This is a genomic window from Chryseobacterium salipaludis (genome assembly GCF_022968825.1).
GTDB classification, from domain to species: Bacteria; Bacteroidota; Bacteroidia; order Flavobacteriales; family Weeksellaceae; genus Kaistella; species Kaistella salipaludis.
The window spans coordinates 230,687-287,776 of the sequence record NZ_JALHKS010000002.1 but is presented as its reverse complement, the minus strand read 5'-3'; the positions used below and the strand labels follow the sequence as shown (position 1 = coordinate 287,776).

Sequence of the window (57,090 nt, the reverse complement as noted above, 5' to 3'; positions counted from 1 at the left end):
TGCGGTTAGAGGTCACCAAACCATTCGGATACAAATCAGATGGTTCAAACACCTGTGAGCTGAAAGAGCTGCGGTCCACCGTGTTATTGGTATAGTTGGCATTCAGTTTCAGTTCCCATTCTTTATTTTCAAACGGGCTGGTGAGCAGGTTAGCAGAAAGGTAATGTACGTTGTTGAATAGGTAGCGCTTTTCCGGTAGCGACGGCGTGCCCGCTTCATCCAAGCTGATCCAGCGACGCTGTGAGGCCTGGGTGCGGCGCCCTTCCCAGCGGTTAAAGCCGCCGAGCAGCATTCCTTCGCGCTCTACCCTGTCGCCATTATTATTGGTTTTGTAATTTAAAACCCACTGATTTTTCTGCCCGAAAAACATCGGCGTGAGTTTCACATTCCAGAGGAAAGGTTCCAGGCCGGCGCCCACTTCCCCACGGCCGGTCATGGTGACTGATTTTTTCAGCTTAATATTAATAGCTGCCTTGTCCGACGGAACTTTTCCCTCCAAGATTTTCAGCGGCTGGTGGTTTTCCATAATTTCCACTTTGGCCACGGCATCTTTGGGCAGCGAATTATTGATGGTTCCGTAGCCGCCCTCCATCAGGTCTTTTCCGTTTACATAAAACTTCTGCAGCGGTTCACCCTGATACAAAATGGTTCCATCTGCATTCACATCAATACCGGGCATTTTCTTCAGTACATCGGCCAGTGTGCGGTCTGCCTGGCTTTCAAACGCTTTGAGATCGTACGAAATGGTGTCGCCACGCTTGGTGATGATTTTGGTTTTAATTTTAACTTCGGCAATTTCGGTTGCATCCGTCTGCAGTGTGAAGTTCGTCGACTGATTTTCGTTCTTAATGATTTTCAGCTGCGCCTTATGATTAAAGGCTTTTGCTTTGATGTTTACCTGAGATTCGGCGGAGGTAAAGGTGATTTTATATTCCCCTTTCGCATTGGTGATACCGTAGGCAATAATGGCATCACGGCCGGCTTCCTCCACGGTGACGCTGGCGCTGCTGACCGGTTTTCCTTCCTCGTCATTCACCTTGCCGCTCACGGTGGTTTGGGCAGCAGCCATCACTGAAAAAAGAACCATAAAAAAAGAAACGAAATGCTTCATGCTTAAATTTTCCCGATAAGTAGGCATTTTCATTGCATTGTTACAATCCGGCGGTCATTATTGCAGGTGCAGCGGTATCGTCAAAGTCCTAATTGACATAAGATAAGCCGACCGATTTGATTTTTTAGTACTTTTACCCCTTTAAATTAACCGGCCATGGGACTTCATTTGCAGCCAATAGACGTAGTAGACAGCATCACACAGGAAGATTTTATTAAAAATTATCTGATTCCGCGTAAACCCCTGGTCATCAAAAACATGGCGAGGCAGTGGCCGGCATACGAAAAGTGGACTCTGGAGTACATGAAAGAAATGGTGGGTGATGTGGAAGTTCCGCTGTACGATTCTTCCAAAGCAGACCCGTCTGCACCAATAAACGCTTCTGCGGCCAAAATGAAGTTCGGTGATTATATTGATTTAATTAAAAAAAAAGAAACCGACCTGCGGATCTTTTTGTTTGACCCGATTAAATCTGCGCCGAAGCTGCTGAAGGATTATATTGCTCCCAAAGAACTGATGGGCGGCTTCCTGGATAAATACCCCAATATGTTCTTCGGCGGGAAAGGTTCGGTGACCTTTCTGCATTATGATATTGATATGGCGCATATCTTTCACACGCATTTTAACGGGCGCAAACACATCCTGCTTTTTGATTATAAATGGAAAGACCGGCTGTATAAAATACCGTATGCAACCTATTCCCTGGAAGACTACGATATCTCCAACCCTGATTTCGAAAAGTTTCCGGCACTGGATGGGGTAGAAGGTGTGGAATGCTTTCTGGAGCACGGTGATACTTTATTTATGCCCACCGGCTGGTGGCACTGGATGAAATACCTGGACGGCAGTTTCTCCATCTCGCTGCGGGCGTGGGATAAATCCTGGGGCGTGAAAGCACATTCCCTTTGGAACCTGACCGTGCAGCGTAATTTCGATAACTTTATGAAAGCGCGCTTCAAAGGAAAGTACATGGCCTGGAAAGAAAAGAAAGCCATTGAGCGGGCTAACTACGCACTGAGAAAAGGGTTACCAAAATGAAAGCTTCCGCAATCCGGAAGCTTTTTGCATGTACCTTGTCTTTAAACAGAGGCCTTTTACTTTATCTGGCAAGGTGAAATAAACGCCGCACCAAATCACTTCTTGTAGAGCCGTTTCTTTCAATCTCCACGAAATAGGATATTTGCCAGCGTTGTGTTTTCTCTGCCTGTTTGCTGGCCGGCTGATCCCACGGTGGATACACCCTGATTCCGCGCTTGCCAGCTGAAACACGAGGGCTATTTAATTTATTTTAATAAAAGTCTTAGAGCACTCTGTACACGGGATAAAGGCCCACGGTTCCTTCGTAGTAGGGAGAATGTCGATAGAGCCATTCCAGTTGTGCGCTGCCACTTTTTGCCAGTTCGGCATCGGCGGCTTTTGCAGCTTCAAACTGTTTTCGCAAGTTCGCATCATGTTGTAGTAAATCTGCCGCAGTATCTTCGAAAACATAAGGAGAAAAATATTCTTTCTGACCGAGAACCGCATCGAAAAAATTCCAGTTAAAGAAAGAATCCGTGGCTTCCGGCTCCAGTGTTTCGAGCAGATACTTAACGCCGGGCTGGCGCGTAGAAACCAGCACATCACCCTGGCGAAAAAGAACCTCCCGCATGGCAGCGGACGTGCGCGTATCATAATGCAGATAATGTCCTTCATAGGGCTGTTTCACGGTATTGTAGCCGGCAATGCGGTATTCCTGTACCTGAATAAGCGAATCGCGGGAAAGCGTTTTCAGCTGGATCCGGTTGCGGCGCAGATGCTCCAGTACCTTGCGTTCGGATTGCGGCACCACATAATATTCCGGAATAACCACTTCCCGGGCTGGCAGATAGCGGTCGAAAAAGGTAACCTTGCGCGTAAAAGGTTTTGTGCGGTCATAATACAGCCGCGGTTCACCCGAAACCTTGCTCGGCTTTCGGCCGGCCTCAAATCCTTTGAAATCGATTTGCTGCGTATGGGTACTATCGGTTTTCCACTGCAGTGTGTATTTCTTACCGGGCAGGTATTGTGCTGAATTCTTTGCTATGCTGTTCCTGATTTCCTGCGCGTGGGCAGCAGTGTAAAGCACACTGTGGAGATTATACTGATAGGTGGCACGCACGCGGTCGGCATACGGCTTCAGCATGTGGGTTTCCACAACGGTGCCGGGCGTATTGAAGAGGGTGGTGTAGCCGGTGGCATACCGCGGACTGTCCATGAAAGCGGCAAAACCACTTTCGGGTGTGTCGCCGTGCACGTTGATATAGGGAACGGTCAGAATCTTCTGTTTTTCCAGTTGTTTCAGCAGCGCCGGCTGCATGGTTTCATTGAAATAACCGGCAAGCGCGGTGCCGAGCCGTTCGCGGTTGGTAGAAATATAACTGAAGAGATACTGATAATCCGCACCGTTGCTCACATGGTTGTCTATAAAATAAATCGGCTGGTAATGCCGGAAAATCTGCTGAAAAGCTTTGGCATTTTCGGTATCGGTTTTAATGAAATCACGGTTCAGGTCATAGTTGCGTGCATTTCCACGGAAGCCATATTGCTCCGGTCCGTTTTGGTTGGCACGGCTGTAACTGCCGCGTCGGAGCATCCCGGAAATGTTATACGCCTGGATGACGGCCACCTTTATTTTGGCTGGTTTCACTTTACCGGTGGCCAGGTCACGCATCAGCATCATGGTGGCATCAATCCCATCGGGTTCGCCGGGGTGAATACCGTTGTTAATCAGAATGACCGGCGCATCTTCGTCCGGACTGTTACTGAACACGACCACGCGAATCGGCTCTCCATTATCGTCCTGGCCGAATTTCTCCACGGTGATGGCAGGGAACTTCTCCGCCAACTGATCATAGTATTGCACCATTTCAGCATAGGTCGTGGTCTGGTTCCCGTTGCCCTTTTCGAACGCTGTGGGATAGGCTGTTTGGGCAGGCAGAAAAGAAGAGAAAAAGAGCAGGAGGGCAGGAAGTTTTTTCATTGAATACGGATGTGTGGCGTAATGAGGTACTGTTTGTATTGCCAAAGGTAATTGTTTGAACGTATATGATGAATACATTTCACCATGGCCGGTGCGAAATATTAACAATATAATTCGGAAACTTTGCAAAAGATGTTGGGAACTTATCCGCCGGATAGTTGTAATTTTAAAAGGAAATCTTTTTCCACCAAAAAATAATTACTATGAAAAAATTAGTTGTACTCTCATTTCTGTTTCTGCTTTTCTATGGTTTCCTGTCCGCGCAGGAAGGCGTTAAAAATTTTCTGTACAAAGGAACTGTTGGCAAGTATCCGGTGACGCTGTTTCTGAAACAAGACACCTCGGGCTGCGGTCCGACGTTTTACTACGGAATGTATAAATACGACAACGTAAGTAAATGGCTTTACCTCGCCATTTCCGATGACGAGCGAAACAAACTGGTGATGGTAGAAGGTGAAATTACCGGAATTTTAAGTCTGAAATCAGCCGGCGAAACTTTAAAAGGCTATTGGATTTCACCTGAAGGCGACCGGAAACTGAACGTAAGTTTAAAGGAAGTTCCCACCACAAACAAAATGATGAAAGCTTACGAAGAACGATATGAGGTACTGCACTATGAGATGAATGACTGTTAGAATTGGTGAAATGAAAGTGTAAGTTTAACCTGGATAAGCCGTACCCTGATCTATTGAATCGACGATCCTACCGATAACTATGCTTCCTTACTATGTAGCATCAGTATGGAAAGCAAAGCATAAAAACTCCCTTGTTATAAGGTCTTATCTCGAGTCTGGCATTACCATTTTCTGTGTAACCTGCGCATTGTGAACAGGTATGCATGCGCGGCAGTTCGCACAGTATTTGCACACCCTTGGAAAACTATTTTTATGAAACATCTATGGATTGTAATTATATCGTTGTGCGTAACTGCCTGCTCAAAGAAGACCGGAGAGAGGGTATCCACACCTGTAACCACCGAAAACAGCAGGAATCTGCAGAATCAAGTGGATCGTAATCAGCGTGAAATCGACAGCTTAAAGTCAATCATTACCGATCAGCAAACGCCGCCTAAAAATGATTATATCGCTGATACCGAAATGCCAGCTATAACTCCGCTTAAAGATCTTAGCGGAAGGCACAGTTTGACACTCCAATGGCTCAGCTGGGATCGGCCCGGCACCATTACTTTTAAAAAAATCGGGGAGAATAAATATCATATTCAAGGTTCGCAAAATATAGACGGTGATTACGTAACCATCGACGGTAGGGCTACTTTGATTTCTGATCGCGAGCTGGCCTTTGAAGGCACCATAGAAAGTTTTGTAACAAGCAACGGAGGCTTGTGCGTGCGAAAAGGGCCACAGACTTTCCTTTCAACAAAGAACCGAAAATATTGGCGGTTGCAGAATATGGAACATTGTTTTGGCTTAACCGATTATGTAGATATTTATTTCTAACGATTTCTTCTGTATTGAACGTGCGTGTGCGCTCAGGCTGCTGAAAATAATTTTGCTAAAAGTTTGGTTTTGAGTTATATTAAGATAGCTTCGATGGAAACATCGGCAAGCTGATGGTACAACTACAGCTCTTTCTTCCTGTATTGTGGTTTTAATAGAAAGTTATTGCTATTAATGCTCAAATGTAACAATATAAAAGACCGCTCCCACCGGAACAGCCCTCGCTGCGCAAAGTCTCCCGACTTTGAGCGGTTCTAGACGTTCAATATTAACTTTCAACAGATCTGTCATTTCATACTGCACCCTGCGCATTTCAATTGAGATTCTTGCTCCTAAATGATTTTAAAAACAAAAAAGACCGCTCCCACCGGAACAGCCTCTATTTTTAATTTAAATTCATCTGCTAATCGTTCAGCTTCAATACCGCCATAAATGCGGATTGCGGTACTTCCACGCGACCGATCTGCTTCATTTTTTTCTTTCCCTCTTTTTGCTTCTCCAGGAGTTTACGCTTACGGGAAATATCACCACCGTAACATTTCGCGGTAACGTCTTTTCGCAGGGCTTTAATGGTTTCTCTTGCAATTACTTTTGCACCCAAAGCGGCCTGCACGGCAATATCAAACTGCTGGCGCGGAATCAGTTCACGCAGTTTCTCACACATTCTTTTTCCGATATAGTAGGCATTGCTGTCGTGGATCAAAGAGGAAAGCGCATCCACCATATCACCATTGATCAGAATGTCCATCTTTACCAGCTTGGAAGCACGGAAGCCAATCGGATGGTAGTCGAAGGACGCATATCCTTTTGAAATAGATTTCAGGCGGTCATAGAAGTCGAAAACCACCTCTGCCAGCGGCATGTTGAAAATCAGTTCCACACGATCTGCTGTCAGATAGGACTGGTTCACAATTTCGCCGCGCTTTTCAATACAAAGCGTCATCACAGGGCCCACAAAATCAGACTTGGTAATGATAGATGCCTTGATATACGGCTCCTCCACACGGTCCATGGTGAGCGGATCCATCATTTCAGAAGGGTTGTTGATCAAGATCGGTGTGTCCGGATCCTTCTTAGAATAGCCGTGGTAGCTTACGTTGGGTACCGTGGTGATCACGTCCATATTAAACTCACGGTCCAGTCTTTCCTGCACAATTTCCATGTGCAGCATCCCCAGGAAACCGCAGCGGAAGCCGAAGCCAAGTGCGGCAGAACTTTCCGGCTCGAAGACCAGCGACGCATCATTCAGTCTCAGTTTTTCTAAAGAGAAACGAAGTTCTTCAAAATCTTCTGCTTCAATCGGATAGATCCCGGCAAATACCATCGGTTTTACTTCCTCAAATCCTTCAATCGCTTTGGGTGCTCCGTTTTCGAAAGTGGTAATGGTGTCACCTACTTTAACTTCGCGGGCATCTTTAATCCCGGAAATGATATAACCAACATCACCGGTTTTAATTTCCGGTTTTGGTGTTTGTTTTAATTTTAAGGTTCCCACTTCATCGGCTTCGTACATTTTATTGGTTGCCATGAATTTAATGCGCTGGCCTTTTTTAATGCTGCCATTTACTACTTTAAAGTAAGCTTCAATCCCGCGGAACGGGTTGTACACCGAGTCGAAAATAAGTGCCTGCAATGGTGCCTCCGGGTCGCCCTGCGGCGCCGGGATGCGGTTCACAATTTGTTCCAGCAGTTCATGCACACCTTCACCGGTTTTGCCGGAGACGCGCAGTACGTCTTCATAATCACAGCCGAGCAGGCCCATGATCTCGTCGGTTACTTCCTCCGGGTTGGCGGACGGCAAATCGATTTTATTCAGGATGGGAATAATCGTCAGGTCATTCTCCAAAGCCAGATACAGGTTACTGATGGTTTGCGCCTGAATACTTTGGGCGGCATCTACAATCAATAAAGCACCTTCGCACGCCGCGATGGAGCGGGAAACCTCGTAGGAGAAATCCACGTGCCCGGGCGTATCGATCAGGTTCAGCACATATTTTTCGCCATTCAGTTCGTAATCCATCTGGATGGCGTGGGATTTTATGGTAATACCGCGCTCTTTTTCCAGGTCCATATCATCCAGAGTCTGCGACTGCAATTCCCGCTGGGTCACCGTATTGGTATATTCCAAAAGGCGGTCGGCCAGGGTGGATTTGCCATGGTCAATATGCGCGATAATGCAAAAATTGCGTATGTTTTTCATCTATATTTATCGTAAGCTGCAAATTTACTCTTTTTTGCGGGAAAAATACCTGCTTTTCAGCGGCATGAATTGCGAGAGGGATCGCAGCGGTTACCCCACAGCCACGCCTGGTAAGGCGGGGCGAGGAGTAGGAGCGAAGAGCGCGGTCCCGGCGCAAGGCTGGCAGGCGTTGTTACGGGACTCGCCCAAAAAAAACGACCTCTACAGTACGAAACTGCAGAGGTCGCCAAACATTAAAAAAAAATAAACTATTATGGTCGCCTGCGCTGCGGGCCGGAATTTCCGGTGCCGTCTTGTTTTTTATCCAGAATTTTGGTCCTCATTTTTCCCTCGGTATGGTACATCTGCAGAACCTGCTGGGCAGAAAGAACCTTCATGAATTTCTGTGCGTATTCCTTGCGATTATCCAGCAGTTGCTGGCCGATTTCAAAACTTTCGTTCAGTTGCCGTGTGGCTTCCTCGTTGCTCATCGTGCGGAAGTTCTCGCTGGGTGTGAACCTGCTTTTGATTTCGTTTTGGCGGTTCTGATATTCGTTGTACAGCGTGCGGAATTCCGGTTGCTGTGACTCAGGTACCTGCAGTTCGGCAATCATCATCTTCTCGCGAAACTCCTGCAGTAAAGCCATCCGCTCATCGGGTTTCATATTTTTGATCATTTCTTTGCGCTGTTCCGGCTTCATGCTTTTCCAGTCCAGGCTGTGCTGCTGCGCAGAGGCGAGGGTTACCGCGAAGGTGAGGCTGAGGGTGGTAAAAATCTTTTTCATGCGGTGTTTAATTATACAAATCCAGGTACACGTCCTGCTCGGCATTATTAGCGAGGTCTGCCAGATCTGCTCTGGTAAAACCGGCCAGAATCTGATCCACCTGCTGTTCTGTTTTGCGAACAGCGGGTTGTGCGGCCTGTGGCTGTTCCTTATGTTTCGCCGGGGTATAGTTGGCGTGGCTCACGGAACTGTGGGTTGGATGCGTATTCTGAACCTGGGTTAAATCGTCTTCCAGCAATTCGAGCGCCTGAGCCTCGGGGGATTCTACTGTGGCGATCGCAGCGGTGCGCACCGGCGCTGCTGTTTCCGGCTGCTGCTGCGCGAGCTGTGGTGCACTGCTGTCGGCCGGCATCGTGATCAGGAAACCTAAACCAAAGAGCAGTACAATAGCGGCTGCCGCACTGTACAGCCAGACTTTTGGGCGAGATTTCAGCGGAATGGGCGCCTGCACTTGCTGCAGCACCTGCTGCTGCATGGCACTGAAGTCCGGTTCCTGGTCCCGGAAAATATTTTTGCGCTCTAATTTTTCAATATCAAATGGGTTCATGGTGCTGAATTTTATTCTGTAAAATTCTGTTTTATGTATTCTTCTACCTTCTGTTTGGCATAATGGTAGTTGGTTTTCAGGGTACCGACGGACATATCCAGTATCTGCGACATTTCTTCGTACGGCAGGTCTTCATAGTACCGCATATTGAACACCAGTTTCTGCTTATCGGGCAGGGTCTGGATGGCCTTTTGCAACAGAAGCTGAATTTCATCCGCATTGGGTTGGGCGTTCTCTGCCACCAGATTCTGCAAATGCTGGGTTGTTTCCTCATCGCTGCGGCGCATTCTTTTCATTTTGTTCAGCTGCTGCAGTGACTCGTTGGTCGCGATTCGGTAAAGCCAAGTGTAGAGCTGGCTGTCCTGGCGGAACTGATGAAAATTCTGATACGCTTTGATGAAGGTATCCTGCAACACATCCTTACTCAGGTCATCGTCCACAATAAACCGGCGAATATGCCAATAGAGGCGGCTCTGGTAGGCATCCATCATCTGGCGGACTCCCTGTTCACGGGTTTTTCCGCTGGACATCAACTTGATAATTTCTGCCTCCTGACTCTTCATTAAGATGCGTTCGGTTTTTGGATACTGGTTTTATTGGAAAGTTAAATGTACGTCCAATTTTTAGTCCAAACCAAAACTGTATCTTTGTTATTATCCTTTTTTATGAAGACTGTCCTTATTGGTTCAGGCAACGTGGCCGGCCATCTGGCCAGAGCTTTCAGGCAAAACGGATTGGAAATCAATCAGATATTCGGGCGCAACTGCACCGCACTCCGGGAAATATCTTCGGAGCTGGCAATTCCTTATTCTTGTGAAGAACTTGCGGCAGCAGACCTCTACCTGATTTGTGTTTCTGATAATGCCATTGCCGAAGTTTCTGCCTTAATTACAAATACAAACTGCCTGGTGGCGCACACTTCTGGTTCACTGCCAAAGGAAATCTTGCAGGGTGCCTACCGCAAAGCCTGTTTCTACCCCATGCAGACTTTTTCCCGCAATAAACCTCTCACTTATCAGGAAATTCCTTTTTTTATCGAAGCGGAAAATCCGGAAGATGAGAAAACACTCTTCGGGATGGCCAGCCAAATTTCAAACCGTGTGCTGAAAGCAGATTATGAAAAGCGGAAATACATTCATCTTACCGCGGTGTTCAGCTGTAATTTTGTGAATCATTTGTTTGCGCGGGCGAAGGAGATTGCCGACGCAAAGGAAATTCCCTTTGATTATTTCCGGCCCTTGATTGCGGAAACATTTGAAAAACTGAAAACCATGGAACCGGTTGATGCCCAAACCGGGCCGGCCGTGCGCAATGACACCCGCGTGCTGGAACTGCATGAGCAGCTGATCAGCAATCCGGAAACCCGGCAGATCTATCAGGTGATGAATGAATCTATAAAGAAAATGTATGAGTTATAAAGAGAAATTAAAGAATATTAAAGCTTTTGTATTTGATGTGGATGGTGTATTCACCGATGGCAGCGTGTACCTGATGCCGGACATGAGTATGTGCCGTACGATGAATGTGCTGGACGGGTACGCCGTGGTGAAAGCACGAAAACACAACTATCCGATTTGTGTGATTACGGGCGGAGACGATCCTTCCGTGCGGCACCGGATTAACTACCTGGGGATCACAGATTATTACGCGAAGATTTCGGACAAGCTGGAAAAGTTTGAAGAATTCCGCGAAAAATATAATTTAAGAAAAGAAGAAATCCTGACCATGGGCGATGATATTCCGGATTGTGTTATGATGCAAAACTCCGGGTTAGCGACCTGCCCACAGAATGCGGTACCGGAAGTGAAAGCCGTCGCCGAGTATATCTCACCGGTGCTGGGCGGAAAAGGTGCTGTGCGTGATGTGATAGAGCAGGTGATGAAAATACACGGAACCTGGCAGGAAGACGACCATACACGCAGCGTTTAAATGATGAAATTAATTCTTGCTTCCGGCTCTCCCCGCCGCCGCGAACTGCTTCAGTCACTGGGGTATTCTTTTACAACTTTATCGCTGGATTGTGATGAAACTTTCCCGCCAGATTTGCCGGCAGCCTCTGTGGCGGGCTGGCTTTCGGGACTTAAATCCAATGCCTACACTGATCTCACGGATGATGAAATTCTGATTACCGCTGATACCGTAGTGGTTTGCGAGGGAAAAATTTTGGGAAAACCAAAAGATAAAGCGGAAGCCACGTCGATGCTGCAACAGCTATCCGGCCGTACGCATGAAGTCTGGACCGGCATTACCGTTCGCACAGTAAAAGATAGTTTCACAGAAAGTGATGTGGCGAACGTTACTTTTGCTGAATTGTCTTTGGAGGAAATCGAGTATTACATCGAAACCTGTCGGCCGTTTGATAAAGCAGGAGCCTATGGAATCCAGGAGTGGATAGGTATGGCCAAAATAACCGGAATTACGGGCAGTTTTTATACTGTGATGGGATTGCCGACCCACCTTTTGTACGCGTTGCTGAAAAAGTCGGGTGCCGGCCTGCTGTAATTGCTGAAAAGTGTATTTTTACAATTGCGGGTGCCCTTATATACTAAACCCGACGTTTATAAGTTAATGATTTAATGAAAAATATAACTTTACTCCTGCTGGCAGTAGCTGCGCTCGGTTCCTGTTCCTCCCGAAAGAAAACGAACGATTCTGCTTTTATGAAAGGTTTCTTTTCATATTACAATACACTTTTCAACAGTAAGGATGCCCTGGAAACGGAGCTTCGCAACCGCGAGCGTGGATATAAAGAAAATTTTTATGCACCGTATATTCCATTGTTTACCGAAGAAGCCGTGGCTGATGGTACCATGCAGGATCCGGGCATGTTTGGCGATGATATTGTTGCGCCGGCCGGTCCCGGAAATGCACGCGCGCTGAGTATGGGAACACCCATGAGCCAGAACCGTAATGCAACCGCAGGCGGGCGGAAGGGTGCCAGCATTCTGGAAATTTCTGAAGCCAAAGCACTGAAAGCTATTAAAAAATATTCTGTGCTCAAAAATGGTGAGGAGCAAAATCCGAAAATATTTGATGCGCATATTCTCTTAGCAAAGTCGAGGTTGTACCAGGGCAGGCCACTGGACGCACTTGATGCGCTGAATTACGTTTTTGTGCATATGCCGAAAGATAAGCGGCTCGGCAAGGCGCGGATTTATGAAGCGGTAGCCTACAGCAAAATGCAGGATTACCCGCGCGCGCTGGATTTATTTGCTGCCCTGGATCCCGGTAAATTAAAGAAAGACGATCGCGGTTTACTGAGCGCTTACTACGCTGAAACTCTGTTGCAGGCGGGCAAAAAAGAAGAAGCTGCGGAAGCATTAAGCGAAGCCTTTGTACAGAATAAAGACCGGAAACTGCGCAGCCGCATTGCTTTTCTGCGCGGTCAGTTACTTTCTGAACTAGGAGAAAAAGAAGAAGCGCGCGAGAGTTTCGTGACGGCTTACAAATACGCAAATGATTTTGAGTTTGAAGTTAAAACTCAGGTAGAAATTGCCAAAACCTACAGTGCCGGTGAAGATGATTATGCCGGTGCGCAGGACTATCTTGAAAAGATGAGCCGCAAGGGAACCTACAGTTCACGCAAAAACGAATTTTATTATGCCTTGGGACTATTGGCCACACAAGCCGGAAAACCGGAAGAAGCAAAGGCCTATTTTACCCGTGCCCTGCAGGAAAAAGTTTCAGATCCGCAATTGCGTGGTCTGACGTATTATGAAATCGGTAAATCGTTTTTTGATAAAAGTGATTACCTGTCGGCGGGTGCTTATTATGATTCTGCACTTGCCGTTATGACCTACGCACCGGCGAAAAATCTGCTGCAGGAAAGAACGGAAAACATTAAAAAAGTTTCTAACAATTATTACCTCATCCTTAGAAACGACAGTATCCTGGCGCTAACCCGTATGCCGGAAAGTGAGCGTATTGCCTACTTTACCAAATACATTGATGAACTGAAGGCCAAAGAAGCAATTCGCGAACAGGAAGAAAGACGTGCCGAAAGAAGCCGTGGTTTCGATACCGGCGATTATTCGGCGAATTCTGTTTTCGCGGGAAATAGCGGCGGCTTTCAGGAATTTGGCGGCAGTGGTAAAGGAAGTTTTTATTTCGCTAATACCAGCACGGTAAACAAAGGAGAAAGCAGTTTTAAACAAATCTGGGGAAACCGCGCCCTCAGCGATAACTGGCGCACCTCTGCCCGCAGCAATTCGATTGAAGACCTGAAAAACGAAGCGATGGGCTTGGCCACCGCACCGGATCCTCGCCGGCTGGAACCCGAATTTTATATGGAGAAAATACCCACACGTGCCGAGGAAATTCTTGCCCTGAAAAAAGCACGGGATACGGCAGCGCTGGGTTTGGGAACCATGTATGAAAACTATTTTTCCGACACGCCACTGGCAACCAAAACGCTGACGGAACTCGTGGAAAACAATCCGGAAGAAGAGGTAAAACTTCAGGCGCTGTATCACCTTTTCGTCTATAATTACGAAAAAAATGCAGTAGAAGCAGAGCGCGCCAAGCAAACCATTCTTCAGGAATTCCCCTACACTTCCTACGCAGAGTTTGTACGAAACCCAAAAAACAATACTTTTTCACAATCAGCGGAAGAGGTGGAGAAGCTGTATCAGCAGGCATTTGCATCGTATGAAGCAGGTGAGTATGAAAAAAGCCACGAACTGGTGGACCAAGCGCTGCAGCAGTATCCGAAAGATGGTTTAGTACCTAAATTTACATTGCTTAATGCCTTTAACACCGGCAAAACAGCAGGCAAGGAAATCATGATCCTGCAACTGGAACAGCTGGTGCTCAATTATCCGAATACAGCAGAAGGGCAAAAAGCTGCCGAAATGCTGAAATACCTGCAAAGCGATCTGGAGCTGGAAGAACGCGATGCGCAGGGAAACAGTCTTACGCAGCCGGTGAAGCCCGAACCAGGCGTTCACCAAGTGTTACAGGTGGGTGAGGAGGATCCGGGTGTACCTGTACGTCCGCGAGACCCGCGGAGGCCCGTAACCAGACCCGGGAGTTCTGCCGTGCCTGGCCAAATGCCTGATAATACGCCGGCTGAGCGACGCGATCCTCGTTTGCTAAACGTAACGCCCGGTCAGCGAACCGCACCGGCACCACAAAAGCGCTAACCAAATACAAAAGGACATTCTTACGGAATGTCCTTTTTCATTTTCACGCCCTGAAATTCCTTCAGGTAGTCCGGTTCGTAATAGGCGATATCTTCAAATTTCTTTTGGTTAAAATTCTTAACTGCACCCCGAATAAGATACTGCGCGGAAGGGAAAATATCATGCTTATAATCAATACCGGACAACGAAATGACTGCAGAAGCTTTTTCGGCACCATCGCCTACAATGAGTATCTTTTTACCGGCAAATTCCTTCAAAGAATCTTCGCTCAGGATATGGGGGACCGCCTGCTGCAATTCTTCGCCGGTGAGACCGTCATAAACAGCCATATAGACTTCATTTCTGCGCGCATCTATCATCGGTATCACCAAGTCATAATCCCGGCTTAAAAAAGGAATTACAAGCGATTCCAGCGAACTTACTGCAATAAGCGGTATATCCAGCGCAAAGCAGAAACCTTTTGCTGATGCCGCGCCTATTCGTAAACCTGTATATGAACCAGGCCCGCTGCCCAGTGAAATGGCATCCAACTCTTTCAATATCATTTCTGCGCCTTCCAGGGCCCATTTCACGAACGTGTGCAGCTTTTCGGATTGTTTGTATCCGTCAGATACTTCTTCACAAAGGCACAGCAGTTCAGCACCATCAGAAACAGCTACGGAACAGTTACGCGAGGAGCTTTCAATATGCAGGATTTTCATACGGCAAAGGTAAGGATTGAGCAGAAAATATGCTATTTGCGGTGAATGGTCCGCGGCTCACTTTGCGCAGCCGGATAAATGGTCAGATCAGAAATCGTCACGTGTGCCGGAACCTGCAGGCAGTATAAAACAGCATCGGCGACATCATCTGCAGTAAGGGCCTGATATCCCTGATATACCGTGGCCGCGCGGACGTCATCGCCTTTGAACCGGACGGAAGAGAAATTGGTTTCCACGGCGCCGGGCTGGATATTGGTTACCTTAATGCCAAACTCTGTAAGCTCCAGCCGCATGCCTTCTGAAATAACATCTACTGCTTTCTTGCTGGCACAGTACACAACGCCGTTGGCATAGGTTTGCCGTGCTGCGACCGAAGAGATATTCACAATATGTCCGCTGCGCTGTGCCTGCATGGCCGGAATAATATTGCGCGAAACGTACAGGAGTCCTTTCACATTGCTGTCCATCATGGCATCCCAGTCTTCAATATCGCCACTGGCCAAGGGATCGAGACCGTGTGCATTTCCGGCGTTATTAATCAGAATATCGATTTGGGCAAATTCTTCCCGAAGGGAAGCGATTGCGTCTTTCACAGCTTTCGCGTCGCGCTGGTCGAAGGCAAGGGTCATCACCCGGGTGTGTGCAGCTAATTCTTCACCGAGGGTATTTAATACTTCCATACGCCGTCCGCACAGGATTAATCTTATTTTTTCTTTGGCCAGGCGGCGGGCGATGGCTTCGCCGATTCCGGAAGTAGCGCCGGTGATAAAAGCTGTTTTCATGTGCAATGGGTTTTTAGTTGGCATCAAAACTCTGAAAAGCGTCTTCGAGATGGGTTAGCGTAAGGCTGCCGTTCTTTTCACGCAGAACGGAGATAATATCGAAGCGAACTTCACGATCTATCTGGTTGATATTCAGGTAATGGTCTGCCGCTTTCACGAGCAGTTTAATTTTTCCTTTCGTCACGGCTTCATGCGGCTCCAGGAAGATATCCGTGCTGCGGGCTTTTACTTCCACGATGATGATGCATTCATCGTATAAAGCAATCAGGTCAATTTCGGCCTTTTGAAAACGATAATTACGCGCCAGGATTTCATAGCCTTGACTGACGAGATGTTTTTCTGCCAATTGCTCAGCCATATTCCCAAAATCCGTGTGCTCCGCCATCTTTATTTTATAAAATTTAAATGAACGGACGATTGAACATGCAGTTCCACTTCGCCACCGATGATCAACGGCCGGTTGTCATAAATATGCCCATTCGGAAAGCCAAAAGCTACCGGGAAGTCATACTGTGCGATCCGGCTGGCAATCAGCTGGTTTGCAAAAGGGTCAAAGCTTTCCTCATAAGCAGCATTTTCACCGGCTTTGCCCATTTCCGTGAGCCCGCCAATAATCAATCCTGAAATTTGGGCGAAAACGCCCGCCAGTTCGAGCGCCATCAGCATACGATCCAAGGCATAAAAACGTTCACCGATTTCTTCAATGAATAAAATATTTCCTTTAAAATCAAAAGAATAAGGCGTGCCGAGCAAGGCATAAATTAAAGCAAGATTGCCCCCAACCAAAATTCCGGTGGCGTCGCCTTGACGATTCAGGTGATGACTTTCTACCGTATAGCGAGGCAATTTTCCCTGCATGATCTCCACAATCAGATCATAGCTTTCCGGAGAAACACCGAAGTCTGCTGTTTTCAACGTCTGCCCCTGAACAGATACGATGCCGTTCTTCAACAGCCAGCTTTGCAAAGCCGTATTATCGGAATAACCTATAAACCATTTTGGATTTTCCAGAATTTTTTCCGGGTTTAATTTCTGCAGTAAATGCATACAGCCGTATCCGCCACGCGAGGCCCAGATGGCACTGGTTTCTTTTGTGTCAAAAGCATGCTGTACATCCTGCAACCGTTCTTCTTCGGTGCCGGCGTAAGGATAGCCGCACTCAAAATCGGTGTACACATGCTTTCCCAAGACAGGTTTAAAGCCTTGTTCCCGCACATATGCCAGACCGGCTTCCAGTTGCTCAGGTTGCACGCGGCCGGCCGGTGAGATGACCGAAATGGCAGCGTCTTTTTTAGTGATAGGCGGAAAGACAGGCTTCATGAGCGATGACCGTGTTTCTGTTCGGTTTTTTCAGCTTCTTCAAGCTTTTTATCGAACTGATTAAACTTCTTAAAACTCTGCAGAAATATAAAAATACTAAACGCTACGAGGACAAATCCTACTGTTTTGCGGATGGTGTTGGCCACCTTCTGTGTCAGTTTATCATGAAACGCTTTGGCTAAGTAAATCTTGCAGAAATCAATTGCTAAATAGGTCCCGACGACCAGCGCCATATATAACAGGAAATCACTGGTTTCGGGGTAGGCATTCCGGACTGAAATCACCGTGACGAGCCAGAACAGAACCACGCCAATATTCAGGATATTAAAGAAAAATCCGTTCAGCATGGTTTTAAAATAATTCTGGTTAATCATTTTTTCCTCGCCGCGAAGGTGCATTTTGGTACGCGAAACAATCATGTACAACGCATAAATAAAAACAATGAAGGCTGTAATCCGATAAAATTCCGGATGCTTATCAATAATTTTTACCAAATCGCCACTGGCGAAATAAGAAGCGACGATACAAAGAATATCAGCGACCACCACGCCCACATCAAGCGCAAAGGCATGACGCGGACCGCGTGAAAAACTGGTTTCTATCAGCAGGAAAAAAATAGGCCCGATAAAGACCAGACTGAGCATGATGCCTAATCCTACCGCAGAAAGGATAAGTTCTACCATTCGTTCGGAAATCTGAATAACAGTTTAGTAACCACAACCGGAATCCGGCTGCGGGCAAATGTACGTTTTATGAGGCAATGATACGGAAATCCAACTGCTTCTGCAGCAGGTTGGCTTTCACGACTTCTATCTTGACCTCATCGCCGAGCTGGTAGGTATTTCCGGTGCGGCTTCCCTGAACCAAATGATTTTTAGCGTCATACGAATAGGAATCGTCCATCAGGTCACGCAGTTTGATGAGCCCTTCGGCACCATTTTCCGGAATCTGTACCCAAAACCCAAAATCTGCTACACCGGAAATCACACCGGTGAACTGCTCGCCCACATGTTTTTCCATGAACTTCACCTGCATAAACTTAATGGAATCGCGCTCGGCATCGGAAGCCAGCCTTTCCATGTTGCTGCAGTGTTTGCATTTCTCTTCGTATTCGGGTTTAGCGGGAGATTTGCCACCATCCAGATAGTGCTGTAGTAAACGGTGTGCAATTAAATCGGGATATCTGCGGATCGGGGAAGTAAAGTGGGAATAATATTCAAAGCCCAACCCGTAATGCCCGATAGGAATGGTGGAGTAGAAGGCCTTGCTCATCGAGCGCATGGCCAGCGTTTCAATCATATTTTCTTCGCCTTTACCTTTTACATCCTGCAACAAACGGTTCAGTGATTCCGCTACTTTTTTGGTATTGGCCAGATTCATTTTATATCCAAACGTTCCCACAAATTCGCGCAAGGCTTCCAGTTTGGCGGGATCCGGATCATCATGTACACGGTAAATAAAGGTATTATCGGTAGGCGTGCCGCGGCGGTTCAGGGAGATAAACTCGGAAACTTTGCGGTTGGCCAGCAGCATAAATTCTTCAATCAGGTGGTTGGAATCCTTGCTTACTTTAAAGTAAACGCCAATGGGTTCATTATTTTCGTCCAGGTTAAAACGAACTTCACTGCGATCAAAGGTAATGGCTCCGTTATCAATACGGCGGCGGCGCAGGATTTTAGCCAAAGCATCCAGTGCCAGTATTTCTTCGGCCAGTTCGCCCTGTCCGGTTTCGATGCGTTCCTGTGCTTCTTCATACGCAAACTTCCGGTCCGAATGAATGACAGTACGTCCGAACCATTCTTTTTTTATTTCCGCATCTTCGGTCATTTCAAAGACAACCGAAAAGGTATATTTATCCTCATTGGGACGCAGTGAGCAGACATCGTTACTCAGCACTTCAGGCAACATAGGAACCACACGATCAACCAGATAGACTGAAGTGGCGCGGTTATAAGCCTCATCATCCAGCTTTGTACCGGGCACCACATAATGCGAAACATCGGCAATGTGAACGCCGATTTCCCAGTTGCCGTTCTTCAGTTTTTGGATGGATAAGGCATCATCAAAATCCTTGGCATCTTTCGGGTCGATGGTGAAGGTACAGATATCGCGCATGTCACGCCGCTTAGCTACTTCTTCATCACGGATTTCACGATCCAGGCCGGAAGCGTCCCGTTCCACTTCTTCAGGAAAGGTGTACGGTAAACCATATTCAGCCAGGATGGAATGGATTTCTGTTTCGTGGGCACCGGGCGCACCCAGCACCTGAATAATTTCGCCTTCCGGGTTTTTCTCACCGGTTTTCCAGTCGAGCATGCGCACGACTACTTTATCCCCATCTTCGGCACCGCCGATTTTTCCTTTCGGCACGAAGATATCGGTGTTTATCTTCTTTTTATCCCCAACAACGAAACCAAAATCTTTGTGCTTAATAAACTGAAAGGTTCCCACAAATTCGGTACGGCTGCGCTCGAGCACTTTCACCACAGCACCTTCCATTTTGCGTCCTTTGAAATTGTAGGTGACTATCAGCACTTTATCGCCCTGCAAAGCATCCTTCACATTCTTGGAATGGATAAAAATGTCATCATCCAGGTTTTCCACATTTACATACGCATTGCCGGTCTGATTAAAATCAATGATCCCGGTAAGCGTACCTTCTATATTAAGGTTAATGCTGAACTTTCCTTTTTCGGTTTCTTTGATGCGCTGTTCTGCCAGCAACTGGTGCAGCGCCTGAATCACCTGCTCACGCTGGCGCGGATTCCGGTAATCAATGCCGTCTGCAATTTGTTTGTAATTATATAACTTACTGGTTTTCTGATTCATAAATTTAAGAATCAGGCGTCCGATTTCGCGCAGCTTATGGTTATTCTTTTCGGAAATATATTTTCTTTTTCTGGCCATAAAAGTAGTATTTAATTAAAGGCCGCAACCTATTTTGCGCACCCGCTCATTGTGGCGTCCTCCTTCGAAGTCGGTATTCAGAAATCGGTCCACAATTTCCAGCGCCAGTTCTTTGGCAATAAAGCGGGACGGCATGGCAATCATATTGGCATTATTATGCTGACGCGCCAGAGCAGCAAGTTCCGGCATCCAGCACAGAGCGCAGCGGATATCCTGATGCTTGTTTGCGGTCATCTGTACCCCGTTTCCACTGCCACAGATTAAAATTCCCAATTCGTTTTTGCCTTCCGAAACGGAAGTGGCCGCAGGATGTACAAAATCCGGATAATCGACCGAAGCTTCGGAATAAGTACCGAAGTCTTCAATCTCGTACTGCCCATCCAGCTGTGCCTTAATGTATTCTTTGTATTCAAAACCTGCATGGTCACAGGCAATCGCAATCTTTTTCATATATATAAAGTATATAGTGCTCAACAAATTTAAGATATTAAATAAGAAATCCGTTGCCGGTGAAGAAGGTTCTTGATAATTAAAAAAACAAAAACAGGTTTACTAACCCTATCGTGCGGACGGATGGGGTACAGCGTGTGGATAACTGTGAACAACTTTCCCTTGCCAGGCTTATCTCTTTTCATTATGGCTGAAGGGTATTTCACAAAAGCGAAAAATGTTTTTAAATCTTTCCACGAATCCGCTGTGGTTTTATCCCGACTAAAACTGTTAACGTTTTATTAAAACAAAGGTTATCCACAATTGTGGAAAAAGCATCTAAACGGCTGTTAATCATCTGCTCAAAATGTGAGTAATCTCTTAAAAGCTGCGGAGGATCATCACAACAAATTTATCAGGTTTTCTTTTCCACAAAACTCACATCTACAACAACAGTACTCATTTATTTATTTTAAAAAAAAGAAGATAATGGTGATAATTGAAAGGCCGGGGAATTGTGGATTTTAAAAGCGGGAAATAGTTTCGCCACAGCGGAATTAATCCTAAATTTGTAAAAAACTAAACAGGTATTTATTATGAAAACAGTGAATGACTTTAACTTCAAAGGCAAGAAGGCGCTGGTTCGTGTGGACTTCAATGTTCCGCAAAGTGCCGATCTGCAGGTCACGGATAACACGCGGATTCAGGCAGCCAAGCCAACTATTGATAAAATTCTGAATGATGGCGGTGCTGTGATTTTGCTTACCCACCTGGGACGTCCGAAAGGAAAAGCATCTGAAGAGTTTTCACTGAAAAATCTGGTACCTGAAATTGAAAAAGTATTAGGCAGACCGGTAAAATTCTGCCCGGATTGTATGGGAGAAGATGCGGAAAACATGACCGGCAATTTAAAGGACGGTGAAATTCTGCTGCTGGAAAATGTTCGTTTCTATGAAGAGGAAGAAAATGGTGATCTGGATTTTGCAAAGAAACTGGCCGCGTATGCTGATGCCTATGTGAACGATGCCTTTGGTACAGCGCACAGAGAGCATGCCTCCACCGCGGTGATCGCGCAGTTTTTCCCGGAGACACGTTTCTTTGGATTACTGATGGCTAAAGAGCTGGAAGCTATTGATAAAGTTCTGAAAACGGGTGAAAAACCTGTAACAGCGGTGCTGGGTGGTTCTAAGGTTTCCAGCAAGATTACCATCATCGAAAATATTTTGCCGGCGGTAGATCATTTGATTATCGGTGGCGGTATGGCATTTACCTTTATAAAAGCACTAGGCGGCCATGTTGGTAAATCACTGGTAGAAGAAGATAAATTAAAGCTCGCGCTGGACATATTGGAAAAAGCAAAGTCAATGAACGTGGAAATTCTGTTGCCGTCTGATGCGATTATTGCAGATGATTTCAGTAATGACGCAGAAACTCAGGAAGCTGATATCTACGATATCCCGGAAGGCTGGATGGGTCTGGATGTGGGAGAACGCACGCGCCGGGATGTGGATGAGGTAATCCGTAATTCACGCACTATTTTGTGGAACGGACCGATGGGTGTTTTTGAAATGCCAAATTTCGCAGCCGGAACCGTGGCGCTTGGCGACAGTATTGCGGCGGCTACTGCAGAGGGTGCCTTCTCGCTCGTTGGCGGAGGGGATAGTGTAGCCTTTGTTAAAAAGTTCGGCTACGATGATAAAGTGTCCTATGTTTCCACCGGCGGAGGTGCCATGCTTGAAAGCCTGGAAGGAAAAGAGCTTCCGGGTGTGAAAGCAATCAATGCATAAAAAACTAAAAAAGTTTCCGTTCAATGCGGAAACTTTTATTTTTAACCGAAAATTGGCTTTCAGAAACATCGCTAAAATCGAATAACTATTTTTTTTCTAGTATATATATCAGGCTGGAGTATTGACCGTCTGAAATCGCTTTAAAATTAGAAATGACTCCGTAAACTGCTCCTTTTAGCCATGCAAAGGTGGATTTTTTATATTGTTCACTTAAAATGGAAATATAAACGGCATCCAGCAACAAAGGCCGTTCGGAAATAACCCGCCAGTTATTTTTTGACATTAATTTCTTAAACCCATTTTTTCCGAAATGAAAAACGTGCCGGGGAACATCATACGCGGCCCAGAATTCTTTATATTTTCTCGCGTCATAAGAAGTGGGATTAGGTACTGCGATGATCAGTTTACCATTAGCTTTTAATTTTCGCTGAAACAATTCCAGCATTTCCTGTTGATTACCGATATGCTCGAAAACATGCCAGAGTGTAATGACATCCAGCGAATCATCGGCAATTTCATCGAGCGAAGAAACAAACTTTGTTTTAACTGCTTTTTTTTGTGCAGCCGTGCGGGCGGTAGCATTCAGTTCGCAGCCAATGGTGCTGAAATCTTTTTCAGCCTGTACCAGAAATTCTCCCGCTCCGCAGCCATAATCCAGCACCGTAACTCCTTTATCAAAAAAATCCAGCAGAATATTTTTTTTATAAAGAAGGTTAAAGCTCTGAAAAAATTTGTAGACCTTTTCCTTTACGGTGCCGGAATCCTGATGATGGGAGATATACTCGGTACTTTCATAATACGGCGCCAGATCATCAGGTAGGGGAGCGGTCTTCCATACGTCTGGAATCTCTGTGGGCTCTAATTTAAATTCTTCCTGCGTTAAAAAATGATCTCTAACTTTCAATTTGTTTTGTTCCACGTGAAACATTAATTTAAATAAACAAGAAGGATATTAATGTCAGCCGGTGAAACGCCGCTAATTCTGGAAGCCTGTGCAATATTAACCGGACGTACATCAGACAGCTTTTGTCGCGCCTCTGCAGAGAGTGATTTCAATTGCTGGTAATCGAACTGTTCGGGAATACGGATGGTTTCCAGTCGTGATACTTTTGCTACGTTTTCTTTTTCCTTTTCAATGTAACCCTTGTACTTAATATTGATCTCAGCCTGCTCACGAACTTCGGTTTCGAAATGCGCTGTCTGTAATTTGACCGCATCTATTTCTTCCAGTTTTTCAAGTGTCATATTAGGACGCGTGAGAATCTGAGCTGCACGATACGCCTGGTCTACCGGTGCAGAAGCAATGCTTTCCAGTACAGGATTCACCTGCCCAGGTTTCAGGGAAGTGGAGCGCAGGATGTCCTCGAGTTCCCGACTTTCCTTAATTTTATGTTCTACACGGGCTAAACGTTCCGCCGAGGCAAGACCGATCTGATAAGACTTTTCCGTTAAACGAATATCCGCATTGTCCTGACGCAGCAGTAAGCGGTACTCCGCGCGTGAGGTAAACATACGGTAAGGTTCATCAGTACCTTTTGTAATTAAATCGTCGATCAAAACACCAATGTAGGCTTCATCTCTGCTTAAAATAAATGGTTCTTTTTCATTATTTTTAAGATGCGCATTGATGCCCGCCAGTAAGCCTTGTCCGGCCGCTTCCTCGTAGCCAGTGGTTCCATTGATCTGACCGGCAAAGTATAAGTTTTCGATCAGTTTTGTTTCAAGCGTATGTTTCAGTTGAGTAGGAGGGAAGTAATCGTATTCAATCGCATAGCCCGGACGGAAAACTTTCACCTTCTCAAAACCCGGAATTTCGCGCATGGCCCGCAATTGAATTTCTTCCGGCAGTGATGAGCTAAAACCGTTCACATAGATCTCCACCGTACGCCATCCTTCGGGCTCCACAAACAACTGGTGCCGGTTGCGCTCAGCAAAACGATTGATTTTATCTTCAATACTGGGGCAATATCTTGGTCCGGTACTTTGAATAGTCCCGTTAAACATTGGGCTGCGATCGAAACCTTCGCGAAGAATATCGTGTACCGTATCATTTGTATACGTAATGTGGCAGCTGAGCTGTTTCGTTAGTTTCGGAGTATTGGTATAAGAAAACTTCTGCGGATTTTCGTCACCTTTTTGTTCTTCCATTTTGGAATAATCGAGGGTGCGGCCATCTACTCTGGCAGGGGTTCCGGTCTTCATTCTGCCGGCTACAAATCCCAGGTCCGTGAGTTGCTCCGTAATACCATAGGCTTTCGGTTCGCCCATGCGGCCTCCACCCAGTTGTTTATCGCCAACGTGAATAAGGCCGTTCAAGAAAGTGCCGTTGGTTAAAATGACACTCTTTCCTTTAATGGTTATTCCCAATGAAGTTAAAACGCCGGTTACCTTGTTATTCTCCACCGTCAATCCTTTCACCATATCCTGGAAAAAGTCCAGGTTCTCTGTCTGCTCGAGCATGTGACGCCACTCTTCCGCGAACAGCATTCGGTCATTCTGCGTACGCGGTGACCACATTGCCGGACCTTTGGAAAGGTTCAGCATTTTGAATTGGATCGCAGATTTATCGGCGACGATCCCAGAATAGCCACCCATCGCATCAATCTCACGAACAATTTGTCCTTTTGCAATTCCGCCCATGGCCGGATTACAGGACATTTGCCCGATCGTTTGCATGTTCATTGTAATAAGTAATGTTTTGGAACCAAGATTTGCCGTAGCCGCAGCTGCTTCACATCCGGCATGTCCACCACCTACTACAATAACATCGTATATTTCGTTAATCATAAAAATCTAATTTGTTTCACGTGAAACTGTAAGGTAAAGAAAACCCTCAGGTTCGCTTCGCAAGATAAAAATCCTCCTTACCTCGCATGATAATCTGCTCCTCTTCGCTTTTATCTCTATATCCCGAAAGATGCAAAAGTCCGTGTGCCAGAACGCGATGTAACTCCTTATCAGTTGACGTATTATGCATTTCTGCATTATCAAAAATGCGCGGCAAAGATACGAAAATATCACCTGAAACAGTTTTGCCCTTCACATAGTCGAAAGTGATAATGTCTGTGTAGTAATCATGATTTAAGTATTGGCGGTTCACCTCCAGTAAATACTCATCAGAACAAAAGATATACACAATCTTTCCTGTTTTCTTTTCTTCGTTTCGCAGAAGATTTTCCAGCCAGGAAATCGTTTCAGTAGTAACTGGAAACTCAGCAACATCTTCAAAATGAAATTCTATACTCATATTTTAAAACCAATGACCCATCACCACGCTGAAAATTCCTTTGTGATGGCGCAGGGAATGACTGTAATTTAATTTAATCTGACCAAATGGTGACTTGTACCCTGCACCTGCCGAAACAGAAGAATGCGAGATATGCAGCACGTTATCCACTTTAATATCATCAAAAAGGTTCGCAATGTGCACGCCGGCATCGGCGAAGTAATTTTTATATACATAGAACTGCGCTGTACTGCTCGTCACCAGCAGATTGGCCGCACTGCTTTCCCCAAACTCATATCCCGGAAACTTTACAAAATTTCCCAGATTCTGCTCGAAAATACCGCCCAGTCTATAGGCGTAGTACAAAGGCAGATCATCGCCTAAGGTAATACCGCCAAACATTCCTAACCGATACGTAAGCCAGCTGTTCACCAGAAAATTTGCCTGCGCATTTAATTTAAGCTGAAGGACCTTTCCTTCCTCATGATGGCTCGCTACATCAATATATTTTCCTTCCGCGTTCAAAAGGAAACCTCTGGTCGGAAATCCGCGGTCATTCTGGGTATCCGTTTTAATAAACAAGTAGGGGTTAAAGAAATTAACCGGATCCGTGTAGGAACTTTCACCCGCAATTCTGTGTTCAAAATAATCATGGCTTACACCACCTCCAATGGCGAACTTCTCGCGCCAGGTAGACTGCAGGAAAGCTTCGTTCCGCAGCCAGTGCCAGGTGTCTGCCGTATTCCCAAAGGTGTCTTTCAGGTCCAGCGACATACCGGAACTGTATAAACCGAAACCAGGGATAAAACCATTATCAATAAAATAATTAAAGTAATACCGCGGCTTGTCACCCACTACCAAATCCAGCGAGACGGTACTGTTTTGAAAGAGCAGCCGACGGGCCGTGGCATTGAATAACAGACCCGTTTTAAAAATTTCATCGTAATGCAAGCCAAATTTCAAAAACAACCGGGTATCATCTTCGGTAACATCCAGCTGCAAAATGTTGTGACCTTTTTCCTGAATAATATCGTAGGTAATCAGCCGGTAATTATTCGTAGCGTACAGTTTATCAATCATTGTATTGACGGCCGTGTACGTTTGAAGGGACGGAATGGTGAGGTTAATCTTCCCTTGAATATAATTTTTACTGAAGATATTATTATTGATAACCGACAGACTGTCAATCTTATATACATTTGAATACACATTATTCACCGGCGCGCGCAGTTCGCTGATCTTTCTTTTGGGAAAGCGGGAAAGCACATCAGCATATTTCTTTGTTTCGCTGTAGCCGGAATCCAGAATGGCGCGTTTCGAATCGTAGCTCGTGGCGCTGCTGCCCGTCAGCTCCGGATGAATATTGATATCGGTGTATTGATATTGATTTTTAGTTTCCCTCTGAATCCCGAAATCGATTACCTGGTTTAAAATTGAAATCGCTGACTGCAGGTTTTTGCGGTCCGCCAATCCCTGGCTCAGATCTATTCCAATCACCACATCAATTCCTTTATCTTTCAGTGGTTTAGACGGATAATTGATCGTCATCGCACCGTCAATGTACAATGAATCACCAATTTTAACCGGATCCATTAAGGATGGAAAGGCAGAACTCGCCATAATTGAACTCACGAGATCGCCTTCTTCAAAAATTTTCATTTCACCACTCTCGAGATTGGTGGCAATACACATAAAAGGAATCGGCAGCCTGGAAAAATCGGTAACCGTAGAAACATTTTTAAATAATTCCTTGAGCAGATAGATATTCTTTTGCCCCGTGGAAATCGCTTTCGGCAGCACATTTACTTTTCCGTTTTTCACCGGAATGGTCAGGATATATTTATCCACCGATTTATTAAAAAAGGAAGCTTCCTGACGTGTCTTTTCATTGGCGATAATCGAGTAGAAGTCAGTATCCATCACGATCTGCTCGATCTCTTTCGCCGTGTAGCCGGAAGCATACAATCCACCTACGATGGCGCCCATGCTGGTACCTGAAATGTAGTCTATTTTTACACCCAGGGAATCCAGTACTTTCAGCGCTCCTACGTGTGCAAAACCCTTGGCACCACCGCCGGAAAGTGATAAACCAATTTTCGGATTCGGCGGAATTCGGAAGCCCTCGCGAACCTGAGCAGTAGTACTCAGAGAAAGTAACAGCAGAAAGAGCAGAATATTTTTTTTCATTTAATCTTTAATGTAAATCCGTTTCACGCGGCGCGAAACTGAGGTCAGCACCTCATAAGGAATTGTATTGCAATATACTGCAAATTCCTGCAGGGTAGGGGAACTGTTGAATAGGATTACTTCATCTCCTTCCTTGGCCGGTGCATTTTGAATATCGACCATCAGCATATCCATGCACACATTCCCTACGATAGGAAAGAGCTGACCGCCGATGCCTACTTTTCCCACACCGTTACTGAGCAGCCTTGGAATACCATCGGCGTAGCCAACGGGAATCGTGGCAATACGCGTATTTTTTTCTGCACGGAAACGCCGGTTATATCCAATCGATTCGCCTGCTTTCACAGTAGAAATCTGGGAGATAACGGTTTTAAAACGAACGGCACCTTTCAATTTTTTCTGCAGTGCTGCTTCCGGGGAAATACCAATCATCCCGATGCCGATCCTCACCATTTCAAACTGCGCTCCGGGAAAATGCACAATTCCTGCAGAATTCAGGATATGTCGCAGCGGCTGATATCCCAACCCTTTTGCAACCGTTTCTGCACTGTTTTTAAAGATAGAAATCTGCTCACGCGAGTATTCTTTTTCTGCAGGATCATCTGCCGAAGAAAGATGGCTGAAAACCGATTTCACGCGCACATTCATAGTAGCAAGCAATTGCAGCAATTCCGGTAATTCCTCCGGTTTGAAACCCAACCGGTTCATGCCCGTTTCCAGTTTCAGATGGATCGGGTAGGGCTCCGAAAATCCGTTTTGCTGCAGTTTTTCATAAAAGAACTCGAGCACACGGAAACTGTAAATTTCCGGCTCCAGATTGTAGTCAATAATCGTCTGGTAACTGTGCTGCTCAGGGTTCATCACAATCACCGGTACCGTAACGCCGTTTTTGCGTAAATCCACGCCCTCATCGGCAAAGGCAACGCCAAGATAATCAATGTGATGATGCTGCAGGAATTCTGCAATCTCATAACCGCCCAGGCCGTATGAAAAAGCTTTTACCATCGCCATCATTTTGGTTTCCGGTTTCAGCAGGCTTTTATGAATATTGATGTTATGAAGAATCGCATTGAGATTCACTTCCAGCACCGTATCATGCTTTTGTAATTCCAGCTGTGTTTTCACGCGGTCTATCCCGAAACGGCGTGCGCCCTTCAGCAAAATAAGCCGGTTTTCCAGCTGCTGTATCTCTCCACTGGTCAGCAGGGCTTCTGTATCCGTGAACGTAAAAACATCCGCATTAAACAGTTTTTCCAGTTTCGTAATATTTTCTCCCACGAGGAATACCGAATCAAACTGCTGCTCGTTGGTCAGTTCCGCTACTTCGCGGTACAGCTCCTCCTCATCGCGGCCTTCAATAAAGTCGGTCACGATTAAAGTCTTCTTATCACGGTTATATTCCTGGACATTTTGAAAAGCGATTTTCAGCGAGTCGAGATCTAGGTTGTAGGAATCATTGATGATAAGATTATTGCGCACGCCCACCACACTTTCCAGCCGCATTTCCACTGCGCGCAGGGCATTGATTTTAGCAACAATTTCCTCGTTGGTCAGTTGAAATTCCTTCAGCACAGCGATCAGGCACAACATATTGGAAAGCGTCGCTTCATCGCGCTGATGCACCGGTACGGAAATTTCCTCTTCTTTATAAACAACAGTCACTTCCTGCGACCGGTCGCGCCAGTTATTTTTAATATAAATATCCTGTCCCGCTTCCAGGCCAAAACCAATACGTCTTTTGTCCGGATACGTGTTTTGAATCTGCGAGCGGACTTCCGGATGACTTGCATTGTAAATAATCACTTCCGAATCGCGAAACAATTTCAGCTTTTCGCTGATGAGTTGCTGCGTATCTTTAAAATTCACTTCATGCGCGGTGCCGATATGCGTAAATACCCCAATCTCAGGTGAAAAAATGGAACTTAAAATATCCATTTCACCTGGCTTGGAAATTCCGGCTTCAAAAATTCCGAGCTGATGATCTTCATTGATATTAAGCAAAGACAAGGGCAGGCCCAATTGTGAATTAAAACTCTTCGGACTTTTAACCGTGTGAAACAACGGAGAAAGACATTGATACAACCATTCCTTCAGGATTGTTTTGCCATTACTGCCTGTAATCCCAATTGTTTTTATCTGGGAATGTTTCACGTGAAAATGCGCGAGCATCTGCAAGAGATTCAGAACATTATCGGTAATAATCCACGTAACATCGTGATATTGTTCGATCACTTTCGTACTGATGATGACCTGCACGCCTTTTTCGATAACCGAACCTATATATTTTTCACCTGAATTCTTATCTGTACTCAGGGCCGCGAAGGCAGCTTTTTTAACGGCATAGATATTCCGGCTGTCGAAAGCAATGTGGCGCACCGGAACATGAGGCTTACCGATTAGTTCAGCGCCGGTTATTTTTGCGATTTCTCCTGCCGTATAATTCATAAAGGTTGTTTGCTGAGGAATTCATCATTGAAGACCTTGCGGCTCACGGCTTCATAACTTTCTGTTTCGCCAATCTGCACCAGATCTTTATTGGTGGTGGTGCGCATCGAATGGTTGGCCAGGTTACCGGTCCGCTTACAGATTGCATGCACTTTGGTGACATATTCCGCTGTAGCCATCAGGTAGGGCATCGGGCCAAAGGGTCTTCCCATAAAATCCATGTCTAAGCCTGCAATCACCACACGGATGCCGTTATTCGCCAGTTGGTTGGCTACCTCCACAATACTTTCATCGAAAAACTGGGCCTCATCAATCCCCACCACATCGCAGGTAGAGCCCAGCAATAAAATTTCACTCGGGGAATCTACCGGGGTGCTGCGAATCTTGTTTTGATTGTGGGAAACCACTTCTTCATCGGCATAGCGGTTATCGAGTTTGGGTTTAAAGATTTCCACATGCTGTCCGGCCATTTCCGCGCGTCGCAAACGGCGGATCAGCTCTTCCGTTTTTCCTGAAAACATGGAACCACAAATCACCTCCATCCAGCCACTCTGTTTCGCGTGGTTAATTGTATTTTCTAAAAACATTTGTTAATTTAGCCGTAAGTTTTGAAGGGCAAAATTACGTAATTTTAATAAGAAGTTGATATGCAAGACCTACGGCAGCTGCAGGAAAAATTATTTTTCCAGACCCGGAATATCTTTGTGAAACTGGGCGAAACACAAAATGCAGATGAGCTGATGGCGCTGCAAAATCTCCTCGATAAAGCGACTGAAAATATTGCTTTTCTCAAGTTCAATGCTGCCTATCCGGAATACTTTACGCAACCCGAAGCACCGGCGCAGGAAGCAGCTCCGTTGCCGGATGAGCCACAGCGGGTTCCCCTTCCGCGCGTAGAGGTTACCTTGGACCAGCCTGAACCAGAAACCTTGGTTCCTTCTCACGAAGAAGTAGAAATGCAGTCCGAAACTGATTTACAGCCGGTCAGTTTTCAATCAACTGCATCTGAAGAGACCAACACAGCAGATATTCATTATGAAACAGCTCCGGCTGGTGAGAAAAAATTCCGCTTACCTTCTATTAAAGCTTTAAAAACAACACCGCTTCCCGAATCAGTTGCCGATCTTCCTGTTCAGCAACCAGCAGAACATCCGGTACCGGAGACCAGAAAAAAACCTGAGTTCCGCCTGGATCTGAATGATAAAGTAGCTTTCACCAAAAGTCTTTTTCAGGGAAATGAAGAAGAGCTGAGAAACACCATTGCGCAGTTGAACAGTTTCGATACCATGCAGGAAGCCAAACAATACTTAAGCGACCTTTACCACGACAGAAACTGGAAAAAAGCGGATGAGTACGCCCAGCGGCTCTGGAGCCTGGTCGAAAATAAATTCATGTAAATTCCTTTGATGATCAACGATATCAACGATTTTCACCGCGTCTTCTTCATCGGTGTCGCCGGCTCCGGCATGAGTGCCTTGGCACAATACCTGAGCGGAACCGGAAAAACTGTGGCCGGCAGCGACCGTTATTTTGAAAATCCTGCTTCTGCAAAAATCCGCCGCCAGCTCGAAGCTCAAAATATTTCCTGTTATCCGCAGGACGGCATTGGTGTTACACCTGAAACGGATCTGGTTATTGTGTCCACTGCGATTGAAGACCATATTCCGGATGTGAAGAAAGCTAAAGAGCTTGGCATTCCGGTGTTGCGCCGCAGCGAATTGCTGGCCCTTATTTCACGCAGCAAAAAAACCATCGCGGTTGCCGGAACTTCCGGAAAATCAACAACGGCGGCGATGCTGTATCAGATTCTTCTGGACGCCGATTACCACCCAAGCATTATCTCAGGAGCGGGCCTCACGACTTTAATTAAACAAGATAAGATAGGAAATGCAGCCGTTGGCACCGGTCACTGGCTGATTATCGAAGCAGACGAAAGCGATGGCTCCGTGGTACAATACAAGCCTGAAATCGGCTTGCTGCTTAATATTGATAAAGATCATCAGGAGATTGAGGAACTGATAGAACTGTTTACTACTTTCCGTTCCCACACAAAAGGGTTGTTTATTACAAATCAGTCGAACAGCTTAGCAAAACAACTGTCTGTTGACAAACAATACGATTTCGGCTTTGAAACCGAGGCAGGATACAGCGTTGAAAACTTCAGGCAAATTGGTTTTATAGTAAGCTTTACCCTTAAAAACCAAAATTTCACGATGACCTCTTTGGGTCGCCATTCGGCTGAAAATGCGGCAGCTGCTGTGGCCGTCGCCCATCAGATTGGGATTTCACTGGAAACCTGTGCGCAGAGTTTAGCGCAGTATGAAGGAATTTACCGCCGCCATCAGATTCTCGGCAGCAAGAATGGCGTTACCGTGATCGATGATTATGCCCACAATCCTGCCAAGTGCGCCGCTTCAATCCAGGCCTGTCAGCCACTGGCACCGAAAGTAGTCGCTTGGTTTCAGCCACACGGTTATAAGCCGACACGATTTCTGAAACCGGATTTTATTTCTGAAATTGCCAAAGTACTGCGGGCGGAAGATGAAATCTGGATGAGCGAAATCTATTACGCCGGCGGCACTGCCACCAAGGACATTTCTGCACAGGAACTAACCGAAGGCATTCGCGAAACTGGCAAAAAGGCGTTCTTTGTGGAAAACCGCGAAGAATTATTAAGCCAGATTCGTCCGCACCTGAAAGAAAATACCGTTTTCCTGCTGATGGGTGCCCGCGATCCGGGGCTGGAAGATTTCGTGCGAGCGGTATATGCAGATTTATAAATGTAAAGTATATTAAATCAGCACTCTAACTTTAAAATTCAGTAAAGGAAACTTCTTTTTTAAAAACCGATTATGAGCGGAATCTTATATTTTGTACCAACGCCGATTGGCAACCTGGAGGACATGACGTTCCGCGCCATCCGCACGATGAAAGAAGTGGATTATATCCTGTGCGAGGATACCCGCACTTCGGGCATTCTGCTTAAGCATTATGAAATTTCCAAACCGCTGCGCGCGTATCATCTCCACAATGAACATCAGGCTACGGCCAAAGTCATTGAAGATCTGGCTGCCGGCCAAAATATCGCTTTGATTACCGATGCCGGCACCCCCGGAATTTCCGACCCGGGTTATCTGCTGGCTCGCGCTGTCGCTGAAGCTGAGCTGGAAATGCAGTGTTTGCCGGGTGCAGTGGCATTTGTGCCGGCGCTGGTAGTTTCCGGTTTACCAAATAATGAGTTTATCTTTGCCGGCTTTCTGCCTCCTAAAAAAGGGCGGCAAACCAAACTAAAACAGCTGGCCTCGGAAAATAAAACAGTGGTGCTCTACGAAAGCCCACACAAGATTAATACGACGCTAGAGCAGATCCTGGAATTTTTCGGGCCGGGCACCAAAGCGAGCCTGAGCCGTGAAATCTCCAAGAAGTTTGAAGAAACCAAGCGCGGCACCATCGAAGAGCTTATTGCCTTTTCCAAAACAAAAACATTGAAAGGCGAAATGGTGCTCATCATTAACAACGTAATTTAAAGAAAAGAAATATGGGATTATTATCAGGTAAAGTAGTATTAATTACCGGCGCTACACGGGGAATCGGGAAGGGCATTGCGGAAGTATTTGCCAAAGAAGGAGCGGATGTTGCCTTCACCTACGCCGGTTCGGTGGATAAAGCACAGGCGCTGGAAAAAGAACTGGGCGCAACAGCGAAGGTGAAATCCTATCAGTCCGACGCGTCCGATTTCGAGGCGGCGCAGCAACTGGTGGCACAGGTCATCGAAGATTTCGGGAAAGTGGATATTCTGATTAATAATGCCGGGATCACCCGCGATAATCTGATGCTGCGCATGTCCAAAGACGACTGGGATACTATCATCAAAGTAAATCTGGATTCTGTGTTTAACCTGACCAAAGCAGTGATTAAGCCGATGATGAAGGCGCGTTCCGGCTCCATCATCAACATGACCTCCGTGGTCGGTGTGAAAGGAAACGCAGGCCAGGCGAATTACGCGGCGTCCAAAGCAGGCGTAATTGGCTTCACCAAATCCATCGCACTCGAGTTGGGATCCCGAAATATCCGTTGCAACGCCGTGGCACCGGGCTTCATCGAAACCGAAATGACCGGTGCACTGGATGAGAAAACAGTACAGGGCTGGCGCGAAGCAATTCCCCTGAAGCGTGGCGGGCAACCGCAGGATGTGGCAAATGCCTGCCTGTTCCTGGCGAGCGATATGGCGGCATACATCACCGGCCAGGTGCTGAACGTGGACGGCGGAATGCTCACTTAATTTTTTAGGAGCAGAAAGGTCCGGCTTTATCTGAAGCTGCGTCCCGCCGTCCACTGTATCTCCCAGTCCGGCTGTCGCCTGCCCGGGAGGATGCCGTTTCCGTCGGGGCTATTTTTGAAAGAAATATAAATCATTTGCCATTTCCTGTAAATGGCTTTTTCTTTGCCGCGAAGCTTTCCAAAAACAAAGAATGGCAAACCTTTCTTTTACTCCGGCGGAAACGAACCGTATTATTGAAATGGCGTGGGAAGACCGTACGCCCTTTGAAGCGATTGAATATCAGTTCGGGCTGCCCGAAAGCGGTGTCATCCGGCTGATGCGTGCCGAGCTTAAACCCGCGTCTTTCCGGCGGTGGCGGCAACGTGTGAACAGCAAGTGAGCAGTAAACATCAGCAGCTTCGCTCCGAAGAAATAAAACGCTTCAAATGTTCCCGACAGCGGACCATCAGCCGGAATCATATCTCCAAAAGATGACCACCAACTATCCCGATATTCTGACGCAAGTTGAAGCCATCGATCCGGTTGCTTACGATAAAACCCGCAACTTCACGGACGGTGCTGTTAAGCGCTTATCGCCCTATATTTCCCGTGGTGTCATTAGTGGCAGGCAAATTATTTCCAGCTTGAAGCAGCGCGGTTTTCAGCTGCCAGAAATGATGACGCTGCTTCGTGAGCTCAGCTGGCGCGAATACAACCAGCGCGTCTGGCAGGCACGCGGCGCCGAAATTGATTTTGATTTAAAAAGTCCGCAGGAAGGAGTTTGTGAGTACGGCCTTCCGGCTGTGGTATTGCAACACCAAACCGGAATTCAGGCGCTCGATTCCGCTATTAAGGAATTATATGCGACCGGCTATATGCATAACCATGTACGTATGTATGTGGCTTCCTGTAGTATGCAATATTGCGCGCTGTCATTGGAAAATTCCGGCGCAGTGGAAATTAACAGGAGCGAAAACTATTTTCTATTATAAAGAACATTCAAGCAACGTGCACTATCAGGGAACAGAAGTTCCGCGCGACTGGCTATTCCCGCAAGTGACCGGTTATTTTCCCTCCTTTTCAAAATATTGGAAACAGTGTTTGAAACACCTAACATAATTTAATTCAATACAAAGTTTTATGGTTTATCACAGTGCGGATCTCGAATCACTGGAAACCCGCTTTCGCGGTAATCTGATCAATTCTTTAGGCGGATTTAAAAGCCTGGTTTTGGTAGGAACTGCCAGTACGGACGGGAAAGAAAACCTCGCAGTCTTCAGCAGCCTGTTTCACCTGGGCGCGAATCCTGCTTTATGCGGCCTGATCGTCCGTCCGGCAGAACCTGGCTTTAATACGCTGGGAAATATAATGGCTATGGGGAAGTACACACTCAACCACGTGCATCCGGGTATAGTACGGCAGGCACACCAGTGCAGTGCTAAATACCCTCAGGGTGACAGCGAATTTAGCGCGACCGGCTTGCATCCGGAATACCGGTTTGATTTTGACGCACCTTTCGTCCGGGAAAGCCATATCAAGTTCGCTTGTGAACTGGTCCAAAAGACGGATATCGAAATCAACGACACTACCTTGTTGATCAGGAAAATCACGCACGTGCTGGTAGCGGAGGAATTCATCGGCAGCGATGGTTTCATCGATCTGGAACAGGCTGAAACGGTAACCTGCAGTGGCCTGGACAGCTACCATACCACTCAAAAAATTGAACGGCTGTCCTACGCCAAAAAAGACCGCCTACCCGAACCGTTATGAAAGGAATAAAGAAACAACACCTTCCCACCAAGGTCTGCAAAACCTGCGGCCGCCCGTTCAGCTGGCGCAAGAAATGGAAAAAGGTTTAGGAGGAGGTGCAATATTGCAGTAAGAAATGCAAAAGGTAGGTGGCACGTGAAACATTAAATTTAACTAGAGATTTGTACACATGCTGATTTCGGTATAGCTATTCGATTGTTTTTCTAGGTCGTGCAGAGAATCTGCAGCTGTCTTTAAAAATTTACCTAATGATATTATCCTTTCGAGGTTTTCGTGATTAAATAATATTGATGCTAGAATAATGTGAGGTCTCGGGGCTTCCTCTCTGAAATGCGTAACAATTCGCTAAATCGAATAAAAACAATGCACAAGGACTATACTACATATCTGTCCCAACATTAACCCGCCGCAAGCTCAGCTTGCGGCGGGTTCACATTTTTTCTTTAAAATAAATCAGCATTCCAACACGCCGCGCAGCTGCGCGAGATGTTCATGCGCCGTCAGATCAAACTTAACCGGAACGATGGAAATATAGCCATCAGATAAAGCGGTTTCATCCGCATCGTGGCCGGAATCCATATTGTTGAAATAGCCGGTGAGCCAGTAGTATTTTTTACCGTGCGGATTAATCCGCTCATCGAAGTTTTCTTCCCATTTGGCATCTGCTTGGCGACAAACTTTCACACCTTTAATTTCTTCTTTCGTCAGTTTCGGGATATTCACGTTGAGCACCACACCTTTGGGCAGCGGGTTGTCCAGCACTTTCCGGACGATATCCTGAATGTACTCTTTGGCCTGTGTAAAATCGGCGTCCCAAGAAAAATCGAGCAGTGAAAAACCAATCGACTGTAAACCTTCCACGCCCGCTTCCACAGCGGCACTCATGGTTCCCGAGTAAATCACGTTGATAGAAGAATTCGCACCATGGTTAATTCCTGAAACCACCAGGTCCGGCTTGCGCGTCAAGATCTGATTCAGGGCAAACTTCACGCAATCTACCGGCGTGCCGCTCAGGGAATAATCGGATTGCGGCCCGTCTAGTGTAATTTCCTCAAAGGTCAGCGTTGAGTTAATTGTAATGGCGTGTCCCTTTCCGGACTGCGGGCTGTTGGGCGCCACGACCACCACGTCGCCAATTTCGTTCATAAATTCCACCAGGTGGCGAATTCCGGGAGCGGTAATTCCATCATCATTGGTAACCAATATCAGCGGTTTTTTCATATAAATCGGAGTTTTCCACAAATTTACTTAAATTATAGTGCGCGGTAGGAGAGAAGGTACTAATTTTGATTGTTTATACCCCGCTGTAACATTTGCAGAAATTCGCAACTAATTATTCAATATCATTATACCCATATGTTCAAAAATTTTAAACTGAATATTTTACTGCTGTTAATCCCGTTTACCTGTCTGGTTTTCTGTTTTAATGCGCCGAAGAATGACGACGAAAAGATGTCGACTATTATGATCAGCGTTAAAAACACGCTCAGTTATCTGCATTATGCCCCAAAACCGATTAATGATGCCTATTCAAAGGAAGTGTACAAACATTATTTTGAAATGGTGGATCCTGCCAAAAGGTATTTCCTGAAATCAGATATGGCGGAATTTGCGCAGCACGAAACCAAGCTGGATGATTATCTGAATCAGGGCGATTTGCGTTTTTATAAACTGACGGTTGACCGTTTGTACCAGCGCGTGGACGAACTCGATAAAATAACCCAGGATATCCTGGCCAAACCCATCGATTTAAATGAAGATGAAACGCTGATTCTGGAACCCAAAGCGAAACAACATCCTGCCAACACAGCAGAAATGGCGAAAGAATGGAAAAAGTATATTAAATACAACATTCTGCAGGAAATGGAATCACTCACAGCCAAGGAAGAAGCCCAGCGTGAAAAGAAGGATTCTGTACAGCGTCATAAATTACAGGATACCATTAAACTGGAAGTGCTGACAGCGGATGAAAAACGCACAAAGGCAACTCAGGAAGTAAAAGAACTCATTACCGATACCTTCCGCCGTTTCAAGAAACGCAGCAAAAAAGACTGGTTCACTGTGTACATGAACGCTTATACCGAGGTGTTTGATCCGCATACCAATTACTATTCTCCTAAAAATAAGGAAGAATTCGACAGTCAGTTTAAAGGAAAAATCATCGGGATTGGTGCCGTTATTCAGGAGAAAAAAGGTTATTTGTATTTAGGGCCGCTGACGATCGGTGCGCCTGCCTGGAAATCCAAGCAACTGTCGGAAGGCGACAAGATTTTGAAAGTAAAATCCAAGCCGGGAGAAGATGCCGTGAACGTGGTGGGCATGCTCGTGGATGAAGCCGTACGCCTGATCCGCGGAAAGGAAGGCACGAAAGTGACGCTGACCGTTGAAAAGAAAGACAAAACCGTGCGCGAAGTTACGATGACACGTGAAGAGGTGGCGATTGAAGATACCTTTGCCCGCAGCCTGGTGGTGAATGCGCCGGACGGCAAGAAATACGGTTTCATTCACCTGCCGAGCTTTAATGCTGATTTTGAAGACGCCAAGGGACGTAACGCTTCAGATGACATTAAAAATGAAATCGTAAAACTGAAAACGCAGAACGTACGGGGAATTATCCTGGACCTGCGTAATAACGGCGGCGGCAGCTTAACCGAAGTAGGCGATATCATGGGCTTGTTCATGGATACCGGTACCTATGTTCAGGTAAAAGAAGGAACCGGAAAGATCCAGACGCTGCGCAATAAAAACAGCACACCCATCTGGACCGGCCCGGTCATTATTATGCAGAATGAACTGTCCGCCTCCGCCTCCGAGATTTTAGCCGGTGCGATGCAGGATTACGGACGCGGCTTGGTATTAGGCTCGCCGCAGTCATTTGGTAAGGGAACTGTGCAAACCTTTGTGGACCTGAACCGTTTCCTGAACACTACAGATGATTTCGGTTCTTTGAAACTAACCATTCAGAAATTCTACCGTGTGAGCGGGGAATCCACGCAGCGTAAGGGAATCCAGTCGGATATCCGGATGAAGGACTTCTTTACCTACTCTGAAATCGGTGAGCGGTATGATGACCATGCGCTAGCCTGGGACAAGATTCCGGCTGCAGACTACCGTCCGGTGAACTACTTCGCGGTGCAAGCCCTGCAGAAGAGCAGCGAAGCGCGTTTGGAAAACAACCGTACTTACCAGCTGATTCAGGAATCTGCGCAATGGAAAGAAAACCTGGATAAAGAAGAAAGTATTCCGCTGAATCAGGCGAAGTTTAATGAAGTCATGAAAACCCGCAAGGAACAGCTGAAGAAATACAAAGTTCTGCAGAAATTTAATAACGGCCTCAGCTTTAACCTGAATCCGGATGAAGTTATCCGCGAGAAGAAAGATGAAGCCTTCCGCAAGAAGACGCAGAACTGGACGAAAAACCTGCAGCGCGACCTTTATTTGCAGGAAGCTGTCAATACCATGGCAGAAATGAAATAGATGTCAATATCACTTACACACAAACCACCGGAATCTGCCGGTGGTTTTTTTTGTACCGTTCAGCACCGGAAAAGGACGGTTCAGTCAAAAGTTATTTGTGGTTTGCTCCGTCTGGACTACATTTGATTTATAATTAAAAAAGATGCAACGCAAAAGCCTGATCACCATTGCCTGGATTACCTTTTTTATCGGGAATGCCAGCTTCGTGTTTTTCACGCCGGTGAAGACATGGCAGAATTACCTCGTGAATATGGCGTTCGCTTTTCTGTACAGTTTTACGATTGCTGTCGGGAATGGCGTGGTGAATGATTATCTGAGCCGCAAATATCCCTGGGAAACCAAAACGCGAATCCGGACCATTCTGGGAATCATCGCGACGCTGATCGTGAATATCGTATTGGTGCTGATTTGTGATTATATTAATTTTATCTGGTTTCAGGGGCGGCCGGTGTCCAAATTCTTTGAAGGTTCGATGGCGCTCTCTCACTGGTTGACGATTAATATTGCGCTGCTGATCTCTGCAATACTGCACGCCAGCGGTTTTATGAAAGCCTTAAAGTCGTCCACACAGAAACAGGTCATCCGGCAGAAATTCATCGCTAAAGCTGCAGATGCACGGTTTGAAAGCCTGAAAAACCAACTGGACCCGCACTTTCTCTTTAATTCACTGAATGTGCTGGATGCGCTCATCGATGAAAACCCGCCGCAGGCGCAGCGTTTCACGGCTTCCATGTCTAAAATTTACCGGTATGTGCTGGACCAGAAAGATAAAGAAACGGTGACTGTCGCTGAAGAAGTTGATTTTGCACGAACCTATGCTGAACTGCTCAAAACAAGGTTCGAAGACAGTGTACTTTTTACTTTTAATATAGCGGCTGAAGCTGAAAATCGCTACGTGGTTCCGCTCTCATTGCAGCTGCTATTGGAAAACTGCATTAAACACAATTTTGCAACCGCTCAGAAACCATTGCACATTACCATTAAAACTGAAAAAGAGACGCTTATCGTGGAAAATACGTTGCAACCGCGGCCTGTCATCAGCGACCGCGAAGGCATTGGTCTTGCGAACATTGTGCAGCGGTACGCGCTGTTAACCAAGGCCGAAGTGATCGTCGAGGAAACGCCTGAAACTTTTGCTGTCCATATTCCTTTATTACATCAAAAACAAAATATCATGAATGCTACTGAACGCACACAAGATGAAGCCTATCGTAAAGCGGCACGCCGCGTGCGCGAGCTGAAAAGTTTTTATTCGAACCTGATTTCTTACTGCCTCGTCATTCCGTTTCTCATATTCGTCAACCTGATGACTTCACGGGAGTATTACTGGTTCTGGTGGCCAATGCTCGGCTGGGGCCTGGGACTGAGTTTCCACGCCATGCAAACCTTCGGTGTGGGTCGTAACTGGGAGGAAAAACAAATCGAGAAAATCTTAAATCAAAACAAAAAATAAATACCATGGAACACTTCAACCAACACGAACAGGAATACCTGATGGCACAAAAGCGGGTGAAAGAAATCAAAGGGTTTTACATCCATGCGCTTGTCTATGTAGTAATTAATGCCGGCCTACTGCTGGCGAATAACCGCTCCGGTGCAGATTTTTCCAGCATTAATGCTTATTGGACGGCCATTTTGTGGGGTGTGGGACTGGCTGCTCACGGCGCTTCGGTGTTTCTGCCAGGCCTGCTTTTCGGCGCAGATTGGGAACAAAGAAAAATCCGCGAACTGATGGATAAAAACAGAAAGTAAAATTCTATTGGCTTACGTTAAGGAAAGCGCATTTGCCATAATTTATGTAGTTTTAATTTATATTACTGAGGCTTGATAACTATTTCGACCATTATCATAGAAGATGAAAAACCGGCAGCCCGCAAATTGCAGCGGCTGCTGGCTTCTTTTCCTGATCTCACATTGGTAGCAACTCTTCATTCGGTAGAAGAGGGAATTGCCTGGCTGCAGCAAAATGAAGCACCGGACCTGATATTTTCTGATATTGTGCTGGGCGACGGTCTGTCGTTTGACATTTTCGAGCAAATTCCCGTCCGGAGTTTTATTATTTATACCACGGCGTTCGACCAGTACACGCTACGGGCGTTTAAACTGAACTCGGTGGATTATTTGCTGAAACCCATTGTGCCAGAAGAACTGGCGCAGTCCATTGAAAAGTTTAAGTCTTTTTTACCTGAAAATTTTCCGGCACAGAAAGGCCTGAAGCATTTGATCCGGGAAAGTAAGCCGGTGCTCTCCAGAATTTTAGTGAAAGTAGGGTACAACCTGAAAATTATCCCAACCACGGAAATTGCCTGCTTCTGGACGGAAAATAAAATAGTGTATCTGCAAACTGCAGACCGCGCGTACCCAACCGATTTCACGCTCGATGAACTACAGGACTCGCTGGACAGCCGCTGCTTTTACCGGGTAAGCCGGCAGTTTATCATCAATTCAGATTTTATTGAAAACATTCATACTTCGCCCGTGTACAAAGTACATCTCCGTTTTCAGCCCGAAACTGAAATTACCGTCAGCCGCGAGCGCGTAAAAGATTTTAAAGACTGGCTCAGCGCCTGATTTGCCTATGGACTGGATTCTACTTTTAGAAATACACGGCTGATTTCGCCGATGTTGTAGTGCTCTTACTTAGTGGTAGGGTAAAAGTTCCCTCACCCAATCACCCCGCTCCCCAGCAGCTCCTCACCACGATACCACGCCGCAAACTGGCCCTCCGCCACCGCAGATTGCGGCTGCTCGAATTCCAGATACAAACCGCTGGCAAACTGATGCAAAGTGGCCCGCTCCAAAGGCTGACGATAACGAATACGCGCCTGTACTTCTAACTGCCCACCCTCTTCCAGACGCAGGTCTTCGCGAACCCAGTGAACATCCTCCGGTGCAATACGAATCACCCTGCTGAACAAGCCCGGGAAATTTTTGCCCTCGCCCACGAACAGCGTGTTGCTTTCCATATCCCGCGAAATAATGAAACATGATTCCGCATGACCGCCAATTCCCAGCCCTTTGCTCTGCCCGATGGTGAAATAATGCGCGCCCGGATGCCGGCCGATGACTTTGCCGACGTTTTTATTGTAATTTATCTTTCGTGATAAATATTCCAGCTCCTCTTCCTTCGTCGAAAATTCCGGCAGCGGCTGCTGGAAACCGGGAAAATCTTTAAAAATTTCCACAATATCACCTTCCTTCGGCTCCAGTTGTTGCTGCAAAAAAGTGGGTAAACTCACTTTCCCGATGAAGCACAGTCCCTGTGAATCTTTCTTGTCAGCGGTCACCAGGCCCATTTCCCGCGCAATCTCGCGCACTTCCGGTTTGGTGAGTTCGCCTATCGGAAATAAAGCCTTTGAAAGTTGCTCCTGACTCAGCTGGCACAAAAAATACGACTGGTCTTTGTTCTGGTCTTTGCCGGCCTGCAAATGGAAAATTTCCTTTCCGTTTTCGTCCGTAGTCGAATCAACCCGCGCATAATGGCCAGTCGCCACCTTATCAGCGCCCAGCGCCAATGCTGTTTTCAGGAATACATCAAACTTCACTTCGCGGTTACATAGCACGTCCGGATTCGGCGTGCGGCCCTTTTCATATTCGGCGAACATATAATCCACAATCTTTTCCTTGTAGAGCTCGCTCATATCAATCACCTGAAACGGAATGCCGAGTTTTTTCGCGACCATCAGTGCATCATTGCTGTCTTCAATCCACGGACATTCATCTTCCAGCGTCACCGAAGCATCATTCCAGTTACGCATAAAAAGCGCCACCACTTCATGCCCCTGCTGCTGGAGCAGATACGCTGCCACACTGGAATCCACACCGCCGGAAAGGCCAACTACAATTTTCATAACCAAATTTGTTTACTCCTCTGAGACACAAATAATCACGCGCCCCCAGAGGGTTGCAAATTTACAACAATAATCACAAAATTCTTTTGGAGCAGGCAGTTGGGATTATTCGTTCACGTGCGGTCCCGCTTTCACTACTCGCTTGCCGCGCCGGCTGGCGCCGGCGCGGCAGAGCTCAGACAGGCCGTTCAATCGGGGCTATTAGGGAAGTTTCTGGACATTGTTTCACGTGAAAATTTTTCCAGATTCACTCATGATTTTAAAAAGCTGTACTTTTATCTGAAATATCTCACCCCATGAAAAAGGCAGCTTTTTTCCTATTTGTGATCCTTTCGGTTTCATTGCAGGCACAATTCACTTCTGCAGTAGCATCAGATTCGCGCTGGACCTTTGGCGGTTCGGCCGGTCTTGGCGGTTCTTTTGGCAGTGGAAGTGCTACGTCGGTGTACCTCTCACCGCGCGTAGGATACAAACTCACTGAAAGTACGGAAGCCGGACTGGCCGGTAATTTCACCTGGACCAACTCCAGGTATTATTCAGCAACAACGGTGGGTGTCGGCCCTTTCCTGAATCAGTATATCGGCCGCAATTTTTACCTGAGCGCTCTATTTCAGGAATACTTTTTTAATCAGAAAAACAAAGTAAACAATCTGAAATATTCGGGGGATGAAACGGCATTGTATCTGGGTGCTGGCTTTATGCAGCGCATCGGCGACCGTGCCTACCTCCAGATTGGCGGGATGTACAATGTGTTGTATGATAAAGATAAATCCGTCTTCAGCAGCGGTTTTGTGCCGAGTGTGGGCGTTGTGTTCGGCTTATAAAAAAATAAACTGCCGCAGCTTCAGCTGCGGCAGTTTTGCTTAAGGTTTTTGATTGATGAAATAAACAGCTTCTTCTTTTCCCCAGTTCGGGTGGAGTGGGGTGGCGGGTTTAAATCGGTCATACTGCGCCAGCGCTTTTTGGAACAGCTGAACGGCTTTTTCCTTATCACCGCCGAACTGCGCCGGCGTGAAATACATGTCTTCTGCACGCAGCAGCGTAATCCGTGGATTTTCCGGCGACAGTTGTTCCGCTTTTGCCAGTGCCTGCAAGCCCAGCTTGCTTTCCGTCATGTACCGTTCCTGCGGGTTCACCAGCATTCTGAGGCCGTGAATCATTTTTTGCACCACATATAATTCACTGTCGTCTTTATTGAGCTCGATGGCTTTGTCCAGTTGCTTTTGCGCTTCGGTTGTGATCGCATCCATCGTGGAAAAATCGTCGTTGCGCATCATGACCCGTCCGCGCGCCACCGTACTGAGTGCTGCGTAATAGTAGGGCAGGTACTGCGTTTTCTCTTTTTCGGCAATCCTGATAAAAGCATGGCTGGCAGCCGTGAATTCTTCCGGCGTTTTGGCTTTGTCCATTTGCGCGATTTTTTCGGTCATGGCCTTTTCGTAAGTAGTTTGTCCGGCTAACGAAAGCGACAACAGACAAACAAACAGTAACAATAAATTTTTCATAATAATAATTTTAAAAGTGATTTGGAGGGTTTAAAGATAGTCGTATTTAGAGAATAGATATTTAGAGAACAGATGTTTAGAAAATAGATATTCAGATAATAGATATTTAGTTAGGAGACACTCAGATGATAGATATTAGAGGTTGCTATTAATGGCTTCTTCTGTGCGGTCCGTTCCAAAGCTGATGAACGCTCCCACAAAAATGAAACTGTTGCTGGCTGGTGTTACTGCCCGGCTTCGCAACCCATCTCCGGAAAACTGATAACCGTACACATTTTTTTCGCCGAGCACATTATTTAGTGCCAGAACAAAAACAATAAATGATTTCCGGTCGGCTTTTCCCAGATTTGGCAAATAATTTAGGCTTATATTCAGGGCGCTGTAGGACGGTGTGGTTCCGCGGTTTTGCAGTATGTAACTTCCCGTGGCGTCCGGTTGAAAATGATAATACGGTCGTCCGGTTGCGTAGGTATAGGAAACATTAAATCCTGTTTTCCATCGGGTCACAAACTTCTTCGCCACGAGAGAAGCCGTATGGCCGGCTGCAAAGTCCGGAAAGAGCATGCGGTCATACACTCTGTCGTTTCGGCGGGAATCCAGGTAAGAATAGGAAATCCAGTAGTCAATTCCCGGCAGCGTTTTGCGGTCGCGCCAAAAGAGTTCGGCACCGCCCGCATATCCTTTCCCGTCATTATTCACCGCCGTTTCCTGGTGATTTAAAAATTTTGTCTGAACAAGATGGTCGTATTTTTTATAAAAACCTTCCAGTCGCAGATTACGCCCGCTGATATTTTGCTCCAGCTGAAATACATAATGTGTCGCTCCTTCATAATCAGGAACATATGTGCTGACCAGCTGCATTTCAGACGTCTGATAATATATTCCGGTGGCCAGGGAAGCCGTAAGGTTTTTTGAGAAACGGTAAGCGGCCGCCAGGCGTGGTGCGATATTCCAGCGCTTCAGCAAATCGCTGTATTCGGTGCGAACTCCTGCTTTCACTGAAAAGATCTTGCTGAAAGCCAGATCGGTTTCGGCAAAACCGGCCGTCAGATGATCATCATATTGCAATGGTTGCGGCAGGAAGGAAAGCCTGGTGATTTCGTGGCTGTCATTGTATTCTATCCCGGCGCGCACGGCGGATATTCGGTTAATTTTTCTTTCTGCCGTGGCGCGGACATTAAAATAAGTGTCGGCCTTGATAATTTCAGTCTCAGCTATTTTTTCTTCTGCCTGCAAAGAAAGTTGATCAATTTCATTTTTATTATAGGTTGCTGACGCTCCTGCCTGCAGTAACCACGCACCGGTTTTCTGCCGGAAGGATAAACTGTGAAACGTGTTTTTACCTTTCAGAAAAGTTTGTTCTGTGTCGGCTTCCGGTTCCAGACTTTCACGCTGTACACCAACGCGGTTCGCATCCAGGCTTCCGTAATATTTAAACATGCCGCCGCTTTTGGTTTTATGATGGAAATTAAATTTGGTGCCGATACTTTCCGGCGCTTTTTTAAAATCAGTATTAAAAGAAAGCAAATCAGTCATCAGTCCTAAATTGGAATATGAAGTATTTATTCCTGCAGACGTATTTTGGTTTTGATTAACATATTGATAGCCTCCACTGATAAATAAAGGTGAAATGCTGAGATTTGCCGCATTCTCATCCGGAATATCAATGCTTTCCAGAATCAGCACGGAAGAAAGTGCCTGTCCGTACGCGGCGGAATAGCCACCACTGGAAAAGACATTGCCTTTAAACAAAGAAGTATCAAGCCGGTCCATCGCTTTCAGCCCGGGAACCGTGTTGCCGAAAAAGGTGTTCACCAGCGTATCATCCATATAGAAGCGGGTTTCCCGGCCGCTGCCGCCACGCACAAACAAGCCGGCCATATCGCCTACCTTTTGCACACCGGGCAAAGTTTCCAGTGCGGCTGTAATCTGACCGTTGGCTCCGGCGGTCGTATAAATATCCAGCGGAGACAATAAAACCGTCGCACGGTTGCGATCACTAGCTTCAATGGAGCCGGCGGAAATAACAACGGCATCAATTTCCGAGAACTGCTCTGCAAGTTGCGCATCTGTTTTCAACGGTTGTCCGTTCAGGTTGACGGCGGTTTCATAACTCGTATATTTTGGATGCGAAAAAACGAGCGTGTGCGGACCGGTTTCTTCTGTTGTTAAAGAATAAAACCCTTCCTGATTGGTGGTGCTGCCGTCATAGCTGTCTTTTAAAGTAACCGAAACATCCGAAATGGGTTTCCCGCGGAAAGTAACAGTCCCGCTGACTTGCGTTTGGGCGTGTAACAAGACACTTTGAATTAAAAACAGACCAATACAGAAGCGGAGTTGTAGTTTCATTATTGTAATTTTACACCGGTAAAGCTATTACGGAATAACATTTGCTGAAAAAATAATCCACTAAACGGTGCTTTTCTGCAACTGAACCGTAGATTACGCCACATTAAAAACAATAAAAAATAAACTTTATGAAAATCGCTACGCTTTCTACTGTATTGTGTGCAGCGGCCATCGCTGTTTCCTGTACAACCACCAAGAATTACGCTATCAACGCCAAAAGCGGCACCCAAACTCAGGGCACTGCTGAATTTAAGCAGTCCGGTAAAATGGTTTCCCTTGATTTAAATGCTTATAAACTCACGCCGGGAATTCATGCGGTACACATCCATGAGTTTGGCGACTGCTCCTCTGCTGATGGTTCATCGGCTGGTGGCCATTGGAACCCTACGCATGAAATGCACGGCAAATGGGGGAAAGATGAGCACCACATGGGCGACATCGGAAATTTAATGGCTGATAAAGACGGCACTGCCCGGCTGACGTTCAAAACCGATAAATGGTGCTTGGGCTGCAGCGATGAAACGAAAAATATTCTGGGCAAGTCGCTCATTATCCACGCGGATAAAGACGATTTCCAATCCCAGCCAACCGGAAACGCAGGCGGACGCGTAGGTTGTGTGGAGATTAAGTAAAAATTCGCTGTAAATAAGCTTGGGGAAAATAAAGAGAAATTTACTTCCCTACGCAATAATAAAAATCCCGGTCGTTGCTACGACCGGGATTTATTGTGTGAAATAATTTTAATTTAAGATTCTGCAGCAGTTTTTTCTGCCTGCTTCATACCTTCCAGCGCATCCTTGGCATCATTCAGCTTCAATGTTACCGTTTCCCCTTCGGTCAAATGTTTATTAATTAACATCTCAGCCAGCAGGTCTTCTATATATTTTTGAATTGCACGTTTTAGCGGTCGTGCGCCAAAATCTTTATCCCAGCCTTTTTCTGCCAGGAACTCCTTGGCTTCATCAGTAAGCTCCACTTTATAGTTCAGCTTTTCCAGTCGCTTATAGAGCTTGTTAAGCTCCAGGTCGATGATCTTAGCAATATCTTCTTTTTCCAGATTATTAAAGATGACAATGTCATCAATCCTGTTCAGGAACTCCGGTGCAAAAGCTTTCTTCAACGCGTTTTCAATCGTGCTGCGCGCACGTGCATCGGTAGAACTTTGTCTTGCCGTGGTGCCGAATCCAACGCCGTCTCCGAAATCTTTCAGGTCGCGCGTACCGATATTGGAGGTCAGGATAATAATAGTATTTCTGAAATCGATTTTTCGGCCCAGTGAATCAGTTACAAAACCTTCATCCAGAACCTGCAGCAGGATATTAAATACATCCGGGTGTGCTTTTTCAATCTCGTCGAGCAGTACCACCGCGTATGGTTTTCTGCGTACAGCTTCGGTTAATTGTCCGCCTTCTTCATATCCCACATATCCCGGAGGCGCTCCGACCAGTCGGGAAACAGCGAATTTTTCCATGTATTCACTCATGTCAATACGGATGAGGGCTTCATCGGAATCGAACAGTTCGCGCGCCATTACTTTCGCTAACTCGGTTTTACCAACACCGGTAGTCCCCAGGAAAATAAACGTTCCAATCGGGCGGTTCGGATCTTTCAAGCCGGCGCGGTTTCTTTGGATGGCTTTCACCACTTTTTTCACTGCGTCCTGCTGGCCAATCACCTTGCCATTCAGCATAGTGTCCATTTGTGACAGTTTATCGAGTTCGTTCTTACCGACTTTTGTCACCGGAATTCCGCTCATCATCGAAACAACTTCCGCTACGTTTTCTTCGGTAACGGTTTCTTTTTTCTCCTTCACATCTTTATCCCAGGCTTCCTGCGCCAGGGTAAGTTCCATTTGCAGACGCTCTTCTTCATCCTTGAGCTTGCGAGCTTCCAGGTAATCCTGTTTTTTCACAGCACGCTGCTTTTGCTCCTTAATCTCTTCGATGTTCTTTTCGAACTCGATGATTTCAGTCGGCACTTTCATGTTTTTAATGTACACGCGGGAACCTGCCTCATCCATTGCATCGATGGCTTTGTCCGGCAGGAAACGATCGGTGATATACCGTGAAGTTAAGTTCACACACGCCAGAATCGCTTCGTCCGTGTAGGTTACATTATGGTGGTCTTCGTATTTATCCTTAATCTGATTCAGGATCTGCACGGTTTCTTCTACTGTTGTAGGTTCTACCATTACCTTCTGGAAACGACGTTCCAGTGCGCCATCTTTCTCAATGTACTGACGGTATTCGTCCAAAGTAGTTGCACCGATGCATTGGATTTCTCCGCGCGCCAGGGCAGGTTTGAACATATTGCTGGCATCCAGGCTTCCGGTAGAAGATCCGGCACCCACGATGGTGTGCAACTCATCAATAAAAAGAATAACGTCGCGGTTCTTTTCCAGTTCCGTCATGATCGCCTTCATGCGCTCTTCGAACTGGCCACGATATTTGGTTCCTGCAACAAGGCTGGCCAAATCAAGCGTAATCACACGTTTGCCATATAACACACGCGATACTTTTTTCTGCTGAATGCGCAAGGCCAGACCTTCTGCAATAGCAGATTTACCTACGCCCGGCTCACCGATCAGCAAAGGATTGTTCTTTTTGCGGCGGGAGAGAATCTGGGAAACTCTTTCGATTTCTTTTTCACGCCCGATAACCGGATCCAGTTTGCCGTCGCGAGCAAGTGCTGTCAGGTCACGTCCAAAGTTATCGAGTGTGGGTGTTTTGCTTTTGCCACTGCCGAGGCTGCCGGTAGGCTTTCTCATCTGTCCGTATTCTTCGCGTTCATCATCATCGTCATAAGCACTCATTTTGGGCGTTTCGCCGGAGCTTTTCATAATCTTCTGATACTCTTTGGAAATGCTCTCATAATCGATGTCGTAGGAACCCAGGATACTGGTAACAGGGTCTTCCGTTTTATACAGAATTCCCAGCAGCAGGTGTACCGTATTAATCTCACTGCCCTGATACTGGCGGCACTCCAGCTCTGAACGTTTCACGGCCTGATCGGCCATCTTTGTAAAAGAAATTCTGTCACTGGCGCCGGTATAAGGATTAACGCCGGTGAGCGACATGGTTTCTATTTTTCGTTTTATCTGGGTAAGGTCCGCACCAAGGCTGCTCATCATTTCGCGCGCAGAATTCTCAGTCTTGATCATTCCAAGCAGGAAATGTTCCGTATTCAGGAACTCGCTGTGCAGGCGGCGGGCTTCATTTTTACTTTGTTTGAAAACCTGGTCCAAACCATTGGAAAATTGGTGATCCATATTATTGTTTCTCGTCTTTAAATTAATTGGCGGGACGGTGTAATTTCCCGGCTTACTCAAAGTTACAAATACTTTACCAAAGACAAATCAGGACGATATGGCAGAAAAAAGTTTCTCCATCTCATTGAAAATGTTTAGGTTTGTGTCCCAACATTTTAAAATAATGACTCCGGAGATTGTCGATATTGCCGGCTATGCGGCTTCTTTTTTTATCGTTCTCAGCTTTGCGCTGAGGGATATTCGCCAGATCCGGATCGTGAACCTTTTAGGTTGTGTTTTATTTGTTATCTATGGCGTATTTTCCGGCTATTTGTGGCCGGTCATCATTCCGAACGGAATTCTTTGCGGAATTCAGCTGTATCAATTGTTTAAGCTGGGCCGTACTAAATGAAAGTATTAGTTTCCGCCTTCAGCAGCCTGGCGACTGATCAGCGAATTGAAAAAGTTTGCCAGACACTTTATAACAATGGCTACCAGATAGAACTTATTGGTAATGACTGGGGTGGTGCCGCACCGATGCAGCGGCCTTATCCTTTTACAAGAATTCAGCACCGCGCCACTTCTTTAAAGACCGCCTATCCGGAATTCAACTGGAAATTGTATCAGCTTTTAAAACAAAAGGCGGATAAAAATACCATCCTGCTGGCCAATGATCTGGATGCCTTGTGGCCCAATGTTCTGGTTGCCAAAAAACTACAGATTCCACTGGTTTTCGATAGCCACGAAATTTATACTGAAATGCCCGCACTGCAGGGAAGATTTACCCAGAAAATCTGGCGCTGGCTGGAAAACAAACTGCTGCCCAGGCTGCCGTATATGATGACGGAAAGTGAAAGCTACGCTGAATGGTTCCGACAAAAGTATCAGGTGGATCCGGTCGTCATCCGCAATATTCCGCGCAAACTGCCCGCGCCGCGACAGCTTCCTGTAAATGATCCTAAAATCTTGTTGTATCAGGGCGCCATTAATCAGTCGCGCGGGATTCCGCAAACGGTTCTGGCCATGAAAGAGCTCAATGACGTTATTTTCAAAATAGCCGGCGACGGCCCGAAGCGTAAAGAATATGAAAATCTGGTGCGGCAGGAAAACCTGACTGATAAAGTTATTTTCCTGGGTAAATTACTGCCGGAGGATTTAAGGAAAGTAACTGCCACGGCAGATGCAGCCATTAGCCTGGAAGAAAATGGTGGCGTCAGCTATCTGTATTCACTGCCAAATAAAGTGGGGGACTGCATCCAGGCGCGAGTGCCGCTGGTGCTCATTAATTTCCCGGAAATGAAACGAATTTATAACCGCTTCAGAGTAGGGGAAATGACAGAAAGCCACGAACCCGCGGAAATTGCCGCCAAAATCCGGACTGTGCTTGCCAATGGCCGGCAATTCTACCAGAAGGCGCTTAATGCAGCGGCGGAGGAATATTGCTGGGAACAGGATGAAGCCCGACTACTGCAATTGTTCGCACGCGTGCAGGCAGAAAACTTTAAGTAAAAAGAATTATTAGTCCTCGGCGGCCAAAGCTACTTCGGGGGTGTGCTCGTACATCTGCGTCATCTTTTCAATTTCCTGCTTAATTTGGATAATCAGGTTTGGCGGCGAAAGTACCTGGCAGCGCGTGCCAAAGGATAAAATCTCCTGCCGGAAATCATACGTGGGCGCAAGGAACATTTCAAAGACTACACCGGTTTCCGTTTCAGCAACTACTTTTTGCGAATGATGCAGCGGCAGTGCTTTAATATACTTCGCCTGATGTTCATCAAACCAAAGCCTGACCGCAGTTGCCGGCTCGTCGGTGTTCGGTGCGATAATCCCAAAGGCATCTTTAAACAATTCGTCCACATTTATCGCCAACGGCGCAAAGGAACTGCCGGAAATCTCGAGGTCAGACATGCGATCCAACCCGAACGTGCGGAGCGGCATTTCCTCACCACCTGCCCGCTTTTCACTTGCCAGCAAATACCAGCGCTGGCGAAACTCCTTTAGTGCCACCGGTTTCATGACGCGATGTTGCGGTTCATCTTTCCAGAAATTCCGGTAAGTGAAGGTGATTATTTTTGAATGTTTAATGGCGTGAATCAGTCCATTCAGCAAATCCAGTCCGCGCGAAATGCGCTGCTCAAACAGCATGATATTGCTGTCGCTCTTCGCTTCCCGATACGCCTGTACCAGCAGGAGATTATCGAAGACGCTTTCCCGATGTACTGCCAATTCTTCATTTTCAATATAATAGGCTTTCCGCCGGCGGCAAAAAGAAATTTCAATGCCGGAGACTTCAAGAATGGTGTCTTTGTCCCGGCTGAAAGTCCGTTTGGTAAAATTCAACTGCGGCAGTAAATCTTTTTCTTCAAACTTTTCCTGCAGGTACGCTTCAATTTCTTCATAATTTGCGCCCCGGTCTTTTCTTCTGCGCAGAAAATCTTCAATATACTGCAGCCGGAGCATTTGTTCTTTTTTAGCCATTGTTTATATCTTTAAGACAAACCTAATCACTCAAACGGACAGGAGGTGTCTGTTTGGCGGAATTGGTTTTTACACTTTTATAATTTTAAAATCAGGTAACGGCGTTTCTGTACCGGCAGTTCGATCGCCGTGTTTTGTATGAAAGAAGTTTGCACTTCGCGTTGCGTAATCTTTCCGGGTGCTGCTGCTCACAATGATTTCTGTCCACATTCCCGTCGCTAAGAGGTTGGCTGTTTGTCTGAAAGTTACGCTTTGCAGATATGCCGGCATGATCTGGATTTCTTTAAATTAATATAAAAGTATTGCCATCAATTTTTAAGGAAATCTAAACTAAGATAATTTTAGGCGCAGCCGCTGTACAATATTGTACAATTGATGTTGGAAATACCGGATGAAAAGGTAACTGGGCCTAAATCAGCAGGAACTTGAAATTTATTTACTTTTACGGCAAATTTATCGGATATGGTTCTTAGCAGGATTTGGAGTGCATTCATTATTTTGGCCATTTTGGTGGCCAGCCTGAAGTATGTTTTTTCAGGCCATTACAAAGCCATTTACAATGATATGGTAGTGGGCAAGAGCGGCGACACGGTACAAATTGCGACTCAGCCGTTCACAGAACTCTCACCGGGGATTCAGCAATCTTTGCAAACCCAGCAAAATGCGGAGGAACACCGAATCCATTACCGCACCGATTCTGCAAATTCCACCGTGCAGGTGTACCGTATTCAGGAAACGGACGGGGTTATCGGGACATCTGAAACTGCCGTAAAAATCTGCCTCGGTCTGATTGGTATTATGACGTTGTTTATGGGTTTTATGAGCATTGCTGAAAAAGCAGGCGGCATCAACTTATTATCGAGAATGATTCAGCCTTTCTTTTCGCGGCTGTTTCCTGAAATTCCGAAAAACCACCCCTCCTTCGGGCACATGCTGCTGAATTTTTCGGCAAATCTGCTGGGGCTTGATAATGCGGCAACTCCCTTCGGACTTAAAGCGATGGAAAGTTTACAAACCTTAAATCCTGATAAAGAGCGCGCCAGTAATTCGCAGATTATGTTCCTGTGCCTGCACGCCGGCGGACTAACTTTAATTCCGGTTTCGATTATCGCGATCCGCGCTTCGATGGGTTCAGAAACCCCCACCGATATTTTCCTGCCGTGCATGATTGCAACGTTTGCGGCGACACTGGCGGCCATGATTATCGTTTCGCTGTATCAGAAAATCAATTTGCTGCAGCCTATCGTACTTGCGTACGTAGGCGGCATTTCAGCGATTGTTGCACTACTGGTGGTTTATCTTGTCAGCCTGAGCAAAGAAGGGTTGGATAGTTTCAGTATGCTGCTGAGCAACGGTATAATTCTGCTGATTTTCTTCGCAATTGTACTGGGTGGTATTTATAAAAAAATTAATGTTTTTGATGCGTTCATCGACGGTGCGAAAGAAGGTTTCTGGACCTGCGTGAAAATTATTCCGTACCTCGTCGGAATGCTGATTGCCATTTCCTTACTGAGAACTTCCGGTGTTTTTGATGTGCTGATCGATGGGATGAAATGGGTAGCGTATGTGGTTGGTTTTGATACGCGTTTTGTTGATGGTTTACCCACGGCGCTCATCAAACCCCTTTCCGGGTCCGGTGCCCGTGGGATGATGGTGGACACCATGCAGACTTTCGGTGCCGACAGTTTCCAGGGCAGACTTGCGGCGGTGTTGCAGGGAAGTTCGGACACTACTTTTTATGTGATTGCTGTATATTTCGGTGCCGTAGGAATTAAAAATACCCGATATACGGTTACGGCGATGCTGCTGGCAGATCTGGTGGGAATTATTACATCGGTGGTGCTGGCGTATATTTTCTTTGCGTAGTTTTTTTACGCGAATGGCGCGAATTAATACGAATGACACCATAGCGCAAATTAATTGATAAGGTTTTCGACCAGAATATCTTCATCAAGTTCCTCCCAATGGATGCCTTCACCTTCGCCGATAAAGCGCCACTTTTCAAGCTGAGAAACGGAAGCATTTCTCAGTTTGGGAAACCACTCGAGCGGAACTAATAAAATACGGCCGTCTTCTAGTTCAATGCGCATCATGTCATTTTCGAAGGCAACTGATGATGCTTTATTTGATTTATTGATGAGTAAAGTATTCATTCCATTTAGCAATTAACAAAGGCAGATGTGCCTCAATGATTAAACGTATTTCCTTCAGTTGTTTCGCGGAAAATTTACTGCTTTTAATCAATTCTACCGGAACCAGGTTAAACTTGGCAACTGCTGACTGTTTCTCTACGTGAAAATGTATCGGCAAGTGGTCATTGCTGTAAGAGAAGAACCGGAATCCATTGTATAAAAGTACTGTTGGCATTAATTCAAATATACTTAATTTTCCACTCTTTAAAAAATATTGAACGTATGATCCACGACAAAGACTACATTATCCGCATTGTAAAACAGTTTTCCGAATTTCTGACGATGAAACTTCTGGAGAAGAATGAAGGCGAACTGCCGGAAGAGCAACAGCGTATCTTTGAAACCAATATGAATGATACGTTCAAAATGACCTTTGAGGAACTGGCAGCGATGCCGGCTGAAGAGGTTATTCAGCTTATTGAAGCAAAAGACAGCAGTCATCATATTCCTTACTACGAACTGCTGGGGCATTTGTTCTATTTTAAAAATAAAGAAAATGCAAATGCAGATTACGCTTTGAAGGCCAAAACCTTTTATGAAAAGTATCTGCAGGTGAGCGGTATTTTTTCCTTGCCCATTGTAGCGAGAATTGGGGAATTAAGTGCACAGTTGTAACATCCGCAAAAATTCTTCGTCTTATTCCCTAAACTCCCCACATGAAAAAATCTGCTGTCCTGTTGCTGAGCCTCGTTTCTGCTGCTGTCTTTTCCCAAAAGAAGTGGACCCTGCAGGAATGCGTGAATTATGCCGTGCAAAACAATCTGCAGGTAGTCCAGAGTTCTTTAAATAAGTCCGCGCAGGAAAACGCACTGGAAGTGGCTAAGCGGCAGTATCTTCCGTCCGTATCAGGAACCATTGGCAACAATGCAAGTTTCGGAACGGGTAACGCCGGCACTTTCGTCCGTTCGGATAACTTTAGCAACAATGCCAATGTGGGCGCAGATATCCTGGTGTTCAACAACGGCCGTCTCGAAAAAAATATCCGTCGAAGTGAAGCTGAAGTGCAGGCGAGCGAGTACGATGTGCAACGCATCAAAGACGATATTTCCTTACAAATTGCCCAGCAGTATCTGAACATTTTACTTAACCGCGAAATTACACGCATTGCCGAGAGTGCCCTCGAAAATGCCGAGCGTACCTACGACCGCGCAAAAATCACCACCGAAGTGGGCACCACCGCACAAACCGTGCTGGCAGAAGCTACCGCTGCGCGTGCCCGCGAGAAACAAAATGTGAGCACCGCGCGGATTAATACGGACCGCAGTCTTTTCGCGCTGGCCATGCTGCTGCAACTCACCGATTACAAAGACTTCGATGTGGCGGAAGTTCCCGTGCAGGAAGATCCGACCGCACCGCTGTACACCGCGACGGGCATCCTCGATACTGCGCTGCAAAACCAGCCACAAATTAAAGCAGCCGAAAGCCGCATCACCGCCGCCGAAGCACAGACAGAAGTTAATGAAACCGCGTTCTGGCCCACCGTTTCTGCGACCGCAGGTTTTGGCAGTTCCTATTTCTACCTCTTCAATCCTGGTAAGGATATGAACGGGAACACCATTCAGCAGGCCAGCTTTTTTAATCAGTATAAAGACAGCTTCGGACAGCAATTGGGGCTTTCTGCCAATATCCCGATTTTCAACAAAGGCATTACGCGGCTGAACGTGGAACAGTCTAAAATCAATGAAGAAATCGCCCATACTTCCCTGGCACAGCAAAAGCAAGAAGTATTGCAGAATGTACAGCGCGCCCAGTTTGATGCCGAAAGTAATTACGAAGCCTGGCTGGCCGCCGCAGAAGCGGAGAAAAGCACCAAACTGGCGCTCGATTTTGCTGAGAAAAGTTTCAATGCCGGTCGCAGCACTGTGTACGATTTAAACAATGCAAGAAACAGCTATGCCAATGCCCAGGGCAGTGTAGCGCAGGCCAAATACAATTACCTCTTCAGCCTCAAGCTCCTG

At 46.2% G+C, this 57,090-nt stretch carries 55 protein-coding genes and 1 pseudogene (2 of these 56 only partly in view); 27 read left to right on the top strand and 29 right to left on the bottom strand.

Features of this window, described 5'->3' with window-relative positions:
- Positions 1 to 1,111: the 5' portion of a carboxypeptidase regulatory-like domain-containing protein gene (locus tag MVI27_RS04040; RefSeq protein WP_246959405.1), read on the bottom strand. Its footprint begins 1,586 nt before the window's first position; the window shows 1,111 of its 2,697 coding nt (coding positions 1–1,111); it begins with the start codon at positions 1,109 to 1,111; its stop codon lies off the left edge, out of view.
- Positions 1,112 to 1,267: 156 nt separating this feature from the next.
- Here MVI27_RS04040 and MVI27_RS04035 point away from each other — a divergent pair, with 156 nt between their 5' ends.
- On the top strand, positions 1,268 to 2,149 hold the full coding sequence (locus MVI27_RS04035; protein ID WP_246959404.1) for a cupin-like domain-containing protein: 882 nt from the start codon (positions 1,268 to 1,270) through the stop codon (positions 2,147 to 2,149).
- Positions 2,150 to 2,210: 61 nt separating this feature from the next.
- Here MVI27_RS04035 and MVI27_RS04030 read toward each other — a convergent pair whose 3' ends face one another.
- Positions 2,211 to 2,351 carry a MepB family protein gene (locus MVI27_RS04030; protein WP_416346213.1) on the bottom strand — a complete coding sequence of 47 codons (141 nt, stop codon included), beginning with the start codon at positions 2,349 to 2,351 and terminating at the stop codon, positions 2,211 to 2,213.
- Between the two features lie 60 nt (positions 2,352 to 2,411).
- Positions 2,412 to 4,109 carry a M14 family metallopeptidase gene (locus tag MVI27_RS04025; protein ID WP_246959799.1) on the bottom strand — a complete coding sequence of 566 codons (1,698 nt, stop codon included), beginning with the start codon at positions 4,107 to 4,109 and terminating at the stop codon, positions 2,412 to 2,414.
- 203 nt (positions 4,110 to 4,312) lie between these two features.
- On the opposite strand from MVI27_RS04025, the gene MVI27_RS04020 reads away from it, so the two are divergent.
- On the top strand, positions 4,313 to 4,744 hold the full coding sequence (locus MVI27_RS04020; protein WP_246959403.1) for a hypothetical protein: 432 nt from the start codon (positions 4,313 to 4,315) through the stop codon (positions 4,742 to 4,744).
- A 252-nt stretch (positions 4,745 to 4,996) separates the two neighbouring features.
- The gene (locus MVI27_RS04015; RefSeq protein ID WP_246959402.1) at positions 4,997 to 5,566 is read left to right on the top strand and encodes a hypothetical protein; all 570 of its coding nucleotides are present in this window, start codon (positions 4,997 to 4,999) and stop codon (positions 5,564 to 5,566) included.
- A gap of 403 nt (positions 5,567 to 5,969) precedes the next feature.
- Here MVI27_RS04015 and lepA read toward each other — a convergent pair whose 3' ends face one another.
- The 4 genes from lepA to MVI27_RS03995 form a co-directional block, all read right to left on the bottom strand.
- Complete coding sequence (gene lepA / locus MVI27_RS04010) at positions 5,970 to 7,766, bottom strand: translation elongation factor 4 (protein WP_246959401.1); 1,797 nt, start codon at positions 7,764 to 7,766, stop codon at positions 5,970 to 5,972.
- A gap of 251 nt (positions 7,767 to 8,017) precedes the next feature.
- Complete coding sequence (locus MVI27_RS04005) at positions 8,018 to 8,530, bottom strand: hypothetical protein (protein WP_246959400.1); 513 nt, start codon at positions 8,528 to 8,530, stop codon at positions 8,018 to 8,020.
- 7 nt (positions 8,531 to 8,537) lie between these two features.
- Positions 8,538 to 9,077, bottom strand: coding sequence for a hypothetical protein (locus MVI27_RS04000; protein ID WP_246959399.1), 540 nt, complete (start codon positions 9,075 to 9,077; stop codon positions 8,538 to 8,540).
- 11 nt (positions 9,078 to 9,088) lie between these two features.
- Entirely contained in the window at positions 9,089 to 9,640 is a 552-nt protein-coding gene (locus MVI27_RS03995) for an RNA polymerase sigma factor (RefSeq protein WP_246959398.1), read from the bottom strand.
- A gap of 102 nt (positions 9,641 to 9,742) precedes the next feature.
- On the opposite strand from MVI27_RS03995, the gene MVI27_RS03990 reads away from it, so the two are divergent.
- The 4 genes from MVI27_RS03990 to porW all read left to right on the top strand — a co-directional run bounded on the left by MVI27_RS03990 (position 9,743) and on the right by porW (position 14,218).
- The gene (locus MVI27_RS03990; RefSeq protein WP_246959397.1) at positions 9,743 to 10,495 is read left to right on the top strand and encodes a Rossmann-like and DUF2520 domain-containing protein; all 753 of its coding nucleotides are present in this window, start codon (positions 9,743 to 9,745) and stop codon (positions 10,493 to 10,495) included.
- A complete protein-coding gene (locus MVI27_RS03985) occupies positions 10,485 to 11,006 on the top strand; it encodes a KdsC family phosphatase (protein WP_246959396.1) in 522 nt (173 codons plus the stop codon). Before MVI27_RS03990 ends, MVI27_RS03985 begins: the two co-directional genes overlap by 11 nt.
- A gap of 3 nt (positions 11,007 to 11,009) precedes the next feature.
- The gene (locus MVI27_RS03980) at positions 11,010 to 11,579 is read left to right on the top strand and encodes a Maf family protein (protein WP_246959798.1); all 570 of its coding nucleotides are present in this window, start codon (positions 11,010 to 11,012) and stop codon (positions 11,577 to 11,579) included.
- A 74-nt stretch (positions 11,580 to 11,653) separates the two neighbouring features.
- A complete protein-coding gene (gene porW, locus MVI27_RS03975) occupies positions 11,654 to 14,218 on the top strand; it encodes a type IX secretion system periplasmic lipoprotein PorW/SprE (protein WP_246959395.1) in 2,565 nt (854 codons plus the stop codon).
- 20 nt (positions 14,219 to 14,238) lie between these two features.
- Here porW and tsaB read toward each other — a convergent pair whose 3' ends face one another.
- The 7 genes from tsaB to rpiB all read right to left on the bottom strand — a co-directional run bounded on the left by tsaB (position 14,239) and on the right by rpiB (position 20,378).
- Positions 14,239 to 14,919: a tRNA (adenosine(37)-N6)-threonylcarbamoyltransferase complex dimerization subunit type 1 TsaB gene (gene tsaB, locus MVI27_RS03970; RefSeq protein ID WP_246959394.1), complete on the bottom strand. Its 681-nt coding sequence runs from the start codon at positions 14,917 to 14,919 to the stop codon at positions 14,239 to 14,241.
- A gap of 32 nt (positions 14,920 to 14,951) precedes the next feature.
- On the bottom strand, positions 14,952 to 15,701 hold the full coding sequence (locus MVI27_RS03965) for an SDR family NAD(P)-dependent oxidoreductase (RefSeq protein ID WP_246959393.1): 750 nt from the start codon (positions 15,699 to 15,701) through the stop codon (positions 14,952 to 14,954).
- 13 nt (positions 15,702 to 15,714) lie between these two features.
- Positions 15,715 to 16,086, bottom strand: coding sequence for a YraN family protein (locus MVI27_RS03960; protein WP_246959392.1), 372 nt, complete (start codon positions 16,084 to 16,086; stop codon positions 15,715 to 15,717).
- Positions 16,087 to 16,088: 2 nt separating this feature from the next.
- Positions 16,089 to 17,021, bottom strand: coding sequence for a S66 peptidase family protein (locus MVI27_RS03955; RefSeq protein WP_246959391.1), 933 nt, complete (start codon positions 17,019 to 17,021; stop codon positions 16,089 to 16,091).
- On the bottom strand, positions 17,018 to 17,704 hold the full coding sequence (locus tag MVI27_RS03950) for a LysE family translocator (protein ID WP_246959390.1): 687 nt from the start codon (positions 17,702 to 17,704) through the stop codon (positions 17,018 to 17,020). The genes MVI27_RS03955 and MVI27_RS03950 overlap by 4 nt, the downstream gene beginning before the upstream one ends.
- A 67-nt stretch (positions 17,705 to 17,771) precedes the next feature.
- On the bottom strand, positions 17,772 to 19,928 hold the full coding sequence (gene rnr, locus MVI27_RS03945) for a ribonuclease R (RefSeq protein WP_246959389.1): 2,157 nt from the start codon (positions 19,926 to 19,928) through the stop codon (positions 17,772 to 17,774).
- Between the two features lie 15 nt (positions 19,929 to 19,943).
- Complete coding sequence (gene rpiB / locus MVI27_RS03940) at positions 19,944 to 20,378, bottom strand: ribose 5-phosphate isomerase B (RefSeq protein WP_246959388.1); 435 nt, start codon at positions 20,376 to 20,378, stop codon at positions 19,944 to 19,946.
- Positions 20,379 to 20,953: 575 nt separating this feature from the next.
- Between rpiB and MVI27_RS03935 the strand changes: the two genes are divergently transcribed.
- Positions 20,954 to 22,144, top strand: a complete 1,191-nt coding sequence (locus MVI27_RS03935) for a phosphoglycerate kinase (protein WP_246959387.1) — start codon at positions 20,954 to 20,956, stop codon at positions 22,142 to 22,144.
- Positions 22,145 to 22,229: 85 nt separating this feature from the next.
- On the opposite strand, the gene MVI27_RS03930 is transcribed toward MVI27_RS03935, so the two are convergent.
- From MVI27_RS03930 to MVI27_RS03905, 6 genes are read right to left on the bottom strand one after another with little or no spacing between them, the layout of a single operon-like run.
- Positions 22,230 to 23,048: a class I SAM-dependent methyltransferase gene (locus MVI27_RS03930; RefSeq protein ID WP_246959386.1), complete on the bottom strand. Its 819-nt coding sequence runs from the start codon at positions 23,046 to 23,048 to the stop codon at positions 22,230 to 22,232.
- A 23-nt stretch (positions 23,049 to 23,071) separates the two neighbouring features.
- Entirely contained in the window at positions 23,072 to 24,931 is a 1,860-nt protein-coding gene (mnmG, locus tag MVI27_RS03925) for a tRNA uridine-5-carboxymethylaminomethyl(34) synthesis enzyme MnmG (RefSeq protein WP_246959385.1), read from the bottom strand.
- 46 nt (positions 24,932 to 24,977) lie between these two features.
- Positions 24,978 to 25,391 (bottom strand): rRNA maturation RNase YbeY, encoded by a 414-nt coding sequence (ybeY, locus tag MVI27_RS03920; protein WP_246959384.1) that lies wholly within the window; start codon positions 25,389 to 25,391, stop codon positions 24,978 to 24,980.
- Positions 25,392 to 25,394: 3 nt separating this feature from the next.
- Positions 25,395 to 27,557, bottom strand: a complete 2,163-nt coding sequence (locus tag MVI27_RS03915) for a patatin-like phospholipase family protein (protein ID WP_246959383.1) — start codon at positions 27,555 to 27,557, stop codon at positions 25,395 to 25,397.
- On the bottom strand, positions 27,558 to 30,002 hold the full coding sequence (locus MVI27_RS03910) for a bifunctional UDP-N-acetylmuramoyl-tripeptide:D-alanyl-D-alanine ligase/alanine racemase (protein ID WP_246959382.1): 2,445 nt from the start codon (positions 30,000 to 30,002) through the stop codon (positions 27,558 to 27,560).
- On the bottom strand, positions 29,999 to 30,589 hold the full coding sequence (locus MVI27_RS03905) for a thymidine kinase (RefSeq protein WP_246959381.1): 591 nt from the start codon (positions 30,587 to 30,589) through the stop codon (positions 29,999 to 30,001). Before MVI27_RS03905 ends, MVI27_RS03910 begins: the two co-directional genes overlap by 4 nt.
- Before the next feature lie 60 nt (positions 30,590 to 30,649).
- Between MVI27_RS03905 and MVI27_RS03900 the strand changes: the two genes are divergently transcribed.
- The 8 genes and pseudogenes from MVI27_RS03900 to MVI27_RS03865 all read left to right on the top strand — a co-directional run bounded on the left by MVI27_RS03900 (position 30,650) and on the right by MVI27_RS03865 (position 36,122).
- Positions 30,650 to 31,399, top strand: a complete 750-nt coding sequence (locus tag MVI27_RS03900; protein WP_246959380.1) for a hypothetical protein — start codon at positions 30,650 to 30,652, stop codon at positions 31,397 to 31,399.
- 9 nt (positions 31,400 to 31,408) lie between these two features.
- Positions 31,409 to 32,782, top strand: coding sequence for a UDP-N-acetylmuramate--L-alanine ligase (locus MVI27_RS03895; protein ID WP_246959379.1), 1,374 nt, complete (start codon positions 31,409 to 31,411; stop codon positions 32,780 to 32,782).
- 72 nt (positions 32,783 to 32,854) lie between these two features.
- Positions 32,855 to 33,529: a 16S rRNA (cytidine(1402)-2'-O)-methyltransferase gene (rsmI, locus tag MVI27_RS03890; RefSeq protein WP_246959378.1), complete on the top strand. Its 675-nt coding sequence runs from the start codon at positions 32,855 to 32,857 to the stop codon at positions 33,527 to 33,529.
- Between the two features lie 11 nt (positions 33,530 to 33,540).
- On the top strand, positions 33,541 to 34,284 hold the full coding sequence (gene fabG, locus MVI27_RS03885; RefSeq protein ID WP_246959377.1) for a 3-oxoacyl-[acyl-carrier-protein] reductase: 744 nt from the start codon (positions 33,541 to 33,543) through the stop codon (positions 34,282 to 34,284).
- 190 nt (positions 34,285 to 34,474) lie between these two features.
- A pseudogene (locus MVI27_RS03880) lies at positions 34,475 to 34,758 on the top strand (TIGR03643 family protein).
- Complete coding sequence (locus MVI27_RS03875) at positions 34,710 to 35,255, top strand: FAD-binding domain-containing protein (protein WP_246959376.1); 546 nt, start codon at positions 34,710 to 34,712, stop codon at positions 35,253 to 35,255. Before MVI27_RS03880 ends, MVI27_RS03875 begins: the two are co-directional and overlap by 49 nt.
- A 148-nt stretch (positions 35,256 to 35,403) precedes the next feature.
- The gene (locus tag MVI27_RS03870; protein ID WP_246959375.1) at positions 35,404 to 36,033 is read left to right on the top strand and encodes a flavin reductase family protein; all 630 of its coding nucleotides are present in this window, start codon (positions 35,404 to 35,406) and stop codon (positions 36,031 to 36,033) included.
- Entirely contained in the window at positions 36,030 to 36,122 is a 93-nt protein-coding gene (locus MVI27_RS03865) for a DUF2256 domain-containing protein (RefSeq protein WP_416346212.1), read from the top strand. Before MVI27_RS03870 ends, MVI27_RS03865 begins: the two co-directional genes overlap by 4 nt.
- A gap of 364 nt (positions 36,123 to 36,486) precedes the next feature.
- Here MVI27_RS03865 and surE read toward each other — a convergent pair whose 3' ends face one another.
- A complete protein-coding gene (gene surE / locus MVI27_RS03860; protein WP_246959374.1) occupies positions 36,487 to 37,254 on the bottom strand; it encodes a 5'/3'-nucleotidase SurE in 768 nt (255 codons plus the stop codon).
- Positions 37,255 to 37,389: 135 nt separating this feature from the next.
- Between surE and MVI27_RS03855 the strand changes: the two genes are divergently transcribed.
- The 4 genes from MVI27_RS03855 (at position 37,390) to MVI27_RS03840 (ending at position 42,081) form a co-directional block, all read left to right on the top strand.
- Positions 37,390 to 39,510, top strand: a complete 2,121-nt coding sequence (locus MVI27_RS03855; RefSeq protein ID WP_246959373.1) for a carboxy terminal-processing peptidase — start codon at positions 37,390 to 37,392, stop codon at positions 39,508 to 39,510.
- 142 nt (positions 39,511 to 39,652) lie between these two features.
- Positions 39,653 to 40,963 (top strand): 2TM domain-containing protein, encoded by a 1,311-nt coding sequence (locus tag MVI27_RS03850; protein ID WP_246959372.1) that lies wholly within the window; start codon positions 39,653 to 39,655, stop codon positions 40,961 to 40,963.
- A 5-nt stretch (positions 40,964 to 40,968) separates the two neighbouring features.
- Positions 40,969 to 41,262, top strand: coding sequence for a 2TM domain-containing protein (locus MVI27_RS03845; protein WP_246959371.1), 294 nt, complete (start codon positions 40,969 to 40,971; stop codon positions 41,260 to 41,262).
- 81 nt (positions 41,263 to 41,343) lie between these two features.
- Entirely contained in the window at positions 41,344 to 42,081 is a 738-nt protein-coding gene (locus MVI27_RS03840) for a LytR/AlgR family response regulator transcription factor (protein ID WP_246959797.1), read from the top strand.
- A 92-nt stretch (positions 42,082 to 42,173) separates the two neighbouring features.
- Here the strand turns inward: MVI27_RS03840 and mnmA are convergent, their stop codons facing one another.
- Entirely contained in the window at positions 42,174 to 43,361 is a 1,188-nt protein-coding gene (mnmA, locus tag MVI27_RS03835; RefSeq protein WP_246959370.1) for a tRNA 2-thiouridine(34) synthase MnmA, read from the bottom strand.
- A 296-nt stretch (positions 43,362 to 43,657) separates the two neighbouring features.
- Here mnmA and MVI27_RS03830 point away from each other — a divergent pair, with 296 nt between their 5' ends.
- Positions 43,658 to 44,185 carry a hypothetical protein gene (locus tag MVI27_RS03830; protein ID WP_246959369.1) on the top strand — a complete coding sequence of 176 codons (528 nt, stop codon included), beginning with the start codon at positions 43,658 to 43,660 and terminating at the stop codon, positions 44,183 to 44,185.
- Between the two features lie 39 nt (positions 44,186 to 44,224).
- Here the strand turns inward: MVI27_RS03830 and MVI27_RS03825 are convergent, their stop codons facing one another.
- Together MVI27_RS03825 and MVI27_RS03820 are read right to left on the bottom strand one after the other, a co-directional pair.
- Complete coding sequence (locus tag MVI27_RS03825; RefSeq protein ID WP_246959368.1) at positions 44,225 to 44,866, bottom strand: tetratricopeptide repeat protein; 642 nt, start codon at positions 44,864 to 44,866, stop codon at positions 44,225 to 44,227.
- Between the two features lie 135 nt (positions 44,867 to 45,001).
- Positions 45,002 to 47,215, bottom strand: coding sequence for a TonB-dependent receptor (locus MVI27_RS03820; protein WP_246959367.1), 2,214 nt, complete (start codon positions 47,213 to 47,215; stop codon positions 45,002 to 45,004).
- A 128-nt stretch (positions 47,216 to 47,343) separates the two neighbouring features.
- Between MVI27_RS03820 and MVI27_RS03815 the strand changes: the two genes are divergently transcribed.
- Positions 47,344 to 47,847: a superoxide dismutase family protein gene (locus tag MVI27_RS03815; RefSeq protein ID WP_246959366.1), complete on the top strand. Its 504-nt coding sequence runs from the start codon at positions 47,344 to 47,346 to the stop codon at positions 47,845 to 47,847.
- A gap of 113 nt (positions 47,848 to 47,960) precedes the next feature.
- Here MVI27_RS03815 and MVI27_RS03810 read toward each other — a convergent pair whose 3' ends face one another.
- Positions 47,961 to 50,483, bottom strand: coding sequence for an ATP-dependent Clp protease ATP-binding subunit (locus MVI27_RS03810; protein ID WP_246959365.1), 2,523 nt, complete (start codon positions 50,481 to 50,483; stop codon positions 47,961 to 47,963).
- A gap of 97 nt (positions 50,484 to 50,580) precedes the next feature.
- Here MVI27_RS03810 and MVI27_RS03805 point away from each other — a divergent pair, with 97 nt between their 5' ends.
- Together MVI27_RS03805 and MVI27_RS03800 are read left to right on the top strand one after the other, a co-directional pair.
- On the top strand, positions 50,581 to 50,874 hold the full coding sequence (locus MVI27_RS03805; RefSeq protein WP_323134556.1) for a hypothetical protein: 294 nt from the start codon (positions 50,581 to 50,583) through the stop codon (positions 50,872 to 50,874).
- A complete protein-coding gene (locus tag MVI27_RS03800) occupies positions 50,871 to 51,971 on the top strand; it encodes a glycosyltransferase (protein WP_246959364.1) in 1,101 nt (366 codons plus the stop codon). Before MVI27_RS03805 ends, MVI27_RS03800 begins: the two co-directional genes overlap by 4 nt.
- A 9-nt stretch (positions 51,972 to 51,980) precedes the next feature.
- Here MVI27_RS03800 and MVI27_RS03795 read toward each other — a convergent pair whose 3' ends face one another.
- Both MVI27_RS03795 and MVI27_RS03790 read right to left on the bottom strand, forming a co-directional pair.
- Positions 51,981 to 52,940, bottom strand: a complete 960-nt coding sequence (locus MVI27_RS03795; RefSeq protein WP_246959363.1) for a helix-turn-helix transcriptional regulator — start codon at positions 52,938 to 52,940, stop codon at positions 51,981 to 51,983.
- Between the two features lie 69 nt (positions 52,941 to 53,009).
- Positions 53,010 to 53,210 carry a hypothetical protein gene (locus tag MVI27_RS03790; RefSeq protein WP_246959362.1) on the bottom strand — a complete coding sequence of 67 codons (201 nt, stop codon included), beginning with the start codon at positions 53,208 to 53,210 and terminating at the stop codon, positions 53,010 to 53,012.
- 192 nt (positions 53,211 to 53,402) lie between these two features.
- On the opposite strand from MVI27_RS03790, the gene MVI27_RS03785 reads away from it, so the two are divergent.
- Entirely contained in the window at positions 53,403 to 54,806 is a 1,404-nt protein-coding gene (locus tag MVI27_RS03785) for a nucleoside recognition domain-containing protein (RefSeq protein ID WP_246959361.1), read from the top strand.
- A 50-nt stretch (positions 54,807 to 54,856) separates the two neighbouring features.
- On the opposite strand, the gene MVI27_RS03780 is transcribed toward MVI27_RS03785, so the two are convergent.
- A complete protein-coding gene (locus MVI27_RS03780; protein WP_246959360.1) occupies positions 54,857 to 55,093 on the bottom strand; it encodes a DUF2442 domain-containing protein in 237 nt (78 codons plus the stop codon).
- On the bottom strand, positions 55,071 to 55,307 hold the full coding sequence (locus MVI27_RS11940) for a DUF4160 domain-containing protein (RefSeq protein ID WP_416346211.1): 237 nt from the start codon (positions 55,305 to 55,307) through the stop codon (positions 55,071 to 55,073). Before MVI27_RS11940 ends, MVI27_RS03780 begins: the two co-directional genes overlap by 23 nt.
- 47 nt (positions 55,308 to 55,354) lie before the next feature.
- On the opposite strand from MVI27_RS11940, the gene MVI27_RS03775 reads away from it, so the two are divergent.
- Positions 55,355 to 55,747 (top strand): hypothetical protein, encoded by a 393-nt coding sequence (locus MVI27_RS03775; RefSeq protein WP_246959359.1) that lies wholly within the window; start codon positions 55,355 to 55,357, stop codon positions 55,745 to 55,747.
- Positions 55,748 to 55,788: 41 nt separating this feature from the next.
- On the top strand, positions 55,789 to 57,090 hold the 5' portion of the coding sequence (locus MVI27_RS03770) for a TolC family protein (protein ID WP_246959358.1). The gene runs 33 nt beyond the window's last position; the window shows 1,302 of its 1,335 coding nt (coding positions 1–1,302); its start codon is at positions 55,789 to 55,791; the stop codon falls past the right edge of the window.

Coding starts and splice junctions, on each gene's coding strand:
- tsaB (WP_246959394.1), bottom strand. CDS start 14,919: ATGAAAATCCTGCATATTGAAAGCTCCTCGCGTAACTGTTCCGTAGCT.
- MVI27_RS03935 (WP_246959387.1), top strand. CDS start 20,954: ATGAAAACAGTGAATGACTTTAACTTCAAAGGCAAGAAGGCGCTGGTT.
- lepA (WP_246959401.1), bottom strand. CDS start 7,766: ATGAAAAACATACGCAATTTTTGCATTATCGCGCATATTGACCATGGC.
- MVI27_RS04005 (WP_246959400.1), bottom strand. CDS start 8,530: ATGAAAAAGATTTTTACCACCCTCAGCCTCACCTTCGCGGTAACCCTC.
- mnmG (WP_246959385.1), bottom strand. CDS start 24,931: ATGATTAACGAAATATACGATGTTATTGTAGTAGGTGGTGGACATGCC.
- MVI27_RS04035 (WP_246959404.1), top strand. CDS start 1,268: ATGGGACTTCATTTGCAGCCAATAGACGTAGTAGACAGCATCACACAG.
- MVI27_RS03895 (WP_246959379.1), top strand. CDS start 31,409: ATGATCAACGATATCAACGATTTTCACCGCGTCTTCTTCATCGGTGTC.
- MVI27_RS03845 (WP_246959371.1), top strand. CDS start 40,969: ATGGAACACTTCAACCAACACGAACAGGAATACCTGATGGCACAAAAG.
- MVI27_RS03875 (WP_246959376.1), top strand. CDS start 34,710: ATGTTCCCGACAGCGGACCATCAGCCGGAATCATATCTCCAAAAGATG.
- MVI27_RS03775 (WP_246959359.1), top strand. CDS start 55,355: ATGATCCACGACAAAGACTACATTATCCGCATTGTAAAACAGTTTTCC.
- MVI27_RS03795 (WP_246959363.1), bottom strand. CDS start 52,940: ATGGCTAAAAAAGAACAAATGCTCCGGCTGCAGTATATTGAAGATTTT.
- MVI27_RS03790 (WP_246959362.1), bottom strand. CDS start 53,210: ATGCCGGCATATCTGCAAAGCGTAACTTTCAGACAAACAGCCAACCTC.
- MVI27_RS03785 (WP_246959361.1), top strand. CDS start 53,403: ATGGTTCTTAGCAGGATTTGGAGTGCATTCATTATTTTGGCCATTTTG.
- MVI27_RS03905 (WP_246959381.1), bottom strand. CDS start 30,589: ATGTTTTTAGAAAATACAATTAACCACGCGAAACAGAGTGGCTGGATG.
- MVI27_RS03825 (WP_246959368.1), bottom strand. CDS start 44,866: ATGAAAAATTTATTGTTACTGTTTGTTTGTCTGTTGTCGCTTTCGTTA.
- MVI27_RS03955 (WP_246959391.1), bottom strand. CDS start 17,021: ATGAAGCCTGTCTTTCCGCCTATCACTAAAAAAGACGCTGCCATTTCG.
- rpiB (WP_246959388.1), bottom strand. CDS start 20,378: ATGAAAAAGATTGCGATTGCCTGTGACCATGCAGGTTTTGAATACAAA.
- fabG (WP_246959377.1), top strand. CDS start 33,541: ATGGGATTATTATCAGGTAAAGTAGTATTAATTACCGGCGCTACACGG.
- MVI27_RS03830 (WP_246959369.1), top strand. CDS start 43,658: ATGAAAAAGGCAGCTTTTTTCCTATTTGTGATCCTTTCGGTTTCATTG.
- MVI27_RS04020 (WP_246959403.1), top strand. CDS start 4,313: ATGAAAAAATTAGTTGTACTCTCATTTCTGTTTCTGCTTTTCTATGGT.
- ybeY (WP_246959384.1), bottom strand. CDS start 25,391: ATGAGTATAGAATTTCATTTTGAAGATGTTGCTGAGTTTCCAGTTACT.
- porW (WP_246959395.1), top strand. CDS start 11,654: ATGAAAAATATAACTTTACTCCTGCTGGCAGTAGCTGCGCTCGGTTCC.
- MVI27_RS03810 (WP_246959365.1), bottom strand. CDS start 50,483: ATGGATCACCAATTTTCCAATGGTTTGGACCAGGTTTTCAAACAAAGT.
- MVI27_RS03980 (WP_246959798.1), top strand. CDS start 11,010: ATGAAATTAATTCTTGCTTCCGGCTCTCCCCGCCGCCGCGAACTGCTT.
- MVI27_RS03865 (WP_416346212.1), top strand. CDS start 36,030: ATGAAAGGAATAAAGAAACAACACCTTCCCACCAAGGTCTGCAAAACC.
- MVI27_RS03870 (WP_246959375.1), top strand. CDS start 35,404: ATGGTTTATCACAGTGCGGATCTCGAATCACTGGAAACCCGCTTTCGC.
- MVI27_RS04025 (WP_246959799.1), bottom strand. CDS start 4,109: ATGAAAAAACTTCCTGCCCTCCTGCTCTTTTTCTCTTCTTTTCTGCCT.
- MVI27_RS03855 (WP_246959373.1), top strand. CDS start 37,390: ATGTTCAAAAATTTTAAACTGAATATTTTACTGCTGTTAATCCCGTTT.
- MVI27_RS03900 (WP_246959380.1), top strand. CDS start 30,650: ATGCAAGACCTACGGCAGCTGCAGGAAAAATTATTTTTCCAGACCCGG.
- MVI27_RS03805 (WP_323134556.1), top strand. CDS start 50,581: ATGGCAGAAAAAAGTTTCTCCATCTCATTGAAAATGTTTAGGTTTGTG.
- MVI27_RS03985 (WP_246959396.1), top strand. CDS start 10,485: ATGAGTTATAAAGAGAAATTAAAGAATATTAAAGCTTTTGTATTTGAT.
- MVI27_RS03850 (WP_246959372.1), top strand. CDS start 39,653: ATGCAACGCAAAAGCCTGATCACCATTGCCTGGATTACCTTTTTTATC.
- MVI27_RS03910 (WP_246959382.1), bottom strand. CDS start 30,002: ATGAATTATACGGCAGGAGAAATCGCAAAAATAACCGGCGCTGAACTA.
- MVI27_RS03965 (WP_246959393.1), bottom strand. CDS start 15,701: ATGAAAACAGCTTTTATCACCGGCGCTACTTCCGGAATCGGCGAAGCC.
- MVI27_RS03995 (WP_246959398.1), bottom strand. CDS start 9,640: ATGAAGAGTCAGGAGGCAGAAATTATCAAGTTGATGTCCAGCGGAAAA.
- MVI27_RS03960 (WP_246959392.1), bottom strand. CDS start 16,086: ATGGCGGAGCACACGGATTTTGGGAATATGGCTGAGCAATTGGCAGAA.
- MVI27_RS03990 (WP_246959397.1), top strand. CDS start 9,743: ATGAAGACTGTCCTTATTGGTTCAGGCAACGTGGCCGGCCATCTGGCC.
- MVI27_RS03950 (WP_246959390.1), bottom strand. CDS start 17,704: ATGGTAGAACTTATCCTTTCTGCGGTAGGATTAGGCATCATGCTCAGT.
- MVI27_RS03780 (WP_246959360.1), bottom strand. CDS start 55,093: ATGAATACTTTACTCATCAATAAATCAAATAAAGCATCATCAGTTGCC.
- MVI27_RS03820 (WP_246959367.1), bottom strand. CDS start 47,215: ATGAAACTACAACTCCGCTTCTGTATTGGTCTGTTTTTAATTCAAAGT.
- mnmA (WP_246959370.1), bottom strand. CDS start 43,361: ATGAAAATTGTAGTTGGCCTTTCCGGCGGTGTGGATTCCAGTGTGGCA.
- MVI27_RS03815 (WP_246959366.1), top strand. CDS start 47,344: ATGAAAATCGCTACGCTTTCTACTGTATTGTGTGCAGCGGCCATCGCT.
- MVI27_RS11940 (WP_416346211.1), bottom strand. CDS start 55,307: ATGCCAACAGTACTTTTATACAATGGATTCCGGTTCTTCTCTTACAGC.
- MVI27_RS03800 (WP_246959364.1), top strand. CDS start 50,871: ATGAAAGTATTAGTTTCCGCCTTCAGCAGCCTGGCGACTGATCAGCGA.
- MVI27_RS04000 (WP_246959399.1), bottom strand. CDS start 9,077: ATGAACCCATTTGATATTGAAAAATTAGAGCGCAAAAATATTTTCCGG.
- rsmI (WP_246959378.1), top strand. CDS start 32,855: ATGAGCGGAATCTTATATTTTGTACCAACGCCGATTGGCAACCTGGAG.
- rnr (WP_246959389.1), bottom strand. CDS start 19,928: ATGGCCAGAAAAAGAAAATATATTTCCGAAAAGAATAACCATAAGCTG.
- MVI27_RS03915 (WP_246959383.1), bottom strand. CDS start 27,557: ATGAAAAAAAATATTCTGCTCTTTCTGCTGTTACTTTCTCTGAGTACT.
- surE (WP_246959374.1), bottom strand. CDS start 37,254: ATGAAAAAACCGCTGATATTGGTTACCAATGATGATGGAATTACCGCT.
- MVI27_RS04015 (WP_246959402.1), top strand. CDS start 4,997: ATGAAACATCTATGGATTGTAATTATATCGTTGTGCGTAACTGCCTGC.